The organism is Mycoplasma todarodis (assembly GCF_965212735.1).
Lineage (GTDB): Bacteria > Bacillota_I > Bacilli_A > Mycoplasmatales > Metamycoplasmataceae > Mycoplasma_K > Mycoplasma_K todarodis_A.
Genome location: NZ_CBDBYJ010000004.1, coordinates 115,153 through 156,439, shown reverse-complemented (window position 1 = coordinate 156,439; position 41,287 = coordinate 115,153). Strand labels below are relative to the sequence as shown.

37 protein-coding genes are annotated in these 41,287 nt (G+C 31.1%); 34 read left to right on the top strand and 3 right to left on the bottom strand.

The annotated features are described in order from the left end of the window. Positions 1 to 896: 896 nt before the first annotated feature. From ACOMC1_RS04125 to ACOMC1_RS04110, 4 genes are all read left to right on the top strand, one after another. Positions 897 to 1,598, top strand: a complete 702-nt coding sequence (locus tag ACOMC1_RS04125) for a pseudouridine synthase (RefSeq protein ID WP_420331365.1) — start codon at positions 897 to 899, stop codon at positions 1,596 to 1,598. 112 nt (positions 1,599 to 1,710) lie between these two features. Continuing rightward, positions 1,711 to 3,072, top strand: coding sequence for a M17 family metallopeptidase (locus tag ACOMC1_RS04120; RefSeq protein WP_420331364.1), 1,362 nt, complete (start codon positions 1,711 to 1,713; stop codon positions 3,070 to 3,072). Between the two features lie 109 nt (positions 3,073 to 3,181). Continuing rightward, positions 3,182 to 4,033 (top strand): bifunctional 5,10-methylenetetrahydrofolate dehydrogenase/5,10-methenyltetrahydrofolate cyclohydrolase, encoded by an 852-nt coding sequence (locus ACOMC1_RS04115; protein ID WP_420331363.1) that lies wholly within the window; start codon positions 3,182 to 3,184, stop codon positions 4,031 to 4,033. Positions 4,034 to 4,096: 63 nt separating this feature from the next. Further along, positions 4,097 to 5,170 carry a class I SAM-dependent RNA methyltransferase gene (locus ACOMC1_RS04110; RefSeq protein ID WP_420331362.1) on the top strand — a complete coding sequence of 358 codons (1,074 nt, stop codon included), beginning with the start codon at positions 4,097 to 4,099 and terminating at the stop codon, positions 5,168 to 5,170. A gap of 80 nt (positions 5,171 to 5,250) precedes the next feature. Here the strand turns inward: ACOMC1_RS04110 and ACOMC1_RS04105 are convergent, their stop codons facing one another. Further along, positions 5,251 to 5,460: an MAG6790 family protein gene (locus ACOMC1_RS04105; RefSeq protein WP_420331361.1), complete on the bottom strand. Its 210-nt coding sequence runs from the start codon at positions 5,458 to 5,460 to the stop codon at positions 5,251 to 5,253. A gap of 68 nt (positions 5,461 to 5,528) precedes the next feature. Between ACOMC1_RS04105 and ACOMC1_RS04100 the strand changes: the two genes are divergently transcribed. From ACOMC1_RS04100 to ACOMC1_RS04065, 8 genes are all read left to right on the top strand, one after another. Beyond that, the gene (locus ACOMC1_RS04100; RefSeq protein WP_420331360.1) at positions 5,529 to 6,308 is read left to right on the top strand and encodes a zinc metallopeptidase; all 780 of its coding nucleotides are present in this window, start codon (positions 5,529 to 5,531) and stop codon (positions 6,306 to 6,308) included. Positions 6,309 to 6,424: 116 nt separating this feature from the next. Next, the gene (locus ACOMC1_RS04095) at positions 6,425 to 7,285 is read left to right on the top strand and encodes a Rho termination factor N-terminal domain-containing protein (protein WP_420331359.1); all 861 of its coding nucleotides are present in this window, start codon (positions 6,425 to 6,427) and stop codon (positions 7,283 to 7,285) included. Positions 7,286 to 7,543: 258 nt separating this feature from the next. Beyond that, complete coding sequence (rpsL, locus tag ACOMC1_RS04090) at positions 7,544 to 7,957, top strand: 30S ribosomal protein S12 (protein ID WP_420331358.1); 414 nt, start codon at positions 7,544 to 7,546, stop codon at positions 7,955 to 7,957. 19 nt (positions 7,958 to 7,976) lie between these two features. Further along, a complete protein-coding gene (gene rpsG, locus ACOMC1_RS04085; RefSeq protein ID WP_131613444.1) occupies positions 7,977 to 8,447 on the top strand; it encodes a 30S ribosomal protein S7 in 471 nt (156 codons plus the stop codon). A gap of 12 nt (positions 8,448 to 8,459) precedes the next feature. Further along, positions 8,460 to 10,532, top strand: a complete 2,073-nt coding sequence (gene fusA, locus ACOMC1_RS04080; protein ID WP_420331357.1) for an elongation factor G — start codon at positions 8,460 to 8,462, stop codon at positions 10,530 to 10,532. Between the two features lie 311 nt (positions 10,533 to 10,843). Next, positions 10,844 to 12,625, top strand: coding sequence for a Na/Pi cotransporter family protein (locus ACOMC1_RS04075; protein ID WP_420331356.1), 1,782 nt, complete (start codon positions 10,844 to 10,846; stop codon positions 12,623 to 12,625). Between the two features lie 266 nt (positions 12,626 to 12,891). Then, positions 12,892 to 14,079: an elongation factor Tu gene (gene tuf / locus ACOMC1_RS04070; protein WP_420331368.1), complete on the top strand. Its 1,188-nt coding sequence runs from the start codon at positions 12,892 to 12,894 to the stop codon at positions 14,077 to 14,079. 167 nt (positions 14,080 to 14,246) lie between these two features. Then, positions 14,247 to 15,458 carry a replication-associated recombination protein A gene (locus ACOMC1_RS04065; protein WP_420331355.1) on the top strand — a complete coding sequence of 404 codons (1,212 nt, stop codon included), beginning with the start codon at positions 14,247 to 14,249 and terminating at the stop codon, positions 15,456 to 15,458. A gap of 46 nt (positions 15,459 to 15,504) precedes the next feature. Here ACOMC1_RS04065 and ACOMC1_RS04060 read toward each other — a convergent pair whose 3' ends face one another. Continuing rightward, positions 15,505 to 16,356, bottom strand: a complete 852-nt coding sequence (locus ACOMC1_RS04060) for a DegV family protein (RefSeq protein ID WP_420331354.1) — start codon at positions 16,354 to 16,356, stop codon at positions 15,505 to 15,507. Between the two features lie 151 nt (positions 16,357 to 16,507). On the opposite strand from ACOMC1_RS04060, the gene dnaJ reads away from it, so the two are divergent. From dnaJ to ACOMC1_RS04005, 11 genes are all read left to right on the top strand, one after another. Further along, positions 16,508 to 17,593 (top strand): molecular chaperone DnaJ, encoded by a 1,086-nt coding sequence (gene dnaJ / locus ACOMC1_RS04055; RefSeq protein ID WP_420331353.1) that lies wholly within the window; start codon positions 16,508 to 16,510, stop codon positions 17,591 to 17,593. 115 nt (positions 17,594 to 17,708) lie between these two features. Next, positions 17,709 to 18,299, top strand: coding sequence for a Holliday junction branch migration protein RuvA (ruvA, locus tag ACOMC1_RS04050; RefSeq protein WP_420331352.1), 591 nt, complete (start codon positions 17,709 to 17,711; stop codon positions 18,297 to 18,299). Further along, complete coding sequence (gene ruvB / locus ACOMC1_RS04045; protein ID WP_420331351.1) at positions 18,277 to 19,230, top strand: Holliday junction branch migration DNA helicase RuvB; 954 nt, start codon at positions 18,277 to 18,279, stop codon at positions 19,228 to 19,230. Before ruvA ends, ruvB begins: the two co-directional genes overlap by 23 nt. Positions 19,231 to 19,253: 23 nt before the next feature. Then, positions 19,254 to 21,863 carry a protein translocase subunit SecDF gene (gene secDF, locus ACOMC1_RS04040; RefSeq protein ID WP_420331350.1) on the top strand — a complete coding sequence of 870 codons (2,610 nt, stop codon included), beginning with the start codon at positions 19,254 to 19,256 and terminating at the stop codon, positions 21,861 to 21,863. Positions 21,864 to 22,071: 208 nt separating this feature from the next. Continuing rightward, the gene (gene hisS, locus ACOMC1_RS04035; RefSeq protein WP_420331349.1) at positions 22,072 to 23,334 is read left to right on the top strand and encodes a histidine--tRNA ligase; all 1,263 of its coding nucleotides are present in this window, start codon (positions 22,072 to 22,074) and stop codon (positions 23,332 to 23,334) included. Next, on the top strand, positions 23,334 to 25,031 hold the full coding sequence (gene aspS, locus ACOMC1_RS04030; RefSeq protein WP_420331348.1) for an aspartate--tRNA ligase: 1,698 nt from the start codon (positions 23,334 to 23,336) through the stop codon (positions 25,029 to 25,031). The genes hisS and aspS overlap by 1 nt, the downstream gene beginning before the upstream one ends. 22 nt (positions 25,032 to 25,053) lie before the next feature. Further along, on the top strand, positions 25,054 to 25,590 hold the full coding sequence (locus ACOMC1_RS04025; RefSeq protein ID WP_420331347.1) for a hypothetical protein: 537 nt from the start codon (positions 25,054 to 25,056) through the stop codon (positions 25,588 to 25,590). A 38-nt stretch (positions 25,591 to 25,628) separates the two neighbouring features. Then, positions 25,629 to 27,176: an MATE family efflux transporter gene (locus tag ACOMC1_RS04020; RefSeq protein WP_420331346.1), complete on the top strand. Its 1,548-nt coding sequence runs from the start codon at positions 25,629 to 25,631 to the stop codon at positions 27,174 to 27,176. A 67-nt stretch (positions 27,177 to 27,243) separates the two neighbouring features. Continuing rightward, entirely contained in the window at positions 27,244 to 29,112 is a 1,869-nt protein-coding gene (locus tag ACOMC1_RS04015; protein WP_420331367.1) for a class I tRNA ligase family protein, read from the top strand. A gap of 87 nt (positions 29,113 to 29,199) precedes the next feature. Further along, positions 29,200 to 30,309: a tRNA 2-thiouridine(34) synthase MnmA gene (gene mnmA, locus ACOMC1_RS04010; protein ID WP_420331345.1), complete on the top strand. Its 1,110-nt coding sequence runs from the start codon at positions 29,200 to 29,202 to the stop codon at positions 30,307 to 30,309. Between the two features lie 27 nt (positions 30,310 to 30,336). Next, on the top strand, positions 30,337 to 31,719 hold the full coding sequence (locus ACOMC1_RS04005; protein WP_420331344.1) for a Sapep family Mn(2+)-dependent dipeptidase: 1,383 nt from the start codon (positions 30,337 to 30,339) through the stop codon (positions 31,717 to 31,719). Positions 31,720 to 31,745: 26 nt separating this feature from the next. On the opposite strand, the gene ACOMC1_RS04000 is transcribed toward ACOMC1_RS04005, so the two are convergent. Then, a complete protein-coding gene (locus ACOMC1_RS04000) occupies positions 31,746 to 32,573 on the bottom strand; it encodes a hypothetical protein (protein ID WP_420331343.1) in 828 nt (275 codons plus the stop codon). Positions 32,574 to 32,705: 132 nt separating this feature from the next. Between ACOMC1_RS04000 and ACOMC1_RS03995 the strand changes: the two genes are divergently transcribed. From ACOMC1_RS03995 to ACOMC1_RS03945, 11 genes are all read left to right on the top strand, one after another. Continuing rightward, positions 32,706 to 33,041: a hypothetical protein gene (locus ACOMC1_RS03995; protein ID WP_420331342.1), complete on the top strand. Its 336-nt coding sequence runs from the start codon at positions 32,706 to 32,708 to the stop codon at positions 33,039 to 33,041. Positions 33,042 to 33,280: 239 nt separating this feature from the next. After that, entirely contained in the window at positions 33,281 to 33,601 is a 321-nt protein-coding gene (locus ACOMC1_RS03990; RefSeq protein WP_420331341.1) for a hypothetical protein, read from the top strand. Next, positions 33,582 to 36,194: an alanine--tRNA ligase gene (gene alaS, locus ACOMC1_RS03985; RefSeq protein WP_420331340.1), complete on the top strand. Its 2,613-nt coding sequence runs from the start codon at positions 33,582 to 33,584 to the stop codon at positions 36,192 to 36,194. Before ACOMC1_RS03990 ends, alaS begins: the two co-directional genes overlap by 20 nt. Continuing rightward, entirely contained in the window at positions 36,187 to 36,603 is a 417-nt protein-coding gene (ruvX, locus tag ACOMC1_RS03980) for a Holliday junction resolvase RuvX (protein ID WP_420331339.1), read from the top strand. The genes alaS and ruvX overlap by 8 nt, the downstream gene beginning before the upstream one ends. 34 nt (positions 36,604 to 36,637) lie before the next feature. Then, on the top strand, positions 36,638 to 36,910 hold the full coding sequence (locus ACOMC1_RS03975) for a DUF1292 domain-containing protein (protein WP_420331338.1): 273 nt from the start codon (positions 36,638 to 36,640) through the stop codon (positions 36,908 to 36,910). Next, positions 36,910 to 37,590: a BC85_0335 family putative methyltransferase gene (locus ACOMC1_RS03970; protein WP_420331337.1), complete on the top strand. Its 681-nt coding sequence runs from the start codon at positions 36,910 to 36,912 to the stop codon at positions 37,588 to 37,590. Before ACOMC1_RS03975 ends, ACOMC1_RS03970 begins: the two co-directional genes overlap by 1 nt. A 52-nt stretch (positions 37,591 to 37,642) precedes the next feature. Beyond that, positions 37,643 to 38,113: a transcription elongation factor GreA gene (gene greA, locus ACOMC1_RS03965; RefSeq protein WP_420331336.1), complete on the top strand. Its 471-nt coding sequence runs from the start codon at positions 37,643 to 37,645 to the stop codon at positions 38,111 to 38,113. A 58-nt stretch (positions 38,114 to 38,171) separates the two neighbouring features. Further along, the gene (gene hpt, locus ACOMC1_RS03960) at positions 38,172 to 38,717 is read left to right on the top strand and encodes a hypoxanthine phosphoribosyltransferase (protein ID WP_420331335.1); all 546 of its coding nucleotides are present in this window, start codon (positions 38,172 to 38,174) and stop codon (positions 38,715 to 38,717) included. Positions 38,718 to 38,767: 50 nt separating this feature from the next. After that, on the top strand, positions 38,768 to 39,565 hold the full coding sequence (locus ACOMC1_RS03955; RefSeq protein WP_420331334.1) for an energy-coupling factor transporter ATPase: 798 nt from the start codon (positions 38,768 to 38,770) through the stop codon (positions 39,563 to 39,565). Then, positions 39,556 to 40,452: an energy-coupling factor transporter ATPase gene (locus tag ACOMC1_RS03950; protein ID WP_420331333.1), complete on the top strand. Its 897-nt coding sequence runs from the start codon at positions 39,556 to 39,558 to the stop codon at positions 40,450 to 40,452. Before ACOMC1_RS03955 ends, ACOMC1_RS03950 begins: the two co-directional genes overlap by 10 nt. 9 nt (positions 40,453 to 40,461) lie before the next feature. Next, a partial coding sequence (locus ACOMC1_RS03945) for an energy-coupling factor transporter transmembrane component T family protein (protein WP_420331332.1) occupies positions 40,462 to 41,287 on the top strand: 826 nt, incomplete at its 3' end.

The window sequence follows — 41,287 nt, the reverse complement described above, 5'->3', positions numbered from 1 at the left end:
TCNGCNAAAACAGATGTAGATAATAATACAAAAGCGATTGCTAAGTTAGATACTGCTAAAACATCAGCAGAAACTGCACACAACGATGCTCAAGCTAAAACTTCAACTGCACAAACAAATGTTGATAACAACACTTCAGCAGTTAAAGCATTAACAACTGATAAACAAACAGCGGATCAAGTTGCAAGTGATGCAACCAAAGCTGCTAACACAGCAAAAACAGATGTAGATAATAATACAAAAGCGATTGCTAAGTTAGATACTGCTAAAACATCAGCAGAAACTGCACACAACGATGCTCAAGCTAAAACTTCAACTGCACAAACAAATGTTGATAACAANANTNTTGAAATTTCTACATTGAAAAATACTCAAATTACAAATAAGAATAAATTGAAAAACAAAATAGAAAATTCAAAAGAAACTTTAGGGAAATTAATCAGTAAAATATTCAACAATTCAAAAGAAGTTATAACATCAACAACAAAAGATAATGAATTTAATAAAATTACTGAAAAAACTTTAAAAGATAAAATCACTAATGTTGATGATGTATTAAAGATGATTGAAAAAGTGTTAAAACTTAAGAATATTGAAACACCAAAAGTTGAAAAGATTCAAGTTGTAGGTAGTGTTAGTTCTAAACGTCAAATTAAAGAGTTTAAAGAAAAATTAGAAAAACTATTAGAAAATAAAGTTAAATTATCTTCAAATGATTTAGTTGGATTGTATAAAGAAGCTAAAAAAGCTTTTGAGTCAAAAAACTCAGAAATTGAATATAGTAAAAAACTAGATCTTTCACTTTCAAGGATATATTAATTAATAAAAAATAGCGCTTTATAAGTGCTGTTTTTATTTTATTTCTTAAACTCTGTTTATTCCTTTATAATTCAGGTATGAAAAATGAACAAAGAATACAAAAACTTATTTCTCAAGCCGGGGTGGCTTCACGTCGAAAAGCTGAAGAATTAATTAAAGAGGGTAAAGTAGTAGTAAATGGAGAATATGCAACATTAGGAGATAAAGCAACATTCAAAGATGATATTTTAGTAAATGGGATTCCATTAATTAAACAACAACACGTTTACTACATAATGAATAAACCATTAAAAACTATCACATCATTAAGTGATGATAGAGAAAGAACAACAGTAGTTGACATAATCAAAGAAAATGTTTATGTTTTTCCAATTGGAAGACTTGACTACAATACAACGGGTACATTGATACTTACAAACGATGGTGACTTAGCTAATAAGTTAATGCATCCATCAAGTCAAATACCAAGAACATATAGAGCAAGATTAGAAAGACCTTTAACTGAACAAGAATTAAACTTCTTAAATTCAAAAAGAGTTTCTCTTGATGGTGAAACATCAGAACAAATCATTCAGAAGGTTGATGTTAAAGCTTATTTAATTTCCTTAACTCAAGGTAAATACCACCACATCAAAAGATTATTTGAATTAGTTGGTGTTAGAGTTCAATCTCTTTCAAGACTTGAATTTGCAGGTCTTACATGTGCAGGTTTACAAAAAGGTGCATATAGACAATTGAAGTCAAAAGAAATTAAATGATTAAAACAATTAGTAAAATAAAATCCGTACGGATTTTTTTATTTTGATTCACATAAATTGAATATAAAAAAACTAACCTAATTGTTAATAAGTGTTAAAATTAATATAGATTTAAAATCATAAAGGAGAAAAAATGATTAAATTAGGAAACGGAAAGAAAACACTTTTCACTTTAGTTGCTGTATTTGATAAATCAAACATGCCTAAAGAAGTTTTAAAAGAAAAAAATACTATTACAGTATTCCCAACAAAACAAAAAGCATATATTTACCTAGGTAAAAAAACAGCTTACACTGTAGAAACACTTAGAGGAGCAATTAAGAAAATTGTTTCAGAAAATAAACGTGGATTTAACGTTGATGCTTCAACATTTGTTGGAAAAAATGTTAAAGAAGAGCAAGTTACAAAACTATTTATTGAAGATGTAACTTTCCAAACAACAATTACTTGAAACAAAAAAACAAGTAAAGATGCTAACAAAAAAGCAAAAGAAATTATTCTTACTAATGTTGAAAAAGCAGAATCAAAAGAAATCGCTAAAGAATCTCTTATTCTTGCAGAAGCACAAACATTCGTTCGTAATGCACAAAATATGGCACCAAATGAATGTACTTCAACAATCCTTGCAGATATGTATAAAAAAGAATTCGATGGAGTTTCTAACGTTACAGTTAAAGTTCTTAAAAAATCTGAAATCCAAAAACTTGGAATGGGTCTTTTAATGGCTGTAAATATGGGTTCAAACGATGACGCAAGAGTTGTTGTTATGGAATACAAAGGAGATAAATCTTCTAAAGAAAAAACTGTTATGGTTGGTAAAGGTATTACATTTGATGCTGGTGGTATGAATATTAAAACTGGTAGAAATATCCTTGGAATGAAATACGATATGTCAGGTTCAGCTGTTGTAGTTGGAGCTATGAAAGCAATTTCACAATTCAAACCAAAAGCTAACATTTCTATTGTTGCTCCACTTACAGATAATAAAGTATCAAAAACAGCTGGTCTTCCAGATTCAGTTTGAACTTCAATGAATGGTAAAACTGTTGAAATTAATAATACTGATGCTGAAGGTAGACTAGTTCTTGCTGATGGTATTACTTATGCTATTAGAAAACTTAACGCTACAAGAATTATTGATGTTGCTACACTTACTGGTGCAGTTCTATCAGCATTAGGAAATACATATACTGGTGTTTGAACAACTGAAGAATCAGATTGAAAATTAGTTGAAAAAACAGCAGCAGAACAAAATGAATTAGTTTGAAGAATGCCTTTCCACTCAGACTTCTCAAGATTCATTAAAAACTCAAATGTTGCAGATCTTAAAAACACAGACCTTACAGGTATGGGTGGATCTTCATCAGCAGCAATGTTCTTAAAAGAATTCACAGAAGATGTTCCTTACATCCACTTCGATATCGCTGGTACAGCAGATGTAAAAGGTGATTGTATGGGTCCATTAGTTAAAACATTAGCTAAACTTATTAAATAATTAATGAAAAACTTGCAAAAGCAGGTTTTTTTATGCTCTTTTGTACTTTATTAATCATAAAAAAGTTATAATTGGAACAATAAAAAATAATGGAATAATTGGAGGGAATATGGCAAAAATATTAGATGGAAAACAAGCATCAAAAGAAATTAAGGCTAAATTAGCAATTAGAGTTGAAGAGATAAAGAAAAAAGGTGTACTCCCTCATTTAGCAATCATAAGAGTGGGTGAAGATCCTGCATCTATCATTTATCTAAAATATAAGAAAATTGCATGTGAATCTATTGGCATAAAATATTCTGAAATAATATTACCAAGCGACATAACTGAACAAGAATTAATTGCCGAAGTAGAAAAAATAAACAACAATCCTTTAATTCATGGTCTGATTGTTCAATTCCCATTACCAAAACATATTTCTCAAACAAATATAATTAACTCAATCAACCCAAATAAAGATGTTGATGGTTTACACCCTACCAATTCTATAAAGATGTATCAGGGTGAAGAAGGCTTAAGAGCGTGTACTCCATTAGGGATAATTACTCTCTTAAAACATAATAATGTTGATATTGAAGGTAAAGATGTTGTGGTGGTTGGACGTTCTAAAATTGTTGGTGAACCTCTAGCTAAGATGTTAATGGATGAGAATGCAACTGTAACAGTGTGTTTCTCTAGGACAAAAGATCTTTCAAAACACACAAAAGAAGCTGATATTGTTATCTCTGCCGTGGGATATCCGCATCTAATTAAAAAAGAAATGATTAAAGAGGGTGCTGTTATTGTGGATGTTGGAGTTTCAAGAATTGATGGAAAAATTGTTGGAGACGTCGATTTTAAAGCGGTTGAGCAAAAAGCCTCTTGAATAACACCAAATCCAGGTGGGGTTGGGCCTATGACAATAGTTTCTTTATTAAATAACTTGGTTAAAATAATTGATAATAAACCTAATGAGGTTTAATGGTAAAAGCAATAAAAACAATGCTTTTATTTTTTTATCCCTTTATTGCTTTATAATAAATGCATGAAATTAACAGCAACAGGATATAACACAAATGGTGAAGGAATCGCCATACACGAAGGAAAGGTATTTTATGTACCTGGATTAATCGTTGGTGAAACAGCGGATTGTAAAATAATAATGGAGAAAGAAAAATGAGGCCGTGCAAAAATTACAAGAATCACAGAATATTCAAGAAATAGAAGAAAGGATCTTCCAAAAAATCATTTAGAAATCGGAGGATACGAGATTCTACATATGGATAGAGTAGAACAAACTAAATTTAAAAACAATAAAATTATTGAAGCATTCAAAAGTAATGCAAAAGTTGATATCGAATTAGATGAAATGTTTGTTGGAGAAAAACAATTCAGATATAGAAACAAAATTACATTACATGATGGAGGATTCCATAAACGTGGAACAAATGAAGTTATCGAATTAGATGATTTCCTTTTAACTGATATCAAACCCAAAACTAGAATGAAGGGTAATGTAATCATTCGTAAACTAGATACAACTATAAGCGGTAATAGAACGGATAAGAAATTTACAAGTGATACAATGTGTGGGATTAAGTTCATTGTTGGCTTAAACGCCTTTTATCAAGTGAATAAAGAGGTAGCAGAGGCTGCTTACTTCAAGATGATGAAGTATTTAGATAAAAACATGACTGTTTTTGACCTATATTCAGGTATTGGTACAATTACACTTACTGCAGCAAAAAAATCAAAACATGTTTATGGAGTAGAAAGAAATGGCGCTTCTTATGCATCAGCAATATTAAATCAAGAAAATAACGATGTTGAAAACGTTACTTTTATAAAAGCTGACGTGCTTAAGTTCTTAGCTAAAACAGAAGTTAAACCTGATGTCGTTATGGTAGATCCAGCGAGAGAAGGATTAGGTAAAGAAGTTTGTCGTTCATTAAATGAAATGCTTCCTAAGAGAATAATTTATCTTTCATGTAACCCAGGAACACAAGCAGCGGATTACTTTAGGTTAAAAGAAAACTACAACATTACATATGCAAAACCATATGATATGTTCCCACAAACACACCATGTAGAAAATTTAATTATTTTAGACAGAAAATAATGGTAAAACAATGATTAGTTCATTGTTTTTTTTGTTAAAAAAATAGCACCCATTGGCGCTATGCTATTTAATTTTATGAGTTAAACGACTTTAAGCAATTTATCTTTTGCATGTCCTTCTTTTTGATCTCTCAATACATGGAAGATTTCTATTTGAACATTTGAGTCTGTGTGTAACCCGTGTTTGTGTCCTCTTCTGAATCCTCTGATCTCTTTTTCCACATCTTCTAATGTGTGTCCTTGGGAAATAATTTCTTTTGTTGATTTTAATACGGCTTTATATTGATACATATGAACCATCCCTTCTATTTAATTATAACTCTTTTTATATGTATAATAAAATTAGAAACGGGGTATGAATGAAATATATTAAATGAGAAGATATAACAAATGATAAATTGCTATTTGGATTAATGATAGCTTTAATAATAGCATTTGTTGCAGTTATGATTATGTCATTAGTAGTTTTCGTTGTTTATGTGAAAACTTCATGAATAGAAAGAGAAAATTCAAAAAATATGACTGGTGGAGAACTAACTAGAAAAATATTGAATGAAGAAGGAATGTCTGATGTTGAAATAAAACCATCATATTTCTATGCTAAGTATTGAAACCATTCAAAACGTAAAAATACTTTTAGATTACGTCCATGAACAATAAAAAGAAGATCTATTTGAACAATGACTGAAGCAGCACAACAAACTGTTGTTTCTACTTGAAGGAGAAAAAAAGGGAGAATGGGAACAGCATTCACGATATTTAGGATACCTACAATCATCAGTGTGGCCTCTGTTATCCTTTCAATTGGTACAATAATCTACATGTTCTTAAAATTTAGAACAGGCGAAGGTATTGCGGTTAATTCTCCAGAAGGAAGAAAAACAATAGCGATTGTTATTATTGCCTTTACATTTATTGCAACTTTAACAGCGTGAGCAGATGTTCTAAAACTTTCAATTATTAAAAAACACGTAACACCTATTCTTATGAAACAAGGTTTTACAGATAAAGAAATTAAATTATTTAAATTAATTTATACATCTAGATTGATATTAGCGATTGCAGTTGCGATTTACAATACATTAAGATTGATATTACAAATAGCAGCTTCATCAAAAGGTGAAGGTGGAAATAAATAAAATAGCACTCTTTGCATTAGAGTGCTATTTTTATATTAAAAGATGTATAATATAGTATCAAAGGTATATCTCCGAATTAAAAAAGTGGTATACTTTAAAAAGATAAGGGAGGTAAAATGAATCCATTTTTCCAAGCAAACACACCAACAACAAAAGAAATGTGAAAGAACGAACCTAATAAGTTTAGACAATGAATTATCCTTTTAGGAATTTCATTAATAGTTTTCTTAGCATTGACAATAGCAGGGCTAGCGTTAGTTTTAGCTGATAGAGATACTCTTCACGCTTCAATTGAAAGAGCAGCTGCAAAAACAAATGGTATTTCAGACCCTTCAAAAGCAGCATCTCAAAAAATAATTATTAGCTTTATTGCAGCACCAATGATTATGATGGTTATGACAATAATAAGTATTGGGTTATATGCATCTACACTTGTGAAATCATATAAATCAAAAACATTCTCAAAATTATCAGGGGCAGCTATATTACTTCCAGAAATAATTGGTATGTTCTCATTATTTGGTGCTATTTGATCTTCATGAAATTTAATTTCTATTGTAGATAGACACCCAGGTGCATTATTAACAATTGCATCACAATACTTTTCTGTAGTACTTTTAGTATTTGCATGACAAGTTTCAAGAATTAGAAAAACATTTATTCACGTAGAAAGAATGGAAGCTCTTAGAAAGTCTCCAGAATTCCAACAAATGCAAGAACAAATGAAATCATTCTTTAATGCAGCGCAAAACGGACAAACACCTTCTTCAGCATATGGTCCATCTTCAAATGCTCAACCAGCAGATATAAAAGAAACACCAACAGAAGTTAAGGAAGCTCCAGAGGTTACTGAACTTAAAAAACTTAAAATAGAAGAACTAAGAGAGATTGCAAGTAAACTTTCTATCTCAGGTTCAGAAAAAATGTCTAAAGATGAATTAGTATCAACAATTATTCGTGTTACTAATGAAGGATAAGAAATTGCATTAGCAATTTTTTATTTATTCAAAACCCATAAAAAGGCGGTATTTAAACACTTTTTTATACCGATACACTAGGGAACATTGTTTATTTAAAAAAACCGATACACTAGGGGACATTGTTTATTTAAAAAATACCCGATACACTAGGTAAAGTTGTGTATAATATTTTTGCTATATAAAGTAGCTAACATATTTGATAAATATAAACATTAAACAAAATAACATTAAAAAACAACATGAAAGGAAGTATAAATGCCAACAATTAACCAATTGGTAAACCAAGGGCGTAAGTCAAAAGTTTCAAAAACTAAGGCTCCAGCTCTTAACGTAGGTTACAACTCACTGAGAAAAAGACCTACTAATACTACAGCACCATTCAAACGTGGTGTATGTACAAGGGTCGCAACAATGACACCTAAAAAACCTAACTCTGCTTTACGTAAGTACGCAAGGGTTAAGTTATCAAACGGAATGGAAGTAACAGCTTACATCCCAGGAGAAGGACACAACCTTCAAGAACACTCAGTAGTTTTAATTAGAGGAGGAAGAGTTAAAGACCTTCCCGGGGTTAGATACCACGTAGTTAGAGGTACACAAGATACAGCTGGTGTAGACGGACGTAACCAGTCAAGATCAAAATACGGAACAAAAAAACCAAAGAAATAAAAAGATAAGGAGATAAATTATGGCAAGAAGAAATAGAGCACCTAAAAGAGAAGTATTAGCTGATCCAGTTTTCAACTCAAAAATAGTTACAAAACTTATCAACGGTATTATGCTTGACGGTAAAAAATCAACTGCACAAACAATACTATATTCAGCTTTCGATATTATTAAAGAAAAAACTGGAAAAGAACCAATCGAAGTATTTACTGCAGCGATGGAAAACATCACACCTCAATTAGAGATTAGAACAAGAAGAATCGGTGGGGCAAACTACCAAGTACCTACTGAAGTTTCAGCAACAAGAAAGCAAACATTATCATTAAGATGATTAATTAACTACTCAAGATTAAGATCAGAGTACACAATGGATGCAAGACTTGCAGCAGAAATTATTGACGCTTCAAACAATACTGGAGCATCAGTTAAGAAAAAAGAAGACACACACAAGATGGCCGAAGCTAACAAAGCATTCGCTCACTTTAGATGATAGGAGCTACGAAAAATGGCTAGAAAATTCGCAATTAAAGATTATAGAAATATTGGTATCATGGCCCACATTGATGCTGGTAAAACAACAACAACAGAACGTATTCTTTACCACACTGGTAAAATTCACAAAATTGGTGAAACACATACTGGTGAGTCTCAAATGGACTGAATGGAACAAGAACAAGAACGTGGTATTACAATCACTTCAGCTGCTACAACAGCGTTCTGAAAAGAAAAAAGAATTAACATCATTGATACACCTGGACACGTTGACTTCACAGTTGAAGTTGAACGTTCACTACGTGTACTAGATGGTGCTGTAGCTGTACTTGATGCGCAATCAGGTGTAGAACCTCAAACAGAAACAGTTTGAAGACAAGCAACAAACTACCACGTTCCAAGAATTGTTTTCGTTAACAAAATGGATAAAGCTGGTGCCAACTATGAAGAAGCTGTTAAATCAGTTAGAACAAGATTAGGTGGAAACGCAGTTGCTGTACAATGAAACATTGGAGCAGAAGACAATTTCGAAGGTCTAATTGACTTAGTAGAAATGAAAGCTTACTACTACGATGGTGGAGCAGATGAAGAAGCAGATATTAAAGAAATCCCAGCTGATTTAATGGATATCGCTACAGAAAAAAGACAAGAACTAGTTGAAGCAGTTTCTGACTTTGACGAAGAATTAATGATGCTTGTACTTGACGGAGAAGAAATTCCTGCAGATATGCTTAAAACTGCAATCCGTAAAGCAACGCTAACATCACAATTCTTCCCAGCATTCTGTGGAACAGCTTTCAAAAACAAAGGTGTTAAAACATTACTAGATGGTGTTATTGAATACTTACCATCACCAGTTGATGTTCCTGCTATTAAAGGTATTTTACCTAATGGTGAAGAAACAGCTAAACCTTCAACTGATGAAGAATCATTCTCAGCACTTGCATTTAAAATTATGACTGACCCATTCGTTGGGAAACTAACATTCTTTAGAGTTTACTCAGGTGTGTTATCAAAAGGTTCATACATCTTTAATGCAACTAAAGGTAAAAAAGAGAGAATCGGACGTATTCTAGAAATGCACGCTAACTCTCGTGAAGAAATTGATGAAGTTAGAGCTGGAGATATCGCTGCTGGTGTTGGTCTTAAAGATACAACAACAGGTGATACACTTACAGATATGGCTAACCCAGTTATCCTAGAACAAATGGTATTCCCAGAGCCAGTTATTTCACTAGCTCTAGAACCAGCTTCAAAAGCTGCTTCAGAAAAACTATCATTAGGACTTCAAAAATTAGCAGAAGAAGATCCAACATTCAAAACATTTACAGATGAAGACACAGGACAAACAATTATTGCTGGTATGGGTGAATTACACCTTGACATCATTGTTGACCGTCTAAAACGTGAATTCAAAGTTGAATCAAATGTTGGTGCTCCTCAAGTTGCTTACCGTGAAACAATTACTAAATCAGCTAAAGTTGAAGGTAAACACGTTAAACAATCAGGTGGTAAAGGACAATACGGTCACGTTTGAATCGAATTTGAACCTAACCAAAACAAAGGATTCGAATTTGTTGATGCAATCGTTGGTGGTAAAGTTCCTAAGGAATACATCAACTCAGTTAAAGTAGGACTAGAAAACGCCCTTAAATCAGGTATCGTTGCTGGTTACGAAATGATTGATGTTAAAGCTACTCTATTCGATGGTTCATACCACGATGTCGATTCATCAGAAATGGCTTATAAAATAGCTGCTTCTAAAGCGCTTAAAAAAGGTGCTGGAGATCTAGGAGCTACAATTCTTGAACCAATCATGGACGTTTCAATTATTGTTCCTTCAGAATACTTCGGTGACGTTATGGGTGATATTTCATCTAGACGTGGACAAATTAAAGGTAACGAAGAAAGATCAGACGGAGCTCAAGTTGTTAGAGCAGACGTTCCTCTATCAAATATGTTTGGTTACGCAACACAACTAAGATCATTTACTCAAGGTCGTGGAACATACCAAATGCAATTCGATCACTACCAAGCTGCACCTAAGTCAGTACAAGAAGAAATCATTAAAAAAAGAGCTAAATAATAATTGCTTTTAAACCATCCCTAACGGGTGGTTTTTTTTATTTGTTATTTTTTTAAATGAATTATGAATTTTTAACAATGATAAAGGTGATGATAAGGGTTTTCTTTTTAATGTTTCAAAAAAATAAAATAGTGATACAAAAATGATTAAAGATATATTTATTTAACCTTTCATAAAGGTGAAAATACACACTCATAACATTGGTAATTAATATGCCGTGCTTAAAAGGTATATTTTTTTATTTATTTTTTTAAATGTTATGTTATAAATAAAGGGTAAACCCTTAAGGGTATTTTAATAAGGAGAATTAAATGAGTTCCATTGAAATCTTTAAGTATGTCATGATTGGACTTGCTGGACTTGGATTATTTCTAGTTTCTATTAAGCTTATGTCATCTTCACTTAAGCAAATGACTGGTAAAAGAATCTCTAAAACTATGAAGTTATTAAGGAAGAATCCTTTTATTGCTTGTTTTGTCGGAGTTATCTTTACCACTATGATTCAATCATCTGATGGTGCTGTTGCACTAGCTATCGGATTGGTGGCTGCAGGTCTATTAGATTTAAGGACTGCAATCGCATTTATATTGGGTGCTAATATTGGTACTGCAACAACTTCAGTTATTGTTGCTTCTGCTGATGTTCCTGCATTCCAATATATTAAATATTCATTATTCTCTTTCTCATTCTTGGGTGCATTCGGACTTATTATTCTTTCTGAAGAGAAAAAAACAAGAGTTGCAATGTTATTCTTTGCGATTGGAGCAATTTTTATAGGACTTCATGTTATGGGCTTAGGGTTCAAGCCATTAGCTACAGAGATGAAACCTATTATAGCTAAAGTTTCAAATCCATTCTTGGCCTTATTGATATCTATTATTATGACTGGTACTTTCCAATCATCTTCAGCTGTTGTTACTATAGTGCAAGGATTCTATGGTGCAGCAAAAGTAAATGGGGAGTGAGTTGCTGGTGCAATGCCAATAAATACAGCCTTAGCAATGGTTGTTGGTGCTAATATAGGTACAACATTCACAGCGTTGATTGCATCTATGGGCTCTGCTAAAAAAGACACCAGAAGAATTGCTGTAGTTTGACTTATAACAAACATAACAATGGCGATTATATTTATGCCATTGATTGCAACAGGTGCATATGGATCATTAATTTGAAAAATGAATCCTGGTACATGACATGATGTTAATGGTACATCTATGTTGCTTCACAACAACTTTGACTTGGCACTTGGACATATATTATTCAATACTGTTCTTGTTGTTATATTTATTCCATTCACAAAACAACTTGCGTGAGTTGCTAATAAGATTGTTCCTGATAAGAAAACAGCAGCGAATTACAAATATGATTTACGTTTACCCGAAACATTGGTGCATGAATCTCCTGAGTTAGCATATGAAGTTGCTAAAAAAGTTGCTACAGAAATGGGACGTATGTCTTATGAATCACAAAATCAGTTAAAACAATATATGAAGACTGGTGACAAAAAACACTTCGAATTATTTGAACAATTGCACTTGCTTCTTGGTCAAACAAGAACACAAGTTTCCACATATTTAATTGAAATCGGTTCAAAAGATATCACTGAATCATTATCAAGTAAACAAATGTCATTAGTCCTTTCACTAAGATCACTTGATGCCATGACTAATTTAATGTATAGAGTATTTATCCAATGTAAAGAAAAATACAATAAAAAAACTAAGACATTCAACATCAATAAAGAAACAATGCAAGATTCAAGGGACTTACTATCAACTGTAATGTCTATGACTAAGCGTTCATTCAAACAAATAGAAGCTTATACATATAAAAGATACAAAGATATTAAAGCACTTCAAAAAGCATTCGATGTATTCGCTAAACAGGCGATAGAAAACGATTTATCTAGAATTAATAGAAAAGAATACAAAAAGGGTGATTTTGATTTTGCAAGACTTGTAAGATTATTTGAGAGAACATCTCACCATGCTTCACGTGTTAATAACTATCAAAGAAAAGGTAGAAAAAAGCCTGAGCAGATAAAATTATCGCAAGAATTAACTGAAGAATTATTCAATGAAGTTCAAAACTAAATAATAAATATTGAAATTTAAAACATGAAAATTCATATAAAATATAACCTTTATTAACTAATAGGTTATTTTTTATATTTTTTTAAAGTATTTTTATGGAAATACCACTTTTTTTGTGTTAAAATATTTAAGCATATATATTAAACATAAATGCATTATGGATAGGACTAGGATGTAAGGCCTAGCATCGGTGGTTTATTCGAATAAACGCAATACATTTAAAATTAAAAATATAAGATTTATTAAAAAGAATCGAAAGGAATATTATAATGGCAGAAAAATTTGACAGAAGTAAAGCTCACGTTAACATTGGTACTATTGGTCACGTTGACCACGGTAAAACAACTTTAACAGCAGCTATCGCTACAGTTCTAGCTAAAAAAGGACTATCAGAAGCTAAAGATTACGCATCAATCGATAACGCTCCAGAAGAAAAAGAACGTGGAATCACAATCAACACATCACACATCGAGTACTCAACAGAGAAAAGACACTATGCACACGTTGACTGTCCAGGTCACGCTGACTACGTTAAAAACATGATTACAGGTGCTGCACAAATGGATGGGGCAATCTTAGTTGTTGCTTCAACAGATGGACCAATGCCTCAAACTAGAGAACACATCCTACTTTCAAGACAAGTTGGTGTTCCTAAAATGGTTGTCTTCTTAAACAAAGTTGACATGCTAGAAGGTGAAGAAGAAATGATCGAACTTGTAGAAATGGAAGTTAGAGAATTACTATCAGAGTACGGATTCGACGGAGATAACACACCAGTTATTAAAGGATCAGCACTTAAAGCACTTGAAGGAGAAGCTAAATACGAAGACTCAATCATGGAACTAATGAACGCAGTTGACGCATTTATCGAAGAGCCTACAAGAGATACAGACAAACCATTCTTAATGGCTGTAGAAGACGTATTCACAATCACAGGTCGTGGTACAGTTGCTACAGGTCGTGTTGAACGTGGAACACTTAACCTAAACGATAAAGTTGAAATTATCGGTATTAGAGATACACAAGAAACAGTTGTTACAGGAATTGAAATGTTTAGAAAACTTCTAGACCAAGCTCTTGCTGGAGATAACGCTGGTATCTTATTACGTGGTATCGCTAGAGATGATATTGAACGTGGACAAGTTCTTGCTAAACCAGGATCAGTTACACCTCATACAACATTCCAAGCACAAATCTATGCACTTAAAAAAGAAGAAGGTGGAAGACATACTCCATTCTTCAAAAACTACAAACCTCAGTTCTACTTCAGAACAACAGACGTTACAGGTGGAATTGAACTTCCAGCTGGAACAGAAATGGTTATGCCAGGAGACAGTATTGAACTTACTGTTAACCTAATCAACCCAGTTGCTGTTGAAGAAGGAACAAAATTCTCAATTAGAGAAGGTGGACGTACAGTTGGTGCTGGTTCAGTTGTTACAATTACTAAATAATTAGAACTAAATTAACTTACAAAAAGATAATCCTTTAAGGGTTATTTTTTTTATTCTTTTTTTGTTGATTTAATGATTTGCCTTGGTTATTGTAATGCATTTCTAAAAAAAGTTAACCTTTTATAAATAATTATATTTTAATGGGTATTTTTCTTTATAATTTATACATGACAAACTTAGCAAACGAAATAAGACCAGAAACACTCAAAGATGTTGTGGGACAAAAACACCTAATGCCATTATTAGAAAATGTTATCTCTAAAAAAGTGATGACTTCATTTTTATTTTATGGAAAGCCTGGGATAGGGAAAACAACTTTAGCATCTATATTAGCCAAGGAATTGAATAGACCTTACGGGATTTTCAATGCTTCAAAGGATTCTAAAGCAACATTGGTTGATCTTATTTCATCCAAAGAAATAATTATTATTGATGAAATCCATAGATTGAATAAAGATAAACAAGATATATTACTTTCATACATGGAACATGGTGAAGTTATTGTTTATGGTACAACTACTGAAAATCCATACTTCATAGTCAATCCTGCTGTGAGAAGTAGATTACACATATTAGAATTAAACCCACTAGAAACAAAAGACGTTATAAAGGGTCTTAGCCACATGATTGAAAAACATGGGTTAGATATTAAACTTGATGAGAAAACACTTGAAATGATTGCTCTACGCTCTTCTGGTGACTTCAGGACTGCTTTAAATACTATTGATTTAATCACACAAATTTATCCAGGTGAAGAAATAAATGAAGAAATACTTACAAGTATTGCACCTTCAGTTAAATTCTATTCAGATAAAACAGGTGATGGTCACTATGATTTCTTATCAGCCTTCCATAAATCATTAAGAGGATCAGATGTTGATGCGGTTTTATACTATGCAGCAGTTATAGTTAAAACCGGAGATATTCAAGGTCTTTACAGAAGAATGCTGGCATTCACTTATGAAGATATAGGATTAGCGAATTCTCAAATGGGATTAAAAGTTGACGCAGCCATCAATGCAATGGAAAGATTAGGTTTTCCAGAAGCATATCAACCTTTAGGGGCTATCCTAACTGAGTTGGCATTATCACCAAAATCTAATTCATCTTATGTAGCTATGCATATGGCTAAAAATATGGTTGATAAAGGTATGGTTTTCACGCCTCCTTCTCATTTAAAAGATGCACATTATGCATCAGCTAAAAAACTCAATAAAGGTCAAGGGTATAAATACCCTCATAATTACGAAAATAACTGAGTTAAACAAGAATATATGCCGAAAGAATTAAAAGGTCAACAAATATTCGAATATGGTAATAACGCTAATGAACGTAGAATAAAAGAATATTGGAATACAGTTAAGAATAATAAAAAATAAACATGCATTGCATGTTTATTTTATTTATATATAAATAAGATGATTCTTATTTTTTAATTTGTTTAGGATATGCTGATATAGATAATGAACCAATACCCGCTTGAATACCAATTGCACTTGAAATCATTTCTACTTGAACATTGTTGAATCCAGCTTCGTTTAATTTATTAAGCATTATTTCTTTTGTAGAATCTTTTGAGTACATTAATAAAATATTGTAATCATTGATTTGATCTCCCATTGATTCTTTCATTCTTGAAACAATAGTAGAAGAAGCTTTTGCAAATCCACGTCTAACACCTTTAACTTCAATTTCTTGGTTTTTGTAACTTATTAAAGGAACAATTTTGAATTTTGAAAGCAATAAGGCTGCACCTTTTTTAGCACGACCATTTCTTTTGATTGCATCGATTCTTTCGGGAATCATTCATGTTATTAAACTCTTTGAATAATTATCGAAAACAATCTTTGCTTCATCTAAGGGTAAACCTTCATTGTTGACGGCATTGGAAATTCATTGCGCTGCTTCAATATATGCAGGTCCAACTAATGTGTTATCTCATATTTCTACTTTTCCATCAAAATCCGCTGCAATAGCACTTGCTGTTGAGAATGCAGATGACATTCCAGAAGCTAATGAGAAGTAAACAACTTTTTCATATTCCTTAGTCATTTCTTTAAAAAGATCTTCCATATCTCCTGCATTTGGTTGAGATGTTTTCGCATCTGCTGCTTCCTCAATCAATTTCATTGATTCTGTAAAGTCTAATTTTTCTCCATCTTTATATAGTTTGCCATCAAGTACCACTTGTAAAGAAAGGTACCCGAAACCAAGTTTTTCAATTTCTGTTTTTGTTCTAGAGCAAAATGAGTCTAGAATGATTCCTAATTTTTTCATGTAAATATTATACATTAATACCATGATTGTTGGTTTTTAACTCTACTTCAAATATTTCATGTATTTTTGAATGAGTGGTTAAATGATGTGAATAAAGTATATTTTTTAGCAAACTTAACAAAAGAGTGCTAATTATGATAAAATAAACATTATGAATAAAAAAGATTATTATGAAGTACTAGGTGTTACGAAATCAGCAACACAACAAGAAATTAAAAGAGCATTTAGAAAATTAGCTATGAAATATCACCCCGATAGAAACAAAGCTGAAGATGCTGAAGATAAATTTAAGGAGATAAATGAAGCTTATGAGATTCTTTCTGATGAAGAAAAGAGATCTCAATATGACCAATTTGGACACGCTGCCTTTGAACAAGGTGGTATGGGTTCAGGTGGTGGATTCGGTGGATTTGGTGGATTTGGAGACATTTTCGGAGACATTTTTGGTGGAGGTTCTTCAAGAAGAAGAGGTCCAACTAAAGGTGAAAACTATCAAGCATCTGTTTCAGTTGATTTTATGGATTCTATTTTAGGTTCAACAATTGAAAGAACACTTCCAAAATATGAACAATGTTCAGAGTGTGATGCAACTGGTGCAGCATCTGCAGCAGATATCATTACTTGTGGTGGATGTAATGGTTCAGGAACAACAGCTAGAATAGTAAATACACCATTTGGTCGTATGCAATCACAAGGAGTTTGTGAAATGTGTTCAGGTCAAGGTAAAACAATCAAAAACAAATGTAAAAAATGTCACGGTAATAAAATCACTGCAATCAAAAAGAATGTTGAAATTTCAATACCAGCCGGTATTCAAGATGGACAAACAATTATTGTTGAAGGATATGGTGCAGCTGGCAAAATGGGTGGACCTTCAGGAGATTTATATTTAAATATCCAAGTAAAACCACACAAACACTATAGAAGAGATGGAAATAATTTATATATGAAAGTTCCGGTTTCAATGTTGGATATAATTTCTTCAAATAAAATTATGATTCCTACTCCTTATGGAGAACATGCATTCAAGCTTTCATCTAAATATACATCAGGTGATACTTTCACTATTTCAAAAGCAGGAGTTCCAAGTGTTAGAACTGGTAGAAAAGGTGATTTAATTATTGAGTTAAGCATCTATATTCCAAAACTTTCTGCGAAAGAAAAAGAAAAAGTTGTTAAAGCAACAGCAAAAGTTAAAGATGAAAAATTCACGAAATGACAAAAAGATTTTTCTTAAATACCTAATTAATGGGTATTTTTTTATTGCAATTTTGATTCCGCTAATAAATTTGAATAAGTAAAAAAACAATACATATATAAGTAGAGATTGAAAAATCTTAAAAGGAGGCAAGATGTTATATAAAATAGGAAAAATAGTTTCTATAGGAAAAAATTACATAATATTAGAAAGTAATTCAAAAGGTGAAATAGTTTATGTTCCAAGGCCTAACGATTTTACTCCAGAAAAAACATTAAAAGTGTTTATGTATGAATATAAATACGACAATATTTCTTCTCTTTACGGTTTTAAAACTTTTAAAGAGAGAATTCTATTTGAAGACTTATTAACGGTTCCGGGGATAGGTCCAAAAACCGGTATTCAAATATTAAAAGAAAAAATAAAAATAATATTGGGATTTTTATTGAGTGGAGATGCAGAATCATTAGCTCATTTACCTGGTTTGGGCTTAAAATCCGCTAAACAATTAATTTTTGAACTTCAAGATAAATATGCAAAAATAACTTCAAATAAAAAAGAACAAAAGAATAAAAAAGAGAACTTGCATATAGTTAGTGAAATTATCCCAACTTTAAAAACACTTGGTTTTAATAAAAAGCAAATAAATTCAAGTATACATTTAGTTAAACCTAATAAGGATATTGAAGTGATGGTTGAAGAAGCAATCAAACTTATTTCAAATGGCAATCAAAAAGTCGCTTAGACCAGAAAATTTCAAAGAATTTATTGGTCAAAAAAGACTGGTTCACACCTTGAAGATAATGATTGATTCTTCGAAGAAAAGAAAAGTTATGTGTGACCACATTTTATTGCATGGAAAACCAGGAATTGGGAAAACATCTTTAGCTATGTTGGTAGCAAAAGAAATGGAAGCTAATATAAAATTTGCGCAAGGATCACTAATGGAAAAGAAAGCGGATATCTTATCATTGTTTGCAACCATACAGAAGAACGATGTTATTTTTATAGATGAAATACATAGTATGAATAAACAAGTTGAAGAATTGATATATTCAGCAATGGAGGATGGTGTTATAGATATACCGATAGGAATAGATGGAGAATCTAAGATTGTTAGAATGAAATTGCCTGTATTTACTTTAATTGGCGCTACAACAAAATACAACAAAATATCTCTTCCTATGCGTGAACGTTTTGGTTTGATAGGTAAATTAATTGATTATGAACAAAATGAATTGATTTCTATAATCGAGATCACATCAAAGAAATTAAAGATCAATTCCACAAAGAAAGCTAAGTCTTTAATAGCATCATATTCTAACTTTATACCTAGAACTTCTAATAACTTATTAAAAAGGTGTAGGGATTTTGCAATGTCTGAGAATCAAAAAGAAATCAATGAAAAGATAGTTCGCAAAACTTTTAAATTTATAGGTCTATACAAATATGGTTTAAATGATATGCACATTGAATACATTAAGGTATTGGGTAATGTTTTTAATGGTAAATGAACTTCTATAGAAGCAATATCTGGGGTTATTAGTGATTCAAAAGATAATATCGAACAGGATATTGAACCCATTTTATTAAAGAAAGGTTTACTGATTAAATCATCAAGAGGAAGAGCATTAACTAGTAAAGGTATACACTATTTAACAACCTATAATTTATAAAATAATATATAATATAAATACTTATGAAATTTCTTAAATGATTGAAAAATAAATGAGTTCGAATCGCCATCTTATCGACCACATTATTAGCAGCCACCTTAACTATTACGTTAGGCTCTGCATTTTACACTAGTAAAAATGTTAAAACCTCTATTGATTATGGTGGTGGAGCATCTGTTACTGTTCAAGTTGTTGAAAGCAACGGAAGTCCTGCTAGTGAAGAAAAAACCAAAAGAGTTTTCGATAATATTGTTAAACGTGTCGACCCATTAGGTATAAATGGTGTAGCTCAAGCTTCATCAATAGGTAAAAATGGTTATATCACTATTGCTAAAGCTGCAATTAAAACCGATGCAGAAAAACAAGAATTTGAAGATTTAATAAAGACTAAACCTGCTCTTTCTATTTACAACTTAGATGATAAATCATTATTTAGAAATGGATTATTTGTCCCTGGTGGAGTAAGTCCTTTACAACCAAATGGGAATGGTGTTAAATTAAATGGAACTGATAATGATTACAAAGTTCCGTTTGAAGAAGGTGGCGCTAAAGCTGTCCAACAAAATGGTTCTTGAGTAGTTTCTATAAAATTAAAGAATCAACAAGCTACAACCGAATGAGGTAAAGCAACAACTTGAATGTCTCAACAAAAAGATAAGAGAATGGTTGTTTGAATTAATCACCAAGGTTTAATGAAAAAAATCTTAAACATGAAAACTGGTGTTATTCGTCAAAAATTCAATCAAGCTCAAGGGAATTTATTTAAAACAGTCACAATACCTAATTCAGGTGGAGCGATGTGAAATAAATTATTTGTAAATGAAGGTTTACAACCAGCTAGTTCATATGCTGTTTCGGTAGCATCTGTTAATAAGCCATTATATGGATCAACATTTGTTATTACTGGTAAATTTAATGCTGATGAGGCTAAAAAACTTGCAGCAAGTATTAATTATGGTTCTGCTGAATATGACTTAATACCTAAATCATCACATTTCCTAACAGCTGAATACGGTCATTCTGCATTTAAAAAAGCTTTAATAGCCGGAATTATTGTATTTGCTTTAATCGCTATATTCATGATGGTTAATTATGGATTGTTAGGGGCGCTTTCAACAATCTCTATTGCTTTATACATGTTCTTAACTCTAACAATGTTTACAGTTATGCGTGGGGAATACTCTCCAGAAACAATTGCTGCTTTAGTTATAGGTATAGGTATGTCGGTAGATGCAAACATCATCACATTTGAAAGGCTCAAGGGCGAAGTTATGAGTGGCGCCACGCCGAACAAAGCTCACTCAATTGCGAATAAACTTTCTTTATCTACAATATTTGACGCTAATGTAACAACGTTAATTGTTGGATTTGTTCTATTCTATTTTGGTACAGCATCCGTAAAAGGATTCTCAATCATGCTAATCCTTTCAATTATTTTCACGTTGGTGGTTATGTTATTATTTACAAGGTTAATTTCAACACTATTAGTCAAATTAAAAGTATTTGATAAAAGAGAATATTTATTAGGTGTTAGAAGCAAACAAATAAAAGCTACTCCAAATCCAAAAACTGAAAAAATACGTAACTTTAACTTTATGAAAAGTTCAAAATGATTTGTTGCTGGATCTTCATTGATAGTTGGTGCTTCTGTGATTATATTTGCTATTGTAGCGGGTATTGCTGGAAGTATTTCTGGTGGAGTTAATTCTTCTATTGAGTTCTCTGGTGGAACAATTATGAGTATTTCCGCTAACAAGACGAGTGTTAAAAATGGGAATTACTTAACTAAAGAAGATGCCAATTTAATGAAAAAAGCATTAGTTGATGAAAAACTTATTTCAACTGATGATGCTGAAGTTTTATATAAAGACGCTGAACAAAAACAAGCAATTCTTCAAATAAAAACTAAAAAGGCTATACCTAAAGATGAAGTGTTTAAAAAAGCTATTACTAAACATTTTAAAAATTCAGGTAAAAATATTGACGTAAATAATTATTCATTTGAAGGGCAATCAGTTACTTCTGATGTTGCTAATGCATTAGTTAAAGATGCGATGATCGCAATTGCAATTGCGATGTTAGCTATTGTACTTTATACATTAGTTAGATTTAAGTGAACATATTCAATTTCAGCTATTTTAGCCCTTGTTCATGATGGGTTGATTGTTACTGCTGTATTCGTCATTACGAGAGTTGAGATTTCACCGGTATTTATAGCTGGTTTACTCTCAGTTCTCGGATACTCAATTAACGATACAATTGTTACCTTTGACCGGGTTAGGGAAAAGATGAAACAAAATGTTGGGGACTTAACAAAAGAAAAATTAAGAAAAATTGCAAATGAAGCTATTAAAGATACGATAAAACGTTCATTACTAACTTCATTCACAACAATAGTTGCAGTAATTGTTCTTATGTCATTTGGTAATGCTACTAAAATGTCATTTAATGTTGCTATGCTTGCAGGTCTTGTATCTGGAACATATTCTTCAATATTCATTGCTACATACGCATGAGTGCATCTTGAAGCTTATTCTCAAAAACGTTCACAAAAAAGAGCGCAGAAAAAATTCTGAAAATTGAATGGGCCTGAAGAACAAACTGTTGATGGTATCAATGATTTCAAAAGTTAATTAATAATTACTAAATTAGAGCATTTTGCTCTTTTTTTGTTATATAATATCTATAAATAGATACGTCGATGAAGAGATTAGGCATCTTGGAGACTGTAGGTAACTCTACCGCGAAGTCAGCGTTAACGACTTAAGAGTCCGTTCATGGGGTGGCACGTTGGCCCTCATGTAGGACTTTTTTGTATCTTTAAAAGAAAAAGGGGTAATTATGTTTAAAAGACCAAAAGGAACAAAAGATATTTATGGACAAAGACAAGAACACAGAACGCTTGTTTTAAAAACGTTGGAGGGTGTTGCATCATTTTATAACTTCAAAGAAATAGAAACACCTATTTTTGAATCAGTTGACTTATTCAAAAGATCTGTTGGAGAAACTTCCGATATCGTTACAAAAGAAATGTATGAATTCAAAGATAAAAAAGGTAGAGAATTTGTTTTAAGACCTGAAGGTACTGCTGGAACAATTAGAGCTTATGTTGAAAATAAAATGTATGCACAATCTCAACCAACAAAACTTTTTTACAATGGACCTATATTTAGATATGAGAGACCTCAAAAAGGTAGACAAAGACAATTTACACAATTTGGTATTGAATTAATTGGTGCTAAGTCTCCCGCTGCTGATGCAGAGGCAATTATGATGGCACACCAAATGCTTATGACTTTAAAGATTAAAAATATTAAATTATTAATTAACTCAATAGGGGATTCAAACACAAGAAATGATTATTCAAAAGCATTGAGAAAATATTTTGAAAATTACAAAGATGATTTAACAGAATTATCAATTAGTAGATTAGAAAAAAATCCATTAAGAATCTTAGATGATAAAATTGACGGCGAAAAAGAATTTGTTAAAAACGCACCAAAAATAAGTGAGTTTTATTCAAAAGAATCAAAAGAGTACTTTGAAAAAGTTAAGAAATTATTAGACGGAGTAATGATCCCATACGAAGTTTCAGATAAGTTAGTAAGAGGATTAGATTACTATTCAGAAACAATATTTGAATTCGTTTCTGGTTCTGAAGCAGCCGGTTCTCAATCAACTATCATTGGTGGAGGAAGATACGATAATCTTGTTGAACAATTTGGTGGACCTTCAATCTCTGGTATTGGATTTGGACTAGGTGTTGAAAGATTAGTTAATGAAGTAGAAATGGTTCATGGAGAAATAAAACCAACTGTAGATGCTTTTGTTGTTAATATGGATGACGAAACAACTATAGCAACAAGTTCACTAACATATATGCTGAGAACTGCTGGGTTTAGTGTTGAATATAACTTATTACCTATGAAATTAAATAAAGCTTTCGATAAGTCAAAAGCTGCTGGTGCAAAATTTGTTATTATTTTCGGTAAAAATGAATTAAAACAAGGAAAAGTAGTTGTTAAAAACCAAGAAAATGGAGAACAAGATTCTGTAGATATTATGGAACTTGTTGATTACCTAGATGAAAGAACGGAGCAATAATGAAAAAAATAAATAATGGACAATTAAGAAAAGTAAATGCAGGAGAAACAGTTACGTTAAAAGGTTGAATTGCTAACAGACGTAAAATGGGTTCTTTAACTTTTATAGACTTAAGAGATAGATGAGGTATTACACAAATAGTTATAGAAGGTGGAACACCACAAGAAGCGACAAAAGAATCTGTAATTGAAGTTACTGGTAAAGTTGCAATAAGAAAAGATATAAATCCAGAAATGCCTACTGGAGAAATTGAAGTTATGGCAGAAGAGTTTAAAGTGCTTGCCACTTCAGAAGTTCCACCTTTTGTAATTCGTGATGATATCGAAATTAAAGAGGATAACAGATTAAAACACAGATTTATGGATCTTAGAAGAACAAAGATGACACAAAATTTAGTTCTAAGACACAAATTAATCAAAGCTGTAAGAGATTATCTTGATGAAAGAGATTTCTTAGAAGTTGAAACACCTTATTTATCAAAATCAACCCCTGAAGGAGCACGTGATTATCTTGTTCCAACAAGAACACATGGTAAATTCTTCGCTTTACCTCAATCACCACAACTTTACAAACAATTATTAATGGCATCAGGTATTGAAAAGTACTTCCAAGTTGCTAGATGTTTTAGAGATGAAGATTTAAGAGCTGATAGACAACCTGAATTTACACAATTAGATATGGAAATGTCTTTCACGACTCAAAAAGACATAATGGAATTAATAGAAGGAATGTATATTGAAGTATTTAAAAAATTAGGATTTGAAGAAAAACTAGAATTTCCTATAATGGAATACGATACAGCTATGGATTTATATGGTTGTGATAAACCTGATTTAAGATATGAATATAAACTAACTGAAGTAACAGAAATGTTTAAAGAAACAAGCTTTAATGCATTTAAATCAGCTTCAACAATTAAGATGATTGCTTTTGATCAAGTTCTTTCTAAAAAACAAATTAAAAAATTAGAAGAAGTAGCTAAAAAGAATAAAGCAAAAGGACTTGCATGAGCAAGTTATGATGGAGAAACAAAAACTGGTCCTGGATATAAATTCTTTGAAGCTGAAATAGAAGCTATTTCAAAAGAATTTAACTGAAATACAGGTACATTATTATTTGTGGCTGATAAATATGAAAATGCAGTTCAAGCACTTGGTGCTGTTCGTGTTGAATTAAATAGAATGTTTAAACTTGCAAGCGATGGATTTAAATTTACTTGAATTGTAAATTGACCCATGTTTGAATACAATGAAGAATCAGAAAGATATATTGCTGCACACCACCCATTTACAAGTCCAACTGACGAAACAATTGATTTCTTTGATACAAAACCATTAGAAGCCAGAGCAAAAGCATATGACTTGGTATTAAATGGTTTCGAAATTGGTGGGGGTTCAATTAGAATTAACAACCCTGAAACACAAAGAAGAATGTTTTCAGCTATTGGTATGTCTAAAGAAACTGCTGAATCACAATTTGGATTCTTCTTGGAGGCGTTTAAATATGGATTACCTCCACATGGTGGTATTGCATTCGGAATCGATAGATTAGCAACAATCTTAGTTGGTGAAGAATCAATCAGAGAAGTTATTGCATTCCCTAAAAATGCAAAAGGAATAGATCCAATGTCTCAATCACCATCTGACGTTACAAAAGAACAGTTAGAAGAATATAACCTAATTCTCAAAGAGAAATAGGTTTTTTCTTTATAATTTTTATATGAAAAAAGATGAAAACAAAACAAAAAGCAATTATCAAGGATATGATAAAAGAAATACAATATTACAAATGACAATATCTGGCATGTTAGTGGGGTTAGCGATATTGGTTGGAATATATGGTCATTTTAGTTTAGGTGGTGGTGGAGTTTATCTTCTTGCTGCAATAGTTTTTGTATTCCCTTTATTGTTAAGGTTACCCTTTGTAATTTTGACGACAGCTATTTCATGTATTGTTACAGATTGAGCGACAGGATATATAGCTTTCTCTTGAATAACATTAATTGCATATGTTGGTGCAGTGATGATAATATGATTGTTTCAATTGACAAAAATTAAATTCATATTTTTTGTTGGGGTTTTAATTGCTTCTGTTTATGTCGTTTTAGTTTACCTTTCATTGGAAATTGTTGTTTTTGATAAAGCGTTAGCTTACAAAGATGCTATTGCAACAACAGTTCAAATGGCTATCTGTTTACCTATAATTTTTATATTGTATTTCCCTATAAAAACGGTCGCAAAAACAATTAAAATATAACAATGTTTTTCTCTTAATTTGTATGTTATGATAATACTATGTTAGAAAAAATAAAACAATATTTTCCAGAAAACAGAAGACAATGAAAATTGTTTCTTAATCTTGCGTTACCTGTAATAGGTGGATCGCTTCTTTTTGCGATGAATTCATTTGTAGATAACTTTATGGTTGGTAGTATCACTGGTGCTACAGCTGGTTTATTTGCTGCGAACTCATGAACAAGTATTATAATGGGTATCTTTGCTGGTTCGGCAGCTACAGGGTCTATTCTTGTTGCTCAATATTACTATTCAGGGAATCACGATAAGGTTAGGGAGATTGCTAAAATACGTTGAACAATAACTTTGGCAGTTGCGACAATTTTCACAATTTTTGCATGAGTCATGCCAGAAGAAATGATTGGAGTATTTTTACAAAAATCAGAAACCGGTAGTATCGCCTATAACGAACAACTTAAACAAGGTGCGAATTACATCAAATGAATTTCAATTATGTGAATGTTGATTGCGTTTACATTTAACTTAGGTAATATGTACAGAGAAACAGGTTGAGGAAAAGTTCCTTTTTATGCTGGTATTCTTGGACTAGTTGCTAATATACTATTAAATTATTTAACAATGCATACTGATTTATTTGTTACAAATGGACTTGATGCTAGAGGTGCTGCTTTTGCATCTATTGCTGCTAGGATTTGTGTGCTTACATCACTTGTCTCTTACGCGATAATTAAAAAGTTACCGGTTGTATTCAAACCTTGAACAATATTCCAAGTATCGAGAACTATTCAAAAACAATTTTGAACAAGAGGATTGATATTCTTATTCACTGCTTCATCAATGATTTTTATAACAATAAGAAACAAAATCTATGTTGCTGGGTATCCAGAAGGATCAATTGAAAAAACAATAGGTTCGGCAGCATTCTTGGGATTAACAGGATCGCTATTTGGTGTGTTTTCAGTTGTATTCAATGCCATTAATGTTGTTGTTTCTAAATTTGTTGGTGGTGAGCTTGGGAAAAATAATATTGAACTTGCTAAAGAAAACTCAAAAAGACTACATGGTTTTAATACAACATTAGCAATAGTCGCTTCGATAATATTATTTGCATTTTCATTTTTAGTTGTAAAAATGACATTCTTGCAAAATACCGCTGCAAAACATCCACATGGTTCACCAGAATGAAAAACAGCAGTTCTTCGTGATGAATTAGTGCTTAAGTGAACAAAATATTCATTATGACCACTTGCATTATTCTTCCCGTGATGAATATGATTTGTAACAGCGAAATCATCAGCTGTTTCAGGTGGAAAAGTTAATCTTGTTTCAACAGTTGATGTTGTTACAGCAGGACCATTACAAATAGGATGATTAGCAATAGTGATGTTAGTTATTGTTCCGGCAACACACATAAATTTTGCAATTGCTTATTTATTATTCTTCTTATCTGATATACCGAGAGGAATTGCATTTATGGTTGTTTACTATAAATCAAATTGAGCTAGAAACATTACGCATGAAGAAGCTCAAGCAGAACAATATGCTGCATTAGATGATGTGCAAAGTGAAGGTGTTCCTAAGGAATAGCCTTTATTTTTTTATTTAATAAAGGTGTTAACTAAAAGAAATCAGGGTTTTCTTGTATAATTCTTTTATTATGTATAAACACAGAGAAATAGAAACAAAATGACAAAAGTATTGAGAAGAAAATCAAGTATTTAAAACAACGGAAAAATCAGATAAAAAATTCTATGCATTAGATATGTTCCCTTATCCATCAGGAGCTGGATTACATGTTGGACATCCAGAAGGGTACACTGCAACTGATATCGTTGCGAGATATAAAAGGTTAAACGGTTTTGATGTGCTTCATCCAATTGGATGAGATGCATTCGGACTTCCTGCGGAACAATATGCAATAAAAACTGGTAATCACCCAAAATACTTTACTCAAGAAAATATAGATAACTTTAGAAGACAAATTAAGTCTTTAGGATTTTCATATGATTATGATAAAGAAGTAAACACAACAGATCCAAAATACTATAAACAAACACAATGAATTTTTGCACAAATGTACAAAAAAGGTTTAGCTGAAATAAAAGATATTGAAGTTAACTGATGTGAAGAATTAGGAACAGTCTTAGCTAACGAAGAAGTTCTTACTGCTGAAGATGGATCAAAAATTTCAGAGCGTGGGGATTTCCCAGTTGTTAAAAAACCAATGAAACAATGAGTTCTTAAAATTACTGACTACGCTGATAAATTACTTGAAGGACTTGAAGAGGTTGAATGACCAAATTCTTTAATTGCACTTCAAAAGAATTGAATAGGTAAAGAAGTTAAAGAAGGTAAAACAACTTATCACCTTAGAGACTGAATATTTGCAAGACAAAGATATTGAGGAGAACCATTCCCAATTGCATTTGATGAAGATAATAATGTTCTATTAATAGAAGAACTTGTTGAATTACCAGAGATGGATGAAATTAAACCTTCAGGAACTGGTGAATCTCCATTAGCTAACAATACTGAATGAGTTAATTTCGAAAAAGATGGAAAGAAATTTAGAAGAGATACAAATACAATGCCACAATGAGCAGGTTCGTCATGATACTACCTAGCTTATATTCTTAAAAACTCAGATGGAACATACGAAGATTTAGATAGTAAAGAAGCAAAAAGAAGGTTTGAAAAATGATTACCTGTTGATTTATACATCGGTGGTCAAGAACACGCTGTTCTACACCTTCTGTATGCAAGATTCTGACATAAAGTTCTATATGATCTAGGTGTTGTTCCAACTTCTGAACCATTCCACAAAATAGTTAACCAAGGAATGATACTTGGTACTGATGGAACTAAGATGTCTAAATCAAAAGGTAATGTTATTAATCCAGATGATATAGTTGAAAGCATGGGTGCTGATACACTTAGGGTTTATGAAATGTTTATGGGTCCTTTAATTGACACAAAACCATGATCAACCGAATCAATCGAAGGTATAAGAAAATGACTAGATAGAGCTGAAAGAATGTTCTCATTACCAAAAGTTGAAAAGTCAAAAACTATTTCAGATTACAATAAAATGGTTAAAGGGATAACAAAAGATATTGAAGAATTAAAATTCAATACTGCTATTTCAAAAATGATGGTTTATGTAAATGCTAATTATAAAGTTGGATCTGTTAATCCTGAAGAATTAAAAGGATTTGCAATTATATTATCTATATTTGCTCCACACTTAGCTGAAGAGATGTTAGAAAATCTTGGTCAAAAACCAGTTCACAAACAAACGTGACCTACATTCGATGAAAAATTAATACAAGGTTCTAACTTAATTATCGCTGTTCAAGTTTCAGGTAAATTAAGAGCAAAAATTGAATTTACTTCAAACCCAGAAAAAGATGAAGTTATGAAAATTGCTTTAGACCATGAAAATGTTAAAAAATTCATAGAAGGTAAAACAATAATAAAAGAAATATATGTCCCAGGGAAAATATTAAACTTAGTGGTTAAATAATGCAAATAAGCATTATTTTTTTTAACTTTTAATTAGTCTTAAAATTATTAACATTAAAATTAGTTAATATAGTATAATTATTTAACTATGGCAAAAGTAATAATCGGAATGTCAGGTGGCGTAGACTCATCTGTAGCAGCATATTTATTAAAAGAACAAGGGCATGAAGTCGTTGCGGCTTTTATGCGTAATTGAGATTCAGTGGCGAATAATGATATTTTAGGTAACAAAAATGCAGGAACACAAGAACAATGTCCAGAAGAAAGAGATTGAGCTGATGCTCAAGAAGTCGCTAAGAAATTAGGAATTGAAATTCACAGAGTTGACTTTGTTAAAGAATATTGAGATAACGTATTTGAGTATTTCATAAAAGAATATAAAATGGGGAGAACACCAAATCCAGATATTTTATGTAATAAATACATTAAGTTTGACAGCTTTATGAATTATGCGTTAAATGAATTAGGTGGAGATTATATAGCAATGGGACATTATGCCAAACAAGAGAATGGTGAATTATTCAGAGCTAAAGATACTAATAAAGATCAAACTTATTTCCTTGCACAACTTTCAAAAGAACAAATTTCAAAAACACTTTTCCCTCTTGCTGACTTAGAAAAATCAGAAATCAGAAAAATCGCAGAAGAACAAGGATTGATTACGGCACAAAAACCAGACTCAACAGGTATTTGTTTTATAGGTGAAAGAAACTTTACTCAATTCTTACAAAATTATATTGCGACTCAACCAGGTGAAATTAGAGATATAACAACTAATGAAGTTATAGGAAAACATATAGGAGTTATGTATTACACTATCGGACAAAGAAAAGGTCTTAATTTAGGTGGTATGAAAGAACCTTATTATGTAGCTGGTCATGACTTAGATAAAAAAATAATTTGAGCCGCTCCTGCATCAAGGTCAGAGTTCTTACTTTCTGATGAGTTAATTGCTACCGATGTTAATTTAAATACAGAAAACTTTGATTCAAATAATATTAGCGTTAAATTTAGATATAGACAAAAAGATGTTAAAGCTAAATTGGAGATATTTGAAGATTCAATAAAACTAAAATACGAACCTTTTGAAGCTGTTACTCCTGGACAACAAGTTGTTCTTTATGATGGAGAAAAATGTATTGGTGGAGCAACTATAGAAACACTATTCATGGATGGTAAAAAAATAGACTACGTTTAGTCTATTTTTTTGTTATATCATTTAAGTATGAGAAAACAAATTAAAGAAAAAATAAAAAAATATGAATCAGAAATGAAAGAAGCATTAAAAGGCTTAGTTAGAATAAATTCAACGGAGGATTTAGAAACATCCGCTAAGAATAAACCATTTGGTAATGGAGTAAGAGAAGCAATGGATTATATCATTGCAATGTCTGAGAAAGATTCAATGAAATATAGGGATTTTGAAGGATTTGCTTTAGATATAAGAACCGATGAAAGAGGTGGGGAATATATTGCTGTGGTTTGTCATATTGATACTGTTCCAGCAAACCCTGAAAAATGAATTCAAGATCCTTGAGATCCATTAGAACAAGATGGATTTATATTCGGTAGAGGTACACAGGATGATAAAGGTCCTTTAGTTGCTGTTTACTACGCATTGAAAATCATTAAAGAATTAAATATTGAATTAAGTAAACCTGTGAGATTGATTATAGGTGGAAATGAAGAATCTGGATACAAAGGTGTTACAAAATACTTTGAATTAAACAAACAACCAGTTGCTGCTTTTACAGCTGATAATGCTTTCCCAGGTATAAACAACGAAAAAGGTGGAGCAAGAGGTGATTTGGAATTTGAATTCAAAGATTCTCCAATAATATCATTCAATGGTGGAGCAACGATAAATATTGTTCCTGACTTTGCGGAAGCTGAAATAGATTTTGATCTTATGGAAGCATCAATCCCATTCTTTGAATATCTAGAAAATAACGATTTAGAGGGTTCTATTGATGCACAAGGGGAAAATACCTTAGTTTCAATCAAAGGGACTCCAGCACATGGTTCAATACCTTCGCAAGGGGTAAATGCCATAACTCACCTGGCAAATTTCTTGTTTGAATTAACAAATGATGATTTAATGAAACTTATCGTTGATAATTTCCATAACAAGTTCAATGGAAAAGAATTAGGTATTCAAGCTGAAAATGATGAATTTGGTACAACAACAATAAACCCAGGTATTTTAAGAACTAAGGATGAGAAACTTATTTTAAGTATAGATGTAAGATTCCCTTATGGATTAACATCAAAAATACTTAACGAAAAGATAATTAATAAGTTTAAAGATGCTAAGTTCTCATTATCTAAAGTTGATGAACCCTTATACTTTGAACCTGATTCACCATTAGTTTCAACACTTTATTCAACTTATCAAGAATTTACTGGTGATTACGATTCTCAATTAATAACTTCAGGTGGAGGAACTTATGCTAAGGTTACTAATAATTGTATAGCCTTTGGTGGATTGTTCCCTGGTTCTGAATGAAGAATGCACGCTATCGATGAAAGAGTTCTTTGAGAAGAAATTCTTAAGCAAACAGAAATATACATTCATGCAATCATAAAATTAGCAAAAGTAGAATGATAAAAATAAAAAAACACTGATGTGTTTTTTTATTTTGAATTAGCTCTTAAAAAATCAGTTAATTCGAAAGGACAGTTTGGTTTGTCCAGGAATTCATCTCACTCTAAACTATAAATTGTTCTTGTCCCAAGGTAACGCGCACAAATAGTTGCACCAATTTCATTACTTGAAAAAGGTTTTTCTTCAAATAAATTAATAAGTGTATTTTTAAGATTTTCTATTGTTCCATTTGTCGCTCCACGCATTAATTGCTTGAAGTCACTTCTAAATGAGGATTCACCCTCTTTTTCCAATGCACGATGTGCGAATTCAGTGTGTCAATCATAATGTTTTGCAGGGTTATATGAATGTGCTGAGAAATTTCTTATACGTTTAACTGCCAATAAGAAATCAAAGAAATCATTTAAGTCAGTAAACTTTGATTCAACTATTCTCTCGAAGTGATTCATCACTCTAACTTTATGTCTTTCATCAAGTTTTTTCTTTTTAAGAAAATCTATTTTCGAACCAAAAGATTTTGATTTTGAAACATCAAAGATTCCATCAGTTTCATTCAACATAGAAACTTTTAAACCCCTTTCTATTTTTTGGCAAATAATTAATAAATTATTTTTAATTGTAAAGTCCATGTAATACATATTGAAAAGATCATAAACCTTAACACCCTTCATAAATAATTTTGTTTTATCATTCAATAATAAAACCCCTATATAAGAACAGATATATTTTATTTCATGTTTATTAACTATTCAACTTCAAAATTCGCTTTTCAAAGCTTTCTTTTTAATTAATCTTTCAGCTTGTTTTGTAGAAAGGTTTTCTATCAAAAAATTCTCTTGTAAATATTTTTTATCCATATTTCAATAATAACATTTATCAAAATAAAAAAAGAATTGCATTAGTATCACTAAAAAAATATTTGGTTTAATAGCCAATAGTAGTATAATTACCAGGTATTTATAAAATATAAAAATGAAAGAGGTATTACAATGGATAACTTACAAAGCAACATGGGGAAAGTACAACTAGGATTAGGAAAAAGATTTTTAGCTGGACTAATTAACGTATTATTAGGATTTACAATTATTGTTCCAATTCTTAACCTATACTTTATGTTCACTAAAAACTGATCAATTGGTACAAAATTAATGGGATACGAATTCCAAGTTAAAGAAGACCAAAAAATCATGTACATTCTTTTTGCAACATTATCAGTAGCATTTTTCTGACCAATCATGCTAATCGTTCAAACAGTATTCTTACTATCTGACTCAAAATTAGCAACTGAAAAATTCTCAGATGTAAAATTTGTTGAAACTAAATAGTAAAACAATTTAAATAATAAAATCCTTTGGGATTTTTTTATTATTCATAATGATTTTGTATTATAATAAAGATACATTTCAAGATATGTCTACGAAAAGGGTTGTGCAAACCTTGGAGACACTAATAATTAGCGAATAACTCACGTTACGAGAAAAGAGTCCGGATAAGGGTGGTACGTTGGCCCCTTATCAGGGCTTTTTTATTTTGAAATTAACGCAGAAAAAAATAAGGAGCTAAGATGCAAGTATCAATAACCAGGAGAATTTCAGCTTTTGTTGTTAATTTATTATTTTGTTACACAATTATAGGTGCAATAATAAATGTTATTCTTATCAACAAAAAACATACAAGCTTGGGTGGAATATTATTTAAATATACAATTGAAGATTTAGAAAACAATAAGTTAGCATACATAGTTTTATCTATCTTACAATTGAACGCTGTTTCTATCATAATTAATATTGTTATGATAAAAAAATGAGAAGCATCTATGGCTGAAAAAATATTAAATTTAAAAAAATACAATAGGGAGATAAAAAATGAAAAAATTAACATCTAAAGAATTAAGAGAAGAATGATTAAAATTCTTCGAATCAAAAGGACACTTAAGGGTTGAATCTAAATCACTTATTCCAGTGAACGATCCATCACTACTTTGAATCAACTCAGGAGTTGCAACTCTAAAGGATTTCTTTTCTGGAAAAAAACAACCTCCAAGAAATAGAATTACAAACTCGCAAAAATCAATAAGAACAAATGATATAGAAAATGTTGGGGTTACGTCAAGACACCATACGCTTTTTGAAATGCTTGGGAACTTTTCAATAGGGGATTACTTCAAGCCAGAAGCTATTGAATTCGCATTTGAATTTTTAACAGAAGTTTTAGAGATGGAAAAAGACAAGTTATATATAACTTACTTTAAAGAAGATAAGGAAACATATGAAAAATGAATTTCTCTTGGAGTTGAACCTTCGCACTTAGTTGCTGGAGATAGAGAAATGAACTTTTGAGATATGGGTATGGGACCATGTGGACCGGATACAGAAATTTTCTTTGATAGAGGTTCAAAATATGATGAACGTGGAATCGAATTAATTGAAGAAGATCTTGATAATGATAGATATATTGAAATTTGAAACATTGTTTTCTCTGAATTTAACAATGATGGAGAAGGTAATTACAATGAACTTGTTCAAAAAAACATTGATACAGGTGCGGGATTAGAAAGAATTGCTTCAATTTTACAAGGTGGACACACAAACTTTGATACTGACCTATTTATGCCTATAATCAAAAAAGTTGAAGAAATGACAGGTAAAAAATATGATGGAGATGCTTACTTTACGCATGATGAAGAACAAACAAAAATAAATAAATCATTCAAAATTATTGCTGACCACATGAGAGCTGTTGTTAATGCAATACAAGATGGGGCAAAACCATCAAATGTTTCTCGTGGTTATATTATCAGAAGATTAATACGTAGAGCATATCGTTCAGCAATTCAATTAGGTATGAAAGAAACAACTTTCCTATACAAACTAATTGAGGTTGTTAGAGACACTCTACCATTCGTAATAAATGTTGAAGCAGTTTCAAAAATCATTCAAAAAGAAGAAGTTGCTTTTGCGAAAACAATTTCACAAGGTGAAGAACTATTATTTAAATCACTTGTTGAAGGTGAAGACTTTGATTTTGGTATTGCATTTAAATTATTTGAAACATATGGATTCCCTATCGAATTAACCCAAGAAATTCTAGAAGAAAAAGGAATTAAACTTGATATTTCAAAATTTGATGAATACAAAGAAAGACATGCTAATGCATCAAGAGGAAAAGTTGTATCTGGTATGGATAAACAAATAGCATCATTGGCTAAAATTGATAAAAAGATGTCTGAATTTATTGGATATGGTACAACAGAACTTGCATCTGAAAATATTGAATATGCAAAATCTGAAGTTGTATTAATGTTAGATGAAAACGATTCAATTGAAAATATCGATGGTGTTGGATTCGTTATATTTAAAGAAACACCATTTTATGCTACATCAGGGGGACAAAGACATGATAAAGGTGTGATTGTTCAAGATGGCAACGAAATAAAGGTTCTAGACGTATTTAAAGATAAATTTGGTAACCATATTCATAAAGTTGAAGGTACATTAAGAAAAGGTGCAGTCGAACTAAAAGTTGATCACGAAGTTAGAAATGGATTGATGAGAAACCATTCAGGAACACACCTTGTATTCCGTGCGTTGCGTGAAGTGTTTGGTGCTGATGTAATTGAGCAATTAGGTTCTGATAATAATGAAGATAGATTAAGATTTGACTTCCCTTCTGATAAAAAACCAACAAATGAGCAAATTACAACAGTTGAAAACTTAGTTAATGAGTACATTGGAATGAAAGTTGATAGAGAGTACATCATCACTGATTTAAAAGGTGCTGAAGAAATTAATGCAATCATGACAATTGATGAAGATTCATACTCAGAAAAGGTTCGTGTAGTTAAATTTGGTGAAATAACAACTGATTTATGTGGAGGAACACATATTCCAAATACAGTTGGTCTTGAAACATTTAAAATAGTTTCTGTTGAAAATAAAGGATCAGGAGTATTTAGATTGGAAGCTATAACTTCGAATACAACAGTTGATTCATTCGTTAAGAAGGAAATGGATAAACTATATACAGAGATAGAAAAGATTTTTGAAAAGAATAAAAAATTAGATAGCGAATATTCAATTAAAGTTACAACTTTAACAATTGAAACAGCTAACGAGCTTATTCAAAAATTAAGAAATGATAATAAAAAACTTTCTAAAAAATCTCAAAAAGTAGAAGTTCCTGATGTGGAACTTGAAAATGGAGTTTACGTTGATTTAACTCTTAAAAATCCAGGTCAAGTTAAAGCTATGGCTATTTCATTAAGAACAAAATATCCAGAGGGTACATTTGTAATTGGTGCGAATACAGGTAAATTATTAATAGCTGTCGCTTCACAAGTAAAAAATTCAAATGAAATTTTACAACAAATCTTTGCTAAATTAAATGGTAGAGGTGGTGGAGCACCGACATTCGCTCAAGGTGCTTGTGAATGAAATGAAAATGCAGAAAATATAATTAAAGAGATTGTTAATGGCTAGAAAAATAGGTTTAGATCTTGGTTCTAGATCTTTAGGGATTGCACTCAGCGATCCTTTGAATTTCACAGCACAAGGTAAGGAAAATTTCAGATTCGAAGAACGTGATTGAGAAACTGCGTTGAATAGATTGGAAGATTACTTTCAAGAATATGAAATTGATACTATTGTCCTAGGATATGTAACATATCCTTCTGGCGATAAATCAGATACTACATATATGATTGAGGAATTTAGAGAATTATTAGAACAAAAATTTGATGTTCCTATAATTTATATTGATGAAGCTAATACAACTAATAAAGCTCATGAAATAATGATTAAAGCAAATGTTTCCAGAAAAAAACGTAAGCAAAGCAAGGATAAATTGGCTGCGCAATTGATTCTTGAAGATTATTTAATGAGAATATAAGCCTTAGGGCTTTTTATTTTGTTAAAATACTTTTATGGAAAATAATACAAATACAAATATCGATGAAGATAGAATCATCGAAATAACATTAGAAAATGGAAAAAAAGTAGAAGGTGAAATTCTATTTACGTTTGAAGCCAATGGAGATGACTTTGTTCTTTATGAAGTTCAAGAAGAATTGTTTGCAGCTAAAGTTGATGAACAAGGACAACTTAAACCAATAGAAGAAGACGAGTGAGCATTAGTTGAAAAAGTTTATGAAGAATACCAAGAAACATATGAGGAAGAAGAGGAAGAGGTAGAATAATGAGTTCTACAACTAGATACATACTTATCGCATCCGTATTTATAGTTTTAATAATTGGATTTACTGTTTTTGCAATTTTACAAATCAAAGCAAGGAAATTAAAAAAAGTTATATTATTAGAAGATTCTAAATTAAATGAGAATGACACTAATGTAAAAGAATTGCTTGAAAGAACAGAAGTGGGAGAAATGATTTGGGAATTAAAAGAACAAATCAAAAATCCAATTGATGATTTATCTATGGAATATCTAATAACAAATATTATTAGAAATGGATACAAGAACATTTGAATTGAGGGTGCTACTGAAGGTTATGAAGCAATAACAATCGTTAAAAAAACAAATGCAAATGTTACATTACTTAAAAATTCAATTAAAGATTTAGAATTATTTGAAAAGTTAACTAAAGAATTTAAGGTTCCAAAAACAAGAATTAAATTCATAGAAAAAAAACTTATAACAGATAAATTTGATTTCGTATTTCTTTCAGAAGAAACACCTGATTTCAATTCAGCTTTCGACAATTCATGAGTTAACGTTTCTAAAAACGGGATGTTAATAATTACGAATTGCAAAAAACCAACGAAAGATCAAAAAGATTTAATTAAATATATGAAGCTTATCGGTGTTAGATTTGAACATCAAAAAATACACGAAGGTTTTATCATTGCTGCTAAATAAGTGCTAAAATTTGATAAAATAATACTAATAAAAGTTAATACAAGGAGAAATTATGGAAAAAAACCTAAATATGCTTACTAAAGAGGGTAAAGCAAAATTACAAGAAGAAATTAAAAGATTGGTTGAAGTAGAAAGACCAAAAGTTATTGCTGAATTAGCAGAAGCTAGAGCGCAAGGTGACCTTTCTGAAAATGCTGAATTTGACGCAGCTAGAGAAAAGCAAGGACAAATTGAAGATCGTATTAGAGAAATTGAATCAATCTTAGAAAATTCAAAACTAATTAAAGCAAGTTCTAAAAAAGATATGGTTAGAATTGGTTCACAAGTTGAATTGGAAGATCAAAGAACTAAGAATACAAAAACTGTAAAAATCGTTGGTAGACAAGAAGCTAACCCATTCGAAGGTAAAGTTTCAAATGAATCACCACTTGCGAAAGCTGTTTTAGGTACATCTAAAGGTGACATTGTAACTGTTGAAGTTGAAAACAAGTACAAAGTTAAAGTTGTAAGTATTAACGAATAAAAAAATAAAAAGCTAGTTATTATAAACTGGCATTTTTTCATTTTCAAAGGAGAAAACTATGGATTCAAGAATTAAAGAAATAATATATACAAGAGAAGAAATTGAAACAAAAATTAAAGAATTAGCTGATTGAGTTAATGAAGAGTACAAAGATTCAAAAGATTTAGTAATAATAGGTCTATTAAAAGGATCTGTGCCATTCCTTTCAAAATTAATGATGGATGTTACAGTAGATATGTCGATTGACTTTATGACTGTTTCTTCATATGGTGGTTCAACTGAATCAACAGGTAACGTTAAAATCGTTATGGACCTTAAGAAGGATATTTCAGGGAAAGATATTCTAATTGCTGAAGATATAATTGATTCAGGGATTACGCTAAAAGCTGTTATGGAAAACCTTTCAGCTAGAAATCCTAAATCATTAAAAATCATTACATTAATGGATAAACCAACAGGTAGAAAAGTTGATTTACATGCTGATAAAGTTGGATTAATTGTCCCTGATGAGTTTTTAGTGGGTTATGGATTAGATGTAAAAGAAAAAATGAGAAATCTACCCGTAATCGCTGTTTTCAATCAAGAAAAATTAGATGAGATTTAAATCTCACTTTTTTTATACTCATAATACCTCTTTTTTTATACAATTTAAATATGATACAAGTAAAAAATCTTTCTTTTAAATATTCCGATGCTAAAGCTAATGCTTTAACTAATGTTAATTTTTCAATGACAAAAGGTAAATATATTGCCATAGTTGGTCATAATGGTTCAGGTAAATCAACATTATCAAAACTTCTAGTGGGTTTATATAAACCGACTGGTGGAACAATCACTATTGATGATATTGTTATGTCAAAAAAAACACTAAAACAAATTAGAAGCAAAATTGGTATAGTTTTCCAAAATCCAGATAATCAATTTATAGGTTCAACAGTTGAAGACGATATTGCATTTGGTCTAGAAAACAAACAACTTGAAAGAGAAGAGATGCAAAAGATAGTCCAAGAGCTTTCTCTTAAAGTTGGTATGGGGAAATATTTAGATAGAGAACCACAAACACTTTCGGGTGGTCAAAAACAAAGGGTTGCTATTGCTTCCACATTAGCTTTAGATCCAGAAGTTATTATATTTGACGAAGTTACTTCTATGTTAGATCCAAAAGGTAAGAGTGAAGTTCTTGAATTGATTAGAAATATTCAAAAAACAAGAAATAAAACTTTGATTTCAATTACACACAATATGGATGAAGCTATATTAGCTGATGAAATCTTAGTCTTTTCAAAAGGTCAATTAATAGCAAGTGGACGTCCAGCAGATATTTTGAATAATGAAGAGATTGTTAACTTAGCAAAAATTGATGCACCATTTATTTACAAATTATCTTCTAAGTTGAAAGATATAGAAGCAACATATGATGAAGAAGAATTGTTAGGTGAATTATGCAAATAAAAACTAATAAACTAACACACATTTTTGAAAAAGGTCAACCTCAAGAGTTTACAGCTTTAAAAAATGTAACATCAACAATAGAACAAGGGATGTCTATTTCAATAATCGGACATACAGGTTCTGGTAAAACAACATATATAGAACATTTGAATGCATTGATATTACCAACGTCAGGAAGTATTGATTTAAAATTTGATATTCCTAATACAAAGAAAAAGAATTCAGAACATGAGTTCATAACTGTTGAAAGAAATATAAAAGCATCAAAAAGAAAAATTAAAAAAATAAAACAAATTAGAAAAAGGATAGGAATCGTTTTCCAATTTGCTGAATATCAACTATTCGAAGAAACAATAGAAAAAGATATTATGTTTGGTCCAATTACTATGGGTTCTTCAAAAGAAGAAGCAAAAGAATTAGCTGCTAAATATCTTGAATTAGTTGGTCTTGGTAAAGAGTATTTGAGTAAGTCGCCTTTCTCATTATCAGGTGGTCAAAAAAGACGTGTTGCTCTAGCGGGTATATTAGCTATGGAACCAGACACACTTGTTTTTGATGAACCTACTGCAGGTTTAGATCCACAAGGGTCACAAGAGATACTTGATATCTTTGATAGATTACATAAAGATGGTAAAACAATTATCATTGTTACACATAATTTAGATGATGCCTTAGCAAGAACGGATTATACAATGATGTTTTCACAAGGTGAGTTAATTAAATTCGAAGATTCTTATGATGTTTTAAAGGATACTAATTTCCTTGAAGAAAATCAATTAGAACCGCCAAAATTATTAGCTTTAGTAAATAAGTTAGAAGCAAGAGGTCTTAAACTCCCAAGAGTGAAAACTATTGATGAGTTAGCTGAAGCTTTAAATAACAGATAAGGAGAGTATATGCAATTAACAGTTGGTAAATATATACCTAATGACACAATAGTACATAGACTTGACCCAAGGGTTAAGTTACTTTGTAATATCCTGTTAATTGTTATTGTATTCTTAAATAGGAGTTATATCGGTTATGGAATCATAATGGTACCAGTTCTAACATGTTATTTCTTATCAAGAATGCCTGTTAGAAAGTTGATATCAATGCTAAAACCCGTTATATTTATAGCTATATTTCTATTCATAATAAATATTTTTATTGTCAAGCCGACATACGATCAATGATTCAATACCATTGAGTGATGAAAGGTTAAAGTATCGGGAGAGGCTGTTGATAGAACGGCGTTAATTGCAGTTAGAGTTTATTTCATGATAATCATAACTACGATCTTAACTTCTACTACTAAACCAATAGATTTAACAAGAGGTCTTGAAGATTTAATGTTGCCATTAAAACTTATAAAATTCCCAGTACACATAATAGCCATGATAATTGCAATTGCTTTAAGGTTTATACCAACATTACTTGAAGAATCTCAAAGAATAATGAAAGCGCAAGCATCTAGGGGTGTTGATTTCAAAAATGGTGGACCAAGAGCTAAAGTTAAATCAACTGTAACGCTTATAATTCCATTATTTGTAACTTCATTCTCAAAAACAGAGGATCTTGGTAACGCCATGGAAACAAGGGGTTACGACCCATACGCAAAAAGAACAAGGTATAGAAAGTATTCAATTAAATACTTTGATGTTATTACATTAGGAATCGTCCTAGGAATGCTTGCATGAGTAATTTTAGGTATGTGTGGAATCTCTCCATTCCCAATGCCTA